The following is a 56,681-nucleotide window of genomic DNA, read 5'->3' as shown; positions in this document are numbered from 1 at the left end:
TAACGCGTTCCAACGTTCGGCGCCCCTCTCTCCTCGTCTGGGCGCTGAACGCGGGCCGGGATCCCCTCCCCCTCCCGGCCCACCCTGGCGGCCCCGCTGTGCGGGGCCGTTTTCTTTTGCGGCGCGCTAGGCTGGGGGCATGAACTACATCGTGACGGCTGCGCACCGCAGCGAATTTCCGCACCCGATCATCCTGCGCCGCGGCCAGGCGCTGGTGGTGGGCGAACGTTATGAAGGCCCGGAGGGCTGGGACGACTGGTTCCTCTGCGAGGCCGAGGGGCAGCAGCCCGGATTCGTGCCGGCGCCGGTGATCGGCCGCGATGCGCAGGGTGGCGCGTTTGCCACGCAGGATTACTGCGCGCGCGAACTGGATGTGGACCCCGGGCAGACGCTGCGCGGGATGCGCACGCTCAATGGCTGGGCATGGTGCGTGCCGGAGAACGGCGAACCGGGATGGGTGCCGCTGGAGAAGCTGCGGGCCATAAAGGAGAGCCGAGCATAGGCTCGGCTCTACACAGATCTGTAGCGCCCGAGCCCATGCTCGGGCGGCGGCGCATTGCGCCGGCTATCAGCCAATGGTTTCCAGGCCACCCATGTACGGGCGCAGGGCCTCCGGCACGGTGATGCTGCCGTCGGCGTTCTGGTAGTTCTCCATCACCGCGATCATCGCGCGGCCAACGGCCACACCCGAGCCGTTCAGCGTGTGCGCCAGCTCCGGCTTGCCGGTGGCCGGGTTGCGCCAGCGCGCCTGCATGCGGCGGGCCTGGAAGTCACCACAGTTCGAGCACGAGGAGATCTCACGGTAGGTCTCCTGCGACGGCAGCCAGACTTCCAGGTCATAGGTCTTCACCGCCGAGAAGCCCATGTCGCCGGTGCACAGCAGCACCTTGCGGTAGGGCAGGCCCAGCTTTTCCAGCACCACTTCGGCGCAGCGGGTCATGCGCTGGTGTTCGGCGTCGCTGTCTTCCGGGCGGCTGATCGAGACCAGCTCGACCTTCTCGAACTGATGCTGACGGATCATGCCGCGCACGTCGCGGCCACCACTGCCGGCCTCGGCACGGAAGCACATCGAGTGGGCGGTCATGCGCAGCGGCAGGCGCTCGGCGTCGACGATCTCATCGCGCACGATGTTGGTCAGCGGCACTTCCGAGGTCGGGATCAGGTAACGCGTGGAGTCGCCCACGGCGGTCTTGAACAGGTCGTCTTCGAACTTCGGCAGCTGGCTGGTGCCGCGCAGCGAGTCGGCGTTGACCAGCAGCGGCACGTTGGTCTCCTCGTAGCCGTGCTCGCCGGTGTGCAGGTCGACCATGAACTGGGCCAGGGCGCGGTGCAGGCGCGCGATCGGGCCACGCAGCACGGTGAAGCGCGAACCGGACAGCTTGGCCGCGGTCTCGCCGTCCAGCCAGCCGTTGCGGGCGCCCAGTTCGACGTGGTCGAGCACCTTGAAATCGAACTGGCGCGGGGTACCCCAGCGCGCCTGCTCGACGTTGTCGTTCTCGTCGGCACCGGCCGGCACGTCGTCGGCCGGCAGGTTCGGAATGCCCATCGAGATCGCTTCGATCTTCTCGCGCAGCTCGTCCAGCGCCACTTCCGAAGCCTTCAGCTCGTCGGCGAAGGCAGCGACCTCGGCCATGATGGCCGAGACGTCCTCGCCCTTGGCCTTGGCCTGGCCGATGGCCTTGGAACGGCTGTTGCGCAGGCTCTGCAGCTCCTGGGTCCGCACCTGGATGCGCTTGCGATCCGCCTCCAGGGACTCCAGGGCAGACACGTCGAGCTCGAAGCCGCGGCTGGTGCGCAGGCGTTCGGCGAGGTCGGCGGGCTGGTGGCGGAGCAGGGCTGGATCAAGCATGGCAGGTGTCGTGGTGGGTATCAGGGATGGGATTATCGCTTGTTATACGGTTTTCTGCCGCCCGGTTCATTCCTGGCGTGGCAGAATCGGGCTATTCCGTACTGGTCCGGTCCATGTCTGCACCCCGCTCGTCGTCCGCCAAGTCGTTCACTGTGCATATCCCGCGCAACGCCCTGAAGATCGCCGGCATCGCCTTCGGCGTGGGCGTGCTGTTGTTCGTGCTGGTCTGGTTGACCGGCCGCGACAAGGAATTCTTCCGTGCCGATCCGGCCGCGCAGACACCGCAGGAGACCGCGCAGGTGGAACCGCTGCCGGAACCGCTGGCCGCCGCCGCAGGCTCCAGTGACATGCCCGATGCCAAGCCGGCCCCGGTAGAGGACGCCCCGAAGCTGGTCGAAACCGCACCGCCGCCGCCGGCGCCCATCGCTGAACCGGCCCCGGCCACGCCGACCCCTGCGCCAGCCGCCACCGGCAACAGCCAGCCGATGCCGATTGCCGGCCAGTCGCCGCCGCCGGCCTACCCGGCCGCGGCCCTGCGCGCGGGCGAGACCGGCAGCGTGGTGGTGCGCGTGGACGTGGATGCCACCGGCTACCCGAACAATGCCACGGTCATCCAGCGCAGCGGCTCACGCGAGCTCGACCGTGCCGCCACCGACGCCGTGCGCCGCTGGCGCTTCACCCCGGCGCAGAGCAACGGCCAGGCCGTACCGGGCAGCATTGAAGTGCCGTTCGACTTCAAGACCCAGTAACTGAACGATTCCCGGCAGGCAACCTGAACCCTGCCGGTGGCGTTGACGCAACGCTGACACTTCCCGCCACTGGCCCGCGCAACACTCTCCCCGTCGTCCATTGACGGAAGGAGTTTGCGATGACCGCCACCACCCACGAAGACCTTCATTCGCCGCAGCTGCAGCAGGACGCCAGCGAACAGCACAAGCCCACGTCGCCCTGGATGTGGATCGCGCTGATCGTGGCGATGTTTGCCGCCGCGCTGCTCTGGCTGCGTCACTCGAATCAGGAAGACGTGGCGCCGGCACCGGTCGGCGAGCGCATGCTGCCCGCCCCCGAGCAGGCGCCGGTGGCCGACGCGCAGGAGCCGGCGGCCCGCCAGGCCGCACCGGTCGGCAACCAGCGCAAAGCCGCCCCTGCGGTACGCAATCGCGAGGCGCGCCCGCTGGCAGGCAACATCAAGCCGACCTACCCCGCCGCCGCGCTGCGTAATGGCGTACAGGGCAGCGTGATCGCCAGCCTGAATGTCGATAGCCGCGGCCAGGTGACCAATGCCGCGATTGTTTCGCGCAGCGGCGAACGCAGCCGTGACCTGGATCGCGCGGTGCTGAGCGCCGTGCAGAACTGGAAGTTCCAGCCGGCGATGCATGAAGGTCGTGCAGTGGCCAGTGTGGTGCGGGTCCCGGTGGATTTCCGTACCGAACAGCGTTGATCGCGGACGAGGGGTTCGTGATGTTTAGACGGAGGCTTCGGCCTCCGTCCTTTTATCTGGAGAGGCGTGCCAACCAGGGTTGGCACCTACCGGGTGATGTGAGCGTGCCAACCAGGGTTGGCACCTACCGGGTGATGTGAGCGTGCCAACCAGGGTTGGCACCTACCGGGCGATGTGAGCGTGCCAACCAAGGTTGGCACCTACCCGGTGATGTGAGCGTGCCAACCAGGGTTGGCACCTACCGGAAAACGCGATCCGCCGATCAGGCCAGGTTGAAGCCGGCGCTGCGCGCCAGGCCATCGAAGTCCGGGAAGGACGTGGCGACGTTGGCGATGTCGTTGATGCGCACTTCGCCGTCGCTGATCTGGCCGGCAATGGCGAATGCCATGGCGATGCGATGGTCGCCGTGGCTTTCGATGGTGCCACTCCCCAGCCGAGCCCCGCCATGCAGGGTGGCGCCATCCTCGGTCTCGTTCACCTGCATGCCCAGCGCGCGCAGGCCAGTGGCCATCGCCGCAAGACGATCGGATTCCTTCACCCGCAGTTCGGCAGCACCGCTCACCACGGTCTGGCCTTCGGCGGCGGCGGCGGCCACGAACAGCGCCGGGAACTCGTCGATCATGTCCGGCACCAGTGCTTCGGGAATACGCGCGCCCTTCAGCGGAGCGTAGCGCACCACCAGATCGGCCACCGGCTCACCGCCCTGCTCGGCCGGATTCTCTTCGGTGATATCCGCCCCCATCAGGCGCAGCGCGTGCAGCAGGCCGGTGCGACGCGGGTTCAGGCCGACCTGCTTCAGGCGCAGCTCGGAGCCGGGAATGATGCTGGCGGCGACCAGGTAGAACGCCGCCGAGGAAAAATCGGCCGGCACTACGATGTCCGTGGCGCGCAGGCGCTGGCCGCCCCGCAGGCGCGCCTTGCCCGGCGAGAATTCGATGTCCACGCCGAACGCGGACAGCATGCGTTCGGTGTAGTCGCGGGTCGGGTGGGGTTCCACCACGCGGGTTTCGCCCTGCGCGTACAGGCCGGCCAGCAGCACGGCCGACTTGATCTGTGCGCTGGCCACCGGCGAGGCGAAGTCGATGCCATGCAGCGTCTGGCCGCCATGCACGTGCAGCGGCGGCGTGCCGTCGTCCTGGGTATCGATCCTTGCGCCCATCTGCGACAGCGGGCCGGTGACACGGCGCATCGGGCGGCCGGACAGCGACTCATCGCCGATCAGCGTGCAGTCGAACGCCTGGCCCGCCAGCAGGCCGGCCAGCAGGCGCATGCCGGTGCCGGCATTGCCGCAGTCCAGCGGTGCCTCCGGTGCTTTCAGGCCGTCGATACCGACGCCATGCACGATGCGCTGCGACGGGCTGGGGGTTTCGATGCGCACACCCAGCTGGCTGAAGATGCGCGCGGTGGCGCGGGTGTCCTCGCCTTCCAGGAAGCCTTCGATATGCGAAGTGCCATCGGCCAGCGCGGCGAACATCACCGAGCGGTGCGAGACCGACTTGTCGCCGGGAATGGTCAGGCTGCCCTGCAGCGGCTGGCCCTTGCGGGCGATCCAGTGTTGCGCGTTGCTCATCGTTCGATCGTTCCGTAAACGCCGGCAGCGCCGGCGATGCATCAGGGAGCGGCGGCCAGGGCCGCCACAGCAGCACTCAGGGCACGGCCACCGGGTAGGAGCCCAGCACCTTGATCTGCGCCGAGTGCGCTTCCAGTTCGGCCAGCGCCGCCTGCATCGGCGCGTCGTCGATGTGGCCGGCCAGGTCGATGAAGAAGCCGTATTCCCACTTGCCGTGGTGCGACGGCCGCGACTCGATGCGGTTCATGCTGATGCCGTGGCGGGCGAACGGGCTGAGCACATCGAACAGCGCACCGGGCTTGTCATGGATGAACACCAGCACCGAGGTGCGGTCGTGACCGGAGGTCGGGAAGATGTTGCGGCCCACCACCAGGAAGCGGGTGGTGTTGTCGGCATCATTCTGGATCGGCTTGGTGACCACCTTCTTCAGCCCGTACACGTGGCCGGCACTCTCGCCGCCGATGGCCGCTGCGTCGTCGGCGTTGCGCGCGCGACGCGCACCCTCGGCATTGCTCGACACCGGAATCTTCTCGGCCTTCGGCAGGTTGGCGCGCAGCCACGCCGAGGTCTGCATGAACGACTGCGGATGCGCGTAGATGCGCTCGATGTCCTCGATGCGGCCGCTGCGCGACATCAGGAACTGCTGCACGCGCAGTTCCACTTCGCCACAGATCTTCAGGTTGGAGGTCAGGAACATGTCCAGGGTGATCTGGATGGTGCCCTGTCCCGAATTCTCCACCGGCACCACGCCGAAATCGGCGTTGCCCGCTTCCACTTCCTGGAACACTTCCTCGATGCTGGCCATCGGCAGGCCCAGCGCGGAGCGGCCGAAGTGCTTGAGCACGGCCTGCTGGCTGAAGGTGCCTTCCGGGCCGAGGTAGCCGATCTTCAGCGGCTCCTGCTGGGCCAGGCAGGCCGACATGATCTCGCGATAGACATGCACCAGCAGCTCGTCGCTGAGCGGGCCTTCATTGCGGTCCACCACCATGCGCAGCACCTGCGCTTCGCGCTCGGGGCGGTAGTAGTCGACAGCGGCGGCCAGCTTGCCCTTGGCCTTGCCGACCTGGTGGGCGAAGCGCGCGCGCTCGGCGATCAGGCTCTGGATGTCACGGTCGATCTGGTCGATCTTCGAGCGCACATCGGCCAGCGCCAGCGGTGCCAGGGTGGGTGCCGGGTTCGAGGCGGCCTTGGCCTTGCCCTTCGCCTTGCTGGGCGCGCTGTCCTTGGCCGGTTCGGCCTTCTTCGGCGCCTTCTTGCTGGATTTGCTGCTTGCCATCGGAATTCCTTGTTGCGGGACCCGCACCCGACGGTGCGCGCCGTTCATTGCTCAGCCGTGACGCTGCTGGAAATCGGCCATGAAGGCGACCAGCGCCTCGGCCCCGGCCAGCGGCATGGCGTTGTACAGCGAGGCACGGATGCCCCCGACCACCTTGTGTCCCTTCAGCGCCAGCAGGCCGGCAGCCTTCGCTTCGGCGACGAAGCGGGCATCAAGCCCGGCATCGGGCAGGAAGAACGGGATGTTCATCCGCGAGCGTGCCGCATGCGCGACCTCGTTGCGGTAGAAGCCGCCGGAGCCATCGATGGCGCCGTACACCAGTGCCGCCTTGGCGGCATTGCGCCTGGCGAATTCGGCCACGCCGCCTTCGGCCAGCATCCACTTGAACACCAGGCCGGCCAGGTACCAGTTCCAGGTCGGCGGGGTGTTGAGCATCGAATCGCGGGCGACATGCGAGCGGTAATCGAAGATGTCCGCGCGCGGCTGGCCAGTGCGCTCGAGCAGATCGCGGCGGACGATCATCACTGCGATGCCGACCGGGCCCAGGTTCTTCTGCGCGCCGGCATAGATCACACCGTAGCGGCGTACATCCAGCGGCTCGCTGGCGATGGACGAGCTGAAGTCCGCCACCAGCGGCACATCGCCGGTATCCGGCACATCACGGAACTCGACGCCGTGGATGGTCTCGTTGGCGGTGATGTGCACATAGGCGGCGTCGGGCGAGAGCTGCCAGTCGGCGCGGGGCGGCAGCGTGCGGTAGCCGTCGGGCTCGCTGCTGGCGGCAATGTTGACGTCGACGTAGACGCCGGCCTGCTTGACCGCAGTCTTTCCCCAATGGCCACTGACCACGTAGTCGGCGCGCTGGCCGGGGCTGGCGAAGTTGAGCGGGATGAGCGCCTGCTGGGTGGTGGCACCACCGGACAGGAACAGCACCGCGTAGTCGTCGGGGATATCGAGCAGGCGGCGCAGGTCGGCCTCGGCCTCGGCGGCCACGGACATGAATTCCGCGCCGCGATGGCTCATTTCCACGATCGAGGCACCACTACCGTGCCAGTCCAGCATTTCCGCCTGCGCCTGGCGCAGGACCGATTCCGGCAAGGTCGCAGGGCCGGCACTGAAGTTGAACGCGCGCGTCATGTCACACCTGTGGGGCAAGACCCCTAGTATGCCGCAGTGCACCAGCCTTGCGGCCTAGTGCGGCAAGGGAAATTTGGTTTCATTGGAATCCATTCGCCGCCGGCGTGGCGCCGGTAGTCGCCGACCTCGGTCGGCGTACGCCGTCAGGCGTCATGCCCGCCGAAAAAGCGTGCCGACCAAGGTCGGCACCTACCAAAGCCATGCGCCGTCAGGCGTCAAGCCCGCATACGGAGCGTGCCGATCTAAGGTCGGCACCCACCAGCGCGCGGACCCAGCGGATTCAGATCAGCAGCAAAGCCCCCGGTAGTCGCCGACCTTGGTCGGCGTACGCCGTCAGGCGTCATGCCCGCCGACGAAGCGTGCCGACCAAGGTCGGCACCTACCAAAGCCGTGTGCTGCCAGGCGTCAAGCCCGCCGACGGAGCGTGCCGACCAAGGTCGGCACCTACCAAAGCCGTGTGCTGCCAGGCGTCAAGCCCGCCGACGGAGCGTGCCGATCAAGGTCGGCACCCACCAGGGCGCGGACCCAGCGGATTCAGATCAGCGCGCGCCGAACCAGAGCAGCAGGCTGAGCAGTGCGGCCAGCAGCAGCGCACTCACCAGCAGCCACGGCCAGCGCCGGACCCTGCGCGGCGCGGCCGGCAGCACCGGCGCCTGCTCGGCCTCGTGGCTGGCGTCGTCCTCGGCGGGCAGCGGCCGCCGGCGCGGATCGTGCGGCACTTCCAGCACGAACCGGTGCTGGCCATCGAACACGACCTGGTCGCCGGCCTGCAGCCAGCAGTGGCGCACGGCCACGCCGTTGACCCGGGTACCGTCGGCGCTGCCGAGGTCGCGCAGCAGCACGCGCTCGCCGTGCACTTCCACGCGGGCATGCTGTTCGGCGAAGGCCGGGTCATCAATGGCGATGTCGGCCTCGTTGCCGCGGCCGATCAGGCGGGCCCGCGACAGGGTGAAACTGCGGCCATGGTGCAGGCCACCGACACCGCGCAGCAGTCGTTGCTGCTCGTCGCTGCCATCCTCGTTCTTCGGCGCAGGCGCCTGCAGCAGGCTCTCGACTTCGCCCTGCAGCACCATCTCCACGCCATCCACGTATACCGCATCGCCCGCGCGCAGCAGGGCCATCCGGCGCACCGGTCGACCATTGACGTGGATGCCGCGGATGCCATTGCCGACCTGCAGCCAGAGGCCGCGATCGTCCATGCAGAACTGGGCCAGCAGCAGGGCGCCGTGGCCGGCATCACCGAGCCGCACGCTGCCGTTGGCCTGGCGCACGATGCGCTGCACCCCGGGCCGCAGGGGCTGGTCGGGCTGTTGTTGCTGACTGAAGTGAACTAGCAGGTTCTGCACGCGGCGCAGCCTAGCAGGTTGGTCGCCAACGAAGAAGAACCCACGATGAGTGCTTGGCGCGGCGGCCCTTGATGCGCACAATGCTCGCCCTCTTTGATCATCCCCGCCCTGCGCCAGGAGCCTGCATGTCCACCATCGATGTCCGCCACGCCCACGCCCTGCCCGACGCACAGGCGCGCGCCGCGATCGAACAGGTCGCTGCCAAGCTGTCCGAGCGCTTCGGCCTGAAGTCGTCCTGGACCGCCGACGTCCTGAACTTCTCCGGCAGCGGTGTGGACGGTGCGATCGAACTGCAGCCGGGCGCCGTGCGCGTGACCGCCAAGCTCGGTTTCCTGCTGTCGGCGATGAAGGGCATGGTCGAAGGCGAGATCCAGCGCGTGCTGAAGGAAAAGCTGGGCTGAATCCTGGCGGCGGCCATCACGGCCGTGCAACGCCACCGCGCGCTACTCTCGGGGCAGGCCCAACTCCCACGGGAAGTGCGATGAACCACTACGAGAACGACGACCGCCGCAACGACGACGCCTCTTTCGGTGACCAGGCCGAGCGCTTCTCGCGCAAGCTCAGCGATTCGGCGCAACAGGTCTGGCTGGCCGGGCTGGGTGCGCTGGGGCGCGCGCAGGCCGAGGGCAGCCGCTTCTTCGACGGCCTGGTGAAGGAAGGCGAAGCCTGGGAAGCCCGCCGCCGTGAACGCAGCGGCGAACAGGGCCCGGGCTGGCGTGACAACGTCGAAACCTCACTGGACGAGGCCCGCGAGAAGGCCTCCGGCACCTGGAACAAAGTCGAGAAGGCCTTTGATGACCAGGTACAGGGCGTGCTCAAGCGCCTGCATGTACCCACTGCCGACGAGGTGACCGCGCTGGAAGCCCGCATCGATGCCCTGCACGCGCGCCTGGCCAGGCTGGAAAACCGGGCAGCTTCGGGTGCAGATGCCCCCGCCCCGGGCAGCCATCAATCGCCGGACAGCATTCCCTGAGCGCAATTGTTGCAATGCAATAAATTTTGATTGACAATCGCGAGCAACCCGCCAATCGCTTCGGCTGCCGTTTGTTCCCTCCCCTCACGGCTTCAGGATTGGCGGGTTTTTCGTGTCCGCCGTATACCGATCTGCGCGCTCCATCACGCTTCCTGTCAGGAACATCCTGACCCAGCCGGGCACCGCGACCTTTACACTGTCGCTCTCCGCTTTCGCCCCTTCCGCCCTACTCCTGCATGCTCCCCTGGATCCTGGCCCTGCTGTCGGCCCTGCTTACCTGTTCCCTGGCCGTTGTCTATCTGTGGTGGATCAAGCGGCGGCAGAAGGAGATGCAACTCGGCCTGCAGGCCCTGGCAGGCATGCACTGGCGCGAATTTTCGGTACTCGTCAAGCGCATGCTGCGCGAGCAGCGTGGCCTGCGCGAGCTGGTCGATCCGGCCGAAGATGCCCGCGAGCCGAGCAGCGACTTCCTGCTCAGCGATGGCCCCAATCAATGGCTGGTGTCGTGCAAGCACGGCCTGGCCTACCGCATCGGCACCGCCGCAGTGAACGAACTGGGTGCGGCCGCGCGCCTGGCCGGCGCCAAGGGGGGCGTACTGCTGACCGAAGGCCGTATCGAACGCGACGGCCGTGGCGCCGCCGAGAAGCAGGCGGTTGAAGTGCTGGACGGGCCGCGCCTGTGGCCGTTGCTGCAGCCCTACCTGCCCGGCGACATCGAAGCGCGCGTGCGCGCCAGCGCCCGGCACGAAGCGCTGCGCCGCATTGCCATTGCCGCACTGGGTTCGGCCACGCTGGGGCTGCTTGTCGGCCTGGGTCTGCAGGGCCTGCATGTGGAAGAGGCCCCTCCGGTCGCTGCGGCGCCGGTGGTGGCAACGCCTTCGGCCGCGCCTTCGGCCGCACCTTCAGCCGCACCCGCCCCGATCGAAGCAGTCCCTGCGGCCGCCCCCGCTCCCACGCCTGCCGTCGCCCCCGCGACCGACGCGCGCAGCAATCCCGACCCCGATGCCGCCACGCTGGAGCGCTTCCAGGCCGATCTGGCCCGCGCCCTGGCCGGCAAGCCCGGCATCGCCAGCGGTGTCTGGCTGACCCGGCAGACACTGGCGATCAACCGCACCGGCGAACTGGACGCGGTGTGGCCGCTGGTCTGCGAGGAAGTGCTGCACTACCCCGCGCTGCGCAACGTGCGCATCCAGCTCAATGCCCGCCCCGGCGTGGATGAGCCGGTGCGCTGGCGGCAGTGCGCTACGTATTGATGGCGCAGCATCCGCGCATGGCGTGGATCTACTGAATCCCGATGCGCGACCCCTTGATAGATCCACGCCACGCGTGGATGCCTTTGCAGAGTTGAGCCACGCGCGAACAGCAGCCGAGCATGGGCTCGGCTCCACATGGCGCCTGCTCAGCCCAATGCCGCGAGATGGGCGATGTAACTGGAGCGCGATTCACCCGCCGCTCTGGCCTGCGCATCCAGCCTCGCCAGGATCCGGCGTGGCAGGCTGATATTGACCCGCTCGATGGTGTCGTCCAGCAGAGCCGGATCAATGCAGATGTACGCAAGAATCCAACAGATGTCCTTGGATGCCTCCGCGGCGATCTTCTGCGGCGCGGAAGGTGTCGGAATTGAGCGCCCCTCATCCAGGGCCACATCAATCCAGGCGAGCGCCGCCTCTTCCGCCGCACTGAGCGCATCATCAAGCGTGTCGGCCGCTGAGAAGCACCCCGGCAGATCTGGAACGACCACACCCCACGCGGTGCGCTCATCGCCCGCCTCGATCAAGACTGGATATCGCATGGGCCCTCCTACGTCAGTCCTGCGAGCTTCCGCAACGCCTGCACCAGCCCTTTCCCCAGATCCTTCCTTGGGTGAGGAACGGTGATGATGTGAGGGTGCTGCGAGTGCACGAATACATGATGGGATCCGCGGATCCGACGACAGATCCAACCTGCCGCTTCCAGTTCCCGGATGAGGTCCCTGCCCTTCATGCAGGGACGATACACATCGTACACACGCCCCGACAGAGTTCAAGGCGACAGTCGTTTCGGCAGAGTAGATCCACGCCATGCGTGGATGGAATCCCTATCGCGCGCCCGGCGCGAAGCGCGCCACCAAGTCCCAGGCATCCCCCAGGAACACCTGGCGCACGCGGGTGATCGGCTGTTCGCCACGCCAGGTCAGGCGTTCGATCACCAGGCAGGCGGTACCGGGCTTCACATCCAGCAGCCTGGCGGTGGCAGTATCCGCGCCCCAGGCACTGATGCGATGCTGGGCGCGGGTCCAGGACACGTTCTGCAGCAGCCAGCTGCCCGGGGCGGTGGTGCTGAAGTCGACCTCCAACACCTCGGGCACGCCCACCGGGCTGATCAGGCGGTGCTCCAGTGCCAGCGGGCGGCCATCGGCCAGGTGCAGGCAGCGCATCGCCAGCAGCATTTCGCTGCCGGCCAGCTCGACTTCGCCGGCATTGCCGGCATCGGCCAGGCGCAGATCGCGCTGCAGCAGTCGATAGGCGTACTGATGGCCGCGCGAGCCGACTTCCATCGCGATGTCGGGAATCTCCAGCGCCACCTGCTCCAGGTGCGGCGGCTGCCGCGCCACGAAGGAACCGGCACGACGGCGGCGCTCGATCATGCCGCTCTCGGCCAGTGCGGTCAGCACCTTGTTCACTGTCATCCGCGAGCATCCGTACTGCTCCATCAACTCGTGCTCGTACGGAATCCGGAAGCCCGGCGCCCACTCTCCACTGAGGATGCGGCTTTCCAGATCGCTGCGGATACGCTGGTTGAGCGTGGCGGACTTGCTGGCCTTCACGTAATGGGGTCTCGGTGGCGGGAGGCGATCAGCCCAGCACGCCGCGCAGGGCGGCAGCGAAGGCGCTGGTGATCGCCTCGCGCTGCAGGTGGCGGCCCTCGGCCACGCACTGGCGGCCATGGCGCCAGACCGATCGCAGCGCGCCATTACGTGCGGCGAACACCCAGCTGTCAAGCCATGCGTCATCCTGTCGCGCCTGCAGCGCCGGGTGTGCGGCGTCCAGTTCAACCAGGTCGGCACTGGCGCCGACCTGCAGGCCGGCGGCCACGCCCAGCGCCTGTGCGCCACCGTGCAGTGCACCTTCAAACAGGAAACGACCGCTGCTGCGGGTGGCATCCGGCGCCAGCACGTTGCGCCCGCGCAGGGTAAGCCGCTGGCCGTACTCGAGCAGGCGCAGTTCTTCGGCCGCGTCGATCAGCACATTGGAATCGGAGCCGACGCCGAAGCGTCCGCCCTCGCGCGCGAACGCCTGCATCGGGAACAGGCCGTCGCCCAGGTTGGCCTCGGTGATCGGGCACAGGCCGGCCACGGCCTGGCTGGCGACGATGGCCGCGCGCTCGTCATCGGTGATGTGGGTGGCATGCACCAGGCACCAGCGCGCATCCACCGGCGCATGGTTGTACAGCCACTGCACCGGGCGCTGGCCGCTCCAGGCCAGGCAGGCCTCCACTTCGCGCACCTGCTCGGCGATATGGATGTGCACCGGGCCGTCGGTCAGCGGCAGCAACGCACTCAGTTCCTCGCCGGTGACCGCACGCAGGCTGTGCGGTGCGATGCCGAGCACCGCGTCGGGCAGCGCGGCCAAGGCCGGCTTTGCGGCCTCCAGCAGCTGCGAGAAGGCGTCCACGTCGTGGATCAGGCGCCGCTGCGCTGGATTCGGCGCCGCCCCGCCGAAATCGGCATGCGCATAGAACACCGGCAGCAGGGTCAGGCCGATGCCGGTCTGGTCGGCGGCGGCGGCAATCCGCGCACTCATCTCGGCGCGGTTGGCATAGGCGTGGCCCTCGGCGTCGTGGTGCAGGTAATGGAATTCACCGACGCGGGTGAAGCCACTTTCCAGCATTTCCATATAGGCCTGGGCGGCAATGGCCTGCACCGCGTCTGGGCGCAGGTGGGCCAGGAAACGGTACATCAGCTCGCGCCAGCTCCAGAAGCTGTCACCGTCGCCGCCGCCGATCTCGGTCAGCCCGGCCATGCCGCGCTGGAAAGCATGGCTGTGCAGGTTGGGCAGGCCCGGCACCAGGATGCCGACGCGGGTGTCGCCCGACTGCGCGCCCTGCCCCGTGCTGATGGCCGCGATGCGACCGTCCTGCACCTGCAGGCGGACATCGCGGACCCAACCCTCGGCCAGCAGGGCGTGGGCGGCATGGAAACTGTGCGGGGAACGCGAATCGGACATGGCTGGACAACCCGAAATGGACGCCTATATTGTATAGACATATAAGCACAGCCGCGTTGTGGATGCCATGCACGTCGATACCCTCTGGTCCAACGTCCACCTGATCACCCTTGATGGCGAAGGGCTGGGTGTCATCCGCGATGGCGTCCTGGCCTGCGCCGACGGCCGCATCGTCCACGTCGGCGCGGCCGGCAGCGACGCCCACCTGCAGCCGACCACCCGCATCGATGGCGAAGGCCGCTGGATCTCGCCCGGCCTGATCGACTGCCACACCCACCTGGTCTACGCCGGCAACCGCGCCAATGAATTCGAGCAGCGCCTGCAGGGCGTCAGTTATGCCGAGATCGCCCGTGCCGGCGGCGGCATCGTCTCCACCGTGCGCGCCACCCGTGCTGCCACCCCGGAACAGCTGGCCAGCGAAAGCCGGCCGCGCCTGCTGGCGATGCGTGCCGAAGGCGTGACCACGATCGAGATCAAGTCCGGCTACGGCCTGACCCTGCCCGACGAACGCAAGCAGCTGCAGGTCGCACGCGCGCTGGGCGAGGAATGCCGGGTCAACGTGGTGACCACCTTCCTCGGCGCACACGCGGTTCCGCCAGGCCGCGAAGCACAGGAATACACCGACGAGGTGTGCAACGTGATGATTCCGGCCATCGCCGCCGAAGGCCTGGCCGAAGCGGTGGATGTGTTCTGCGAGAACATCGCCTTCTCGCCGGCGCAGGCGCGCCAGGTCTTTGAAGCGGCGCGCGCCAACGGGCTGTCGGTGAAGATCCACGCCGAGCAGCTGAGCAACCAGCATGGCGCCGAACTGGCGGCCCGCTTCGGGGCACTGTCGGCCGACCATATCGAACATCTGGACGATGCCGGCATCGCCGCGATGGCCGCTGCCGGTACCGTCGCCGTGCTGCTGCCCGGTGCCTTCTATTTCACCCGCGATACCACCCTGCCGCCGATCGCCGCGCTGCGTGCGGCCGGCGTACCGCTGGCGCTGGCCACCGACAGCAACCCGGGCACTTCGCCGCTGACCAGCCCACTGCTGGCGATGAACATGGGCGCCACCCTGTTCCGCCTGACCGTGGACGAGTGCATCGCCGGCTTCACCCGTGAAGCGGCGCGCGCACTGGGCCATGGCGAGCGCATCGGCCGCCTGGCGGTGGGCATGGACTGCGACCTGGCGATCTGGGACATCGATGCCCCCGCCGACCTGGTCTATCGCATTGGATTCAACCCGCTGCACGCGCGCGTGGTGCGCGGACAGCCCGACCTGCCTGCCTCCTGGAGCAACACATGAGCAACACCCTGGTTCTTCGCCCCGGCCATGTCACTCTCGCCCAGTGGCGGCAGGTCTATCGCGGTGCGCCGCTCGCACTGGACCCGGCCGCGCTGCCGGTGGTGCGCGCCAGTGCGGCGGCGGTGGCCGCCATCGTCGCCAAGGGCGCGCCGGTGTATGGCATCAATACCGGCTTCGGCAAGCTGGCCAGCGTGCGCATCGAGCGCGAAGACCTGGCCACCCTGCAGCGGAACATCGTGCTCTCGCATGCCGCCGGCGTGGGCGAGCCGATGCCGGCCAGCGTGGTGCGCCTGATGATGGCGCTGAAGCTGGTCAGCCTGGCGCAGGGTGCGTCAGGCATTCGCGAGGAGACCCTGCTGCTGCTGGAAGCGATGCTGGTCAAGGGCGTGCTGCCGGTCGTGCCCGCACAGGGCTCGGTGGGTGCCTCGGGTGACCTGGCGCCGCTCTCGCACCTGGCCAGCGTGATGCTGGGCGTAGGCGAAGCCTTCATCGGTGACGAGCGCCTACCGGCAGCCGACGCACTGGCACGTGCCGGCCTGCAGCCGATCGAACTGGGCGCGAAGGAAGGCCTGGCGCTGCTCAACGGCACCCAGTTCTCCACCGCCTATGCGTTGGCCGGCCTGTTCGAGATCGAAACCGTGTTCCAGGCCGCACTGGTGACCGGCGCGCTGTCGGTGGAAGCTGCCAAGGGTTCCGACACGCCCTTCGACCCGCGCATCCACGCGATCCGCGGCCAGCGCGGGCAGATCGCCACCGCCGCCACTCTGCGCGCGCTGATGCAGGGCTCGGACATCCGCGAATCACACCGTGACAACGACGTGCGCGTGCAGGATCCCTACTGCCTGCGCTGCCAGCCGCAGGTGATGGGCGCGGCGCTGGACATCCTGCGCCAGGCCGCTACCACGCTGGAAATCGAAGCCAACGGCGTGTCCGACAATCCGCTGGTGTTCACCGACACCGGCGAAGCGCTGTCCGGTGGCAACTTCCACGCCGAGCCGGTGGCCTTCGCTGCCGACATGCTGGCCATGGCCGTGTGCGAGATCGGTTCGATCAGCGAGCGCCGCCTGGCGATGCTGGTGGACCCGGCACTGTCTGGCCTGCCGGCGTTCCTGACCCCGCGTCCCGGTTTGAATTCCGGTTTCATGATTCCGCAGGTGACCGCCGCCGCGCTGGTCTCGGAAAACAAGCAGCGCGCCTACCCGGCCAGTGTTGATTCGATCCCGACCTCGGCCAACCAGGAAGACCATGTGTCGATGGCCGCCCATGGCGCGCGCCGGCTGATGCAGATGGCCGAGAACGCGGCCAACGTGATCGGCATCGAGCTGCTGGCCGCTGCGCAGGGCTGTGACTTCCACGCCCCGCTGCGCTCCAGCGCCGCACTGGAAACCGTGCGCGCCACCCTGCGTGCGCAGGTGCCGACGCTGGAAGAAGACCGCTACTTCCATCCGGACATGGTGACCGCCACGAATCTGGTGCGCAGTGGCGCGCTGGCGCAGGACCTGACCGACCTGCTGCCAACCGTGGAACCGCAGGCATGAATACCCATCCCGAATGGCTGACGGTGCACGAAGGCGACGCCCCCCTCATCGTCAGCTTTCCGCATACGGGCAGCGAGCTGCCGCACGACCTGATCGGCGACTACCACTCACCGTGGCTGGCCCGCCGCGACGCAGACTGGTGGGTACACGAACTGTACGACTTCGTGCGTGGCATGGGCGCGACCACGGTGCGCTCGGCGATCTCGCGTTCGGTAATCGACCTCAACCGCGATCCCAGCGGCGTCTCCCTGTACCCGGGCCAGAACACCACCGGCCTGTGCCCGCTGACCACCTTCGACAACCAGCCGCTGTACCTCGCCGGGCGCGAACCAGACGAAGCGGAAATCGCCCGTCGCCGCGACACGTATTTCCTGCCTTACCACGATGCGCTGGCGGCGCAGATCACGCGCCTGCGCGCACACCACGGTACCGTGGTGGTGTACGACGCGCACTCGATCCGCTCACACATCCCGCACCTGTTCGAAGGCGAGCTGCCGCAGTTCAACCTGGGTACCGCCGGCCCGTCCGGTGCACCGGACACCTCCTGCGACAACGCCTTGAGCGATGTGGTGGAGAACCTGCTGGCGCTCAGTGGCATGAGCCAGGTGCGCAACGGCCGCTTCAAGGGCGGCTGGATCACCCGCCACTACAGCAACATCCCGGGCGGCGTGCACAGCCTGCAGATGGAACTTGCCTGCCGCGGCTACATGCACGAGCCGCTGCCCGACCAGGTGGACGAACACAGCTGGCCCACCCCGCTCGACCCCGCCCACGCCGCACCGCTGCGCCACACCCTGGCGCAGGTGCTCAACGCCTGCCTTGAATTCGCTACGAACCGGAGCGCCGCATGACCCGCAACGACCCGTCCCGCACCATTGCCGCGCCGACCGGCACCACGCTCAACGCCAAAAGCTGGCTGACCGAAGCGCCGCTGCGCATGCTGATGAACAACCTGCACCCGGACGTGGCCGAGCGCCCGCAGGAACTGGTGGTGTACGGCGGCATCGGCCGCGCCGCGCGCGACTGGGAAAGCTTCGATGCCATCGTCGAGACGCTCAAGCGCCTGGACGACGACCAGACCCTGCTGGTGCAGTCGGGCAAGCCGGTAGGCGTGTTCCGCACCCACGCCGACGCGCCGCGCGTGCTGATCGCCAATTCCAACCTGGTGCCGCGCTGGGCCAACTGGGACCACTTCAACGAGCTGGATAAGAAGGGCCTGGCCATGTACGGCCAGATGACCGCCGGCAGCTGGATCTACATCGGCGCGCAGGGCATCGTGCAGGGCACCTACGAGACTTTCGTGGAAATGGGGCGCCAGCATTTCGGCGGCGACCTGACCGGCAAGTGGCTGTTCACCGGTGGCCTCGGCGGCATGGGTGGTGCACAGCCGCTGGCTGCCGTGATGGCCGGCGCCTCCTGCCTGGCCGTCGAGTGCCGCAAGAGCAGCATCGACATGCGCCTGCGCACCGGCTACCTCGACACTTGGACCGATAATCTGGACGAAGCGCTGCGCCTGATCGACGAGTCGTGCAAGGCCGGCACGCCGAAGTCGGTGGGCCTGCTCGGCAATGTGGCTGACGTGCTGGCCGAACTGCTCAAGCGTGGCGTGAAGCCGGACCTGCTGACCGACCAGACCTCCGCGCACGACCCGGTGAACGGCTACCTGCCGCAGGGCTGGACGGTCGAACAGTGGGATGAGAAGCGCGCTTCCGCCCCCAAGGAAGTGGAGAAGGCCGCGCGTGCATCGATGGCCAACCACATCCGCGCCATGCTCGGCTTCCATGCGCTGGGCGTGCCCACCGTGGATTACGGCAACAACCTGCGGCAGATGGCGCTGGAAGAAGGTGTGTCCAATGCCTTCGATTTCCCGGGTTTCGTGCCGGCCTATATCCGTCCACTGTTCTGCCGCGGCATCGGCCCGTTCCGCTGGGCGGCACTGAGCGGTGATCCGGAAGACATCGCCAAGACCGATGCAAAGGTGAAGGAACTGATTCCGGACAACCCGCACCTGCACCGCTGGCTGGACATGGCCGCCGAGAAGATCAAGTTCCAGGGCCTGCCGGCACGCATCTGCTGGGTCGGCCTGGGTGATCGTGATCGACTCGGCCTGGCCTTCAATGAAATGGTGGCCAACGGCGAACTGAAGGCACCGGTGGTGATCGGTCGCGACCATCTGGACAGTGGCAGCGTCGCCTCGCCGAACCGCGAAACCGAAGCGATGGCCGACGGCTCCGATGCGGTGTCCGACTGGCCGCTGCTGAACGCCCTGCTCAACACCGCCAGCGGCGCGACGTGGGTGTCGCTGCACCACGGTGGCGGCGTGGGCATGGGCTTCTCGCAGCACGCCGGTATGGTGATTGTGTGTGATGGCACCGAAGCGGCGGCGAAGCGGATTGGCCGCGTGCTGTGGAACGACCCGGCCACTGGCGTGATGCGCCATGCCGATGCGGGGTATGAAGTAGCGATCGACTGCGCGAAGGAAAAGGGACTGGATCTGCCGGGGATCCTCGGCTGATCACGGAGGTGCCGGCCAGCGGCCGGCACTACCGAAACGTGTGGTAGTGCCGGCCGCTGGCCGGCTCTCCCCGATGCGGGAATCGGCGGCCTTGACCCGCTCGTCGGTCGTGACCAACATGCGCCATCACCGCTGATGGATCACCGCGATGTACCGCACGCTCGCTGCCGCATTGCTCTGCACGCTGTTTGCGATCCCGCCCGCTTCGGCGCGTGACGTCCCCACCACTCTCTCCACTCAGCTAGACGCCCAACTGCAGAGCAACCGCGAGCGCTACGGCATTGCCGGCCAGGCGGTACTGGTCGCACACAACGGCCAGGTGCTCTACCAGGGCGCCAGCGGTGAACGTGATCCCGCTGCCCATGCCCCTGCCACCGTCGAGACCATCTTCGCCGCGCAGTCGATGGCCAAGCTGCTGACCAGCACGCTGGTGATGCAACTGGTCGATCAGGGCAAGGTGGATCTGGATGCGCCGGCCAGTCGCTATGTTCCGGACCTGCCGACCACATGGCAGGCGATCCGCCTGCGTGATTTCCTCAACCACAGCTCCGGCATCGGCGAGTACTACGACCGGGTGGATAACCGCTGGGTCAGCAAGGGCTACCCCGGTGTAGCGCCTGACCTTGGCGCGGCACTGAAGGTGGCCGGTGCGGCACCGATGCAGTTCGCCACCGGCAGTCGCGTGCAGTACACCCAGGCCAACTACCTGGTGCTGACCGCCTTGCTGGAAGCGCATTACCGCACGCCCTACCCGGCCATCGCGCGCGAACGCATCCTGCAGCCATTGAAGATGGCGAGCACCTCATGGGGCGTCACCAGCGTGCCAGCCACGCGCGCGGCCGTGCCTTACATCGGTAAGGATGGTCAACTACAGCCGGCCGATGAAGACCCTTGGCCGGACTACGGCTGGGGCCATGCTGATCTGCAGACCACCATAGGCGACATGAACCGTTTCCTGCAGGCGCTGGCGACCGGCAAGCTGGTGCGCACGGCGACCCTGGAAAAACTCTGGCAGCCGCGGAAGCTGAGCGGTGGCGGCAGCAATTTCTTCTCCACCGGTTGGGATACCACCCGCAGCGATGGCTACACCCAGGTCGGTCATGATGGCGGCACCCGCGTTCGTGCGCGGTTGGCCTACAAGGGCACGCTGGCCAACGGTTACTGGGTGTTCGTGTACCTGACCAATGGCAGCGCCCGCAATGTCTGGTCCAGCACGCTGGTGGAGAGCACGATGGCGGAGGTTGCGCCCGGGGAGTTTCCGCATGCGGTGTTGTCCGAGCGGCTGATCGGCTATGCGCTGGATGACAGCACCGATGCGAAACCGCAGATGCGTAGCTGGCTGCGCGACAGCAATGGCGTTCCCACCGGCGAACTGGAACGTGCGATCAACAGTGATGGCTATGCCATCCGCGAAAGCCTCGGTGCACGCAAGGCGCTGAAGGTGTTCGCGCTGAACACCGAGCTGTATCCGCAGTCCGCCAACACGTGGGACAGCCTGGCCGAGTGCCACGCTGCATTGGGGGAGAGGGAAGCGGCTGATCGGCTGTACGCGAAGGCCAAGAAGCTGGCGAAGCCCTCGCCATAAACCCTGCTGTAGAGCCGAGCCCGTGCTCGGCTGATCTTCGCCGCGATGGCAGACAACCCGCGCTGCGCGCGATTAGCCGAGCGTGGGCTCGGCTCTACAGGAACACGGCGGGCGGCCATACGCCGCCGGCGGGTGACGCGGCGCTGCCGACCTGTTAACTTGCGCGCCACTTTTGTGGTTTACAGCATTCCCGCATGTCGCTTCCGTCGTACCGCCCTCACCCGTCGCTGCTGTTCCTGGCTGTTTCCCTCGCCCTGGCTTCCACCGCCGCCGCCGCCCCACAGGCCACCACGCTGGACGCCGTACAGGTCACCGCCGCCGGTGCCAACGCGCAGGCGCGCGAAGCGCTGAAGCGCGTGCCGGGCGCCAGTAACGTCATCGACGTGGCCAAGGCCGACAGCCGCCTATCCACCAGTGCGGATGTGCTGGCCTATCAGCCGGGTATCAGCGCGCAGTCGCCGGGCAACGAAGGCACCAGGATCTCGATCCGTGGCTCGGGCATCAATCGTGGCCCGGGCGCGCACGCCTCGGGCATTGCGGTGTCGATCGACGGCCTGCCACTGACCGGCCCGGGCGGCACGCCCTACGAGCTGCTGGAACCACTGTGGCTGTCGCGCGTGGAAGTGCTGCGCGGCGCCAACGGCTTCGAGCGCGGTGCGTTGGCGCTGGGTGGTGCCATCGACTACGTCAGCCGCAGCGGTCGTGATTCGGCGGGCGTGCAGCTGCACTACGAAGCCGGCAGCCGTGGCTACCAGAAGCGCGGCATCAGCTGGGGCGGCGTCAGTGGTGATGTCGACTACTTCCTGGCCTACACCGATACCGAATTCGACGGTTACCAGCGTCATGCGCGCGGCGACGGCAAGGGCGCGATGGCCAACATCGGCTGGCAGATCACGCCCGACCTGCAGACGCGTTTCTTCGTGCGCTACCGCGAAACCAATCATGAAACGCCCGGTCGCCTGACCCGCGATCAGATCCGTAACGATCCGCGTGCCGCGAATGCGGCCAACCTGGCCATCGATGCGCGTCGCCCGCAGCCGGGCAGCACCTGGGTGGGCAACGTCACCACGCTGCAGATCGATGAAGATTCCTCGTTGCAGGCCGGGCTGGTCTATCACACGTACCCGATGGACTTGAACGAGAGCCTGTACCGGCAGCAGCTGGACTACGCCAACCTCAACGCCACGCTGGACTACCGCCGCCGCCACCGGCTGTTCGGCCTGGACAGCGAAACCACGGTCGGCCTGCGCATCACCCACGATCTGGACGCCGATGTGCGCGAGTCGCTGCGCTTTGCCAGCAACGGCTATGCCGCCGGCACGCGCACGCGTGATTTCCGGCACCACGGCACCGACAGCACGCTGCACGTCGGCAATACCCTCACCTTCAATGACCGCCTGCGGATGCAGACCGGGCTGGCACTGATCAACACCCGTCGCGATGTGCAGGTGACCTGGCCGAGCAGCGGCGGCCGCCTGCGCGACCACGACTGGGACCATGCGCCGCGACTGGGCTTCACCTGGCAGCACAGCGCCCAGACCCAGTGGTTCGGCAACCTCAGCCGCTCGGTGGAGGCGCCGCACCCGTGGTCGATGATCTGGGGCTCGAACCAGTACTTCGGGCCAGGCAATGGCCCGTCTACCGGCCGCCAGCGCGCGCCGGTGCCGATGCAGAACCAGACCGCCACCACGCTGGAACTGGGCGCGCGCGGTGACGCGGCGCTGGGCCGCTGGGAACTGACCGGCTACTACGCGCACGTGAACCACGAACTGCTGAGCGTTGAACTGCAACCGGTGCCGAACCTGTTCATCGCCGAGAACAACGCCAGCCCCACCGTTCACCGCGGCATCGAGGCCGGATTGGACAGCACGCTGTGGCAGGCTGCACCGGGCCGGCTGTCGCTTCGCCAGGCCTATACCTTCAGCGATTTCCGCTACCGCCACGACGCGCGTTTCGGCAGCAACCGCCTGCCCGGCCTGCCGCGCCACGCCTACCAGGCCGAGCTGCGCTTCGATCATGCATCCGGCCTGTACGCTGCGCTCAATACCGAATACGCCTCGCGCATCGCCGTCGACTACGCCAACAGCTACTGGGCCGACAGCCATGTGATCTTCGGCAGCCGCATCGGCTACGACGCACCCGGTGGCCGCTGGCAGGCCTGGGTGGAGATGCGCAACATCGGCAACCGCCACTACGCCGCTACGGTCACGCCGGGTTACGACGACGCCGGCAAGGATGTCGCGCGCTCGACCCCGGGCGAAGGTCGTGGCGTCTATGCGGGCATGCGCTGGCGCTTTGACTGATTGCCGCAGGCGGCGCCGGGTGTGATCCGGCGCCGCCGTTCCAGTGTCAGCCGATACGCCAGGCCGGCAGGCGCTCGCTGCGCTTCCAGATGGAAGGCGCCAAGCCGATCAGCACCAGTGCCGCCAACCACTTCGGCGAGGTACTGAGCAGTGTCGAGGTGAGCGAGCCATCGGCGGGGGCGGCCATTTCCTGCCACGGGTTGTAGCCCAGGTAGACGACGCTGCCAGCCCACCACAGCAACGCCACACCGACACCCACCAGCAGCAGGGCCAGCGTGCGGCAGGTCCAGCGCTGCGAGGTAGTGCCCCATTCCCGCGACGCCGCGGTCAGCAGGCCCACCACCAGCAGCGACACCAGTGCCACCAGGCCGATATCGACCTTGGTTCCAATGCGCTCATAGGTACAGGCGCGGCACTGCGCCTCTTCCGCGGCGGTGGCGGCTTCGGCACCATCGGCCTGCCCGGCTGCGGGCTGCGCCAGTGCTGCAAACGGCAACAACGCCGCCAGCAGCGTCACCATGATCCAACGAAACAACGTCCTGTTCCTGCGTGCAGCGACATCCATGCGCTCTTCCTCGTCAGTGGTTGTGTGTCCCAGTGGGCGTTCGGCCATCCAGCGCCCCTGTTTCAGATGCAGTACGACAAGCTCCCGATAGGTGACACCGCCGGGACACGAATCCCGGCCGACCGCGATCATAGCCCACTGTTCAGTGCAGCTGAAAACGGGGCGGGTCCAGGCGATATGAAGGAGCCAACCGCACTCCCCCCCTGGATGACCTGCAGCAGATGGCTCGCACCCGGCACGCATTCCTGCGCGAGCCAGCCCAGTACGGCGAAAAACAGCAGCAGGCCGAGCAGCGGCCAGATCGTATGCGACACGCATACCCGCCACCATCCCTGTTCCTGCATGCCCTGCATGCGAGGCGATGGGCTGCCACCGCCCACATCCTGCGACAGTCCCTCCAGTACGTTGCCCAGCGCCAGCGGATCCAGATCCACACCAGCAGCAGGAACACGCCATAGGCCAGCACTACAGCCATCGGGCAGCGAAGCAGCATCGCGTCGATGCCGGCCAGGCGCAACAGGTTCGAGGCAAGGAAACCGGCCGCACCGGTCAGGACGACGATCAGCGCCATCTGCAGGCGTGGCCAACCCCGCTGCTGCAGGTACCGGCGCGCACGCACGACTTCGCTGCCGTGATTCATCGGCAATGTTGGGCTGCGTGAAAAATGGCGCGATCGCTTCATGCCGCCGCGAGGGGGCGGGAGGCAGCGCGGCAAGGGACCTCGGGAACCTGATGCTGCATGCGGACATCCTCGCCGGGCACGCGTAGGCGGTGGTGGACGGATTCCAGCGCGATGGGGCCGTGGGTCCATCACCCACAGGCCGCACTGGCGCCGGCCTTGTACCCGCGCGCCGGCGGCTGGATCATGACTTTCCGCCACGAAAAAGCATGCTCTACGGCATGCACGTCTCCCAGCTCACCCGCTCCACCGCCCTCGTGATGTTCGTTCCAATGATTGGCCTCGCCGGTTGGGGTTCGTGGTTTGGTAGCCGCTGCATCAGCGATGGCTGCCTCGGCGTCCTGGTGGCATGGCTTGCCGCCGTGGCCACCTTTGCGGTGCAGGCGTTGCTGGTGCTCCCGACGCATGCCTGGGCCCTCAAGCGGCAGGGATCCCCCGCCTCCCGCAGCTACCTGCGTTGGTTGGGCGCGTCGGCCATCGCTGCCTTCCTGCCCATCGTGCTCGGCTGGGGCTATCTGATGATCTTCCGATGACCTGCTGCGCGTCTTCCGCACGCGGATAGCCGGATCAAGGACGCGCGGCCGCCTTCAGCAACTGCGCGGTCACCTGGTCGAACGGGGCGATGTCCTGCAGTGCGCGGCACATCGCCACTGCGCCTTCCACGCTGGCAATCACCAGGCTGGCCAGCCCGTTCGCAGCCGACTGTTCGTGGCCGTCGGCAATGAAGGCTGCGGCGAGATGCCCCTGCCAGCGCGCGAACACTTCGGCAGCGGCAACGCGTGCCTGGCTGGGCACGGCCTCCACCGGCTCTTCCACTGCCGCGGCCAGCACCGGACAGCCCGCGCGGAACCCGGAACGCAGCAAGCGCTCACGCCACATCGCCAGGAACTGCTGCAGGCCCTGCACCGCCCCACCCTTCAGCAGCTCCACCAGCAGCGTTTCTACCTTGTCGCCAGCCATGTGGGTGGCGCGCGCCAGCAACTCTTGCTTGCCGCCGGGAAAGTGGTGATAGGTGGAGCCCAGCGGTGCCTCGGCCAGCTTGGTCACCTCACGGATGCTGGTGGCATTGAGACCCACGCGCGCCAGCATCTGTGCCGCAGCATCAATCACGCGTTGTGGCGCATCAGAGGGACGCGGGCTCACGGTGGGCTCCTTGCTAAGACAGTCGTCATAGATTAGCGTACCGGCGATTCTATAACAGTCGTCATAGCCATGAATCTCTGGTTCCGCCTGCTCCACCTGCTGCTGTGCAGCCTGTTCCGGCCGAAGCTGGAGGCCCCGTTCGGGGTCTCGCGCCTGCAGTTCCGGGTGCTGCCCAACGATCTGGACAGCAACCTGCACATGACCAACGGTCGCTACTGGAACATCTTCGACCTGGGCCGGCTGGACCTGATCCTGCGCATGGGCCTGGGCCGGGTGGCGCTGCGCGAGAAGTGGGCGCCCATCGTAGGCGCCGGCACCATCCAGTTCCGTCGCGAGCTGAAGCCGTTCCAGCGCTTCACCCTGGAAACGCGCCTGGTGGGCTGGGTCGGCTCGCGCGGCATCATGGAGCAGCGCGTGCTGATCGGGCCCGAGCAGAAGATCGCCACGCGCGCGCTGCTGGTCACCGGCATCTACGACCGGCGTGCGCGGCAGTTCCTGGGCATGCCGAAGATGATGGAAGCGATCGGCGTGGTCGCCCCGCCGTCGCCGCCGCTCAGTGCGGCCGCCGAAGCGTTGCTGGCCGCCGATGCGGCGTTGAAGCAGGACGACGCCTGAGCTTCAGGGGGCCGCCACCGGCACCGCGTGCGGTTCGCGCGACACGACCTGGGTGCGCCCTCCCACGTGCAGCACGTACTCGAAGGACTGCCGCATGCGGCTGTATGCGCCGCCATCCGGCACGCCGTAGTTGGCACCCACGCTGAGGGTATGCCGGCCCGGCGGCAACGGCTTGAGCATTACCCAGTAGCCGTCGGCGGCGGCCAGCCGAGAGTGTTCGTCGTCGGCATCCATGCGGAAGCAGCCTTCGCTGCGGACCCGATGCCTGCGCATGTCGCCCAGTGGCTGGCCGTCCAGCAGCACCACCGCGCTGATCAGGTAATCGTTGTTGACCGCCGCCCCCGCCTGCAGCTCCTTGCAGGACACAGCCTCATCCACCTGGTAGTGCGCCATGTTGATGATCGGCAGCAACAGGTACTTGCCAGCCGGCACCACGCATTCGCGATGTGGCCGGAAACGGCCATTGGTGCCGGCCAGGTTCCAGACCGGGCCTTCCTGGCCCAGATCACACACACGGCCATCCGGGTCGAGATAGGGCGCCCCGCCCTGGGCGTCGGCCCAGCGCCACCAGCGGGCGGTCCATTCGGCCAACGAAACGCCGCCCACCGGTTCACGCGTCAGCGGCGAAGGCACCGCCGTGTCTGCACTGAACGCCGGCACGGCGGCCAGCAGCAAGGCCATCGTTGCGCCACTGCGGCAAAGCCATCCCTGGATTCCCTTCCGCATCACCCACCCCATCGTCCCTGGCGGCCACGCGGCGTGGCCAGCTTCGGCGCCACTGTACCTTGGCGGGCTGGATCCTGTGCAGTGCGGGTACTGTGCCTACTCCAGCGCCATTGCGCGCTTGACCGCCGCCTCGGCCAACGGCGCCATCACCGCATAGCCCTTCGCCGTGGGATGCACGCCGTCGTCGGCCAGCTGCGGATCCAGCCCTCCGGCGGCATTGGCCATCGGCGTGTAGTAGTCCAGATAGACCAGCTGCTTCGCATCGGCATAGCGCTTCAATGCCGCGTTCAATGCGCGCACCTTGGGCGCAGGTGCCGTGCCCGGCAACCACGGGTAATCGCTGACCGGCAGCACCGATGCCAGCACCACGGCAATGCCATGTGCACGAGCCAGGTCCACCATCGCGTGCAGGTTGTCTTCGATCATCGCCTGCGTGGACGGGCCGGTGTTGCCGGCGATGTCGTTGGTGCCAGCCAGGATCACCACCACCTGCGGCTTGAGTGCCAGCACGTCCTGCGGGAAACGCACCAGCATCTGCGCCGTGGTCTGGCCGCTGATCCCGCGATTGAACCAACCCTTGCCGGGAAAGAACGTCGCGCTGCCCTCCCCGCCCCAGCCTTCGGTGATCGAGTCACCGAAGAGCACCACGCGTGGTTGCCCCGGTACGGCGGCAGGCAGTCGCGCGTTGGCATCGCGGTAACGCTGCAGTTCCGGCCAATCGGCCAGGCGCTGCTGCATGAAGCGCACCTCGTCCGGGCGCAGTCGCTCGACAGGTTCCACCAACAACGGGTTGACGGCGGGCACGTCGGCCGCCATCCCATGGACGCTCATCGCGCTACCGAGGGCAACCGCGGCCAGGCCAGCGGACAAGGAACGCATGGGGTCTCTCCGTTGAATGTCTGCGCCAGTCTAGCGCGCGGCCCCGCGCTCAGCGTGCCGCCGACCGCGCCGCCACGCCGGTCACCTTGGCCGGCATCCACATGCCTGGCGTCCAGCCACTGGCGGCCAGGATCGCCTTCGGGTTGTCCTGCTGGATCAGCGCACGCACCGCGTCACGCTTGTCCTTGGCCTGCAGGTAATAGGCCTTGGCGATGCGATAGCCCACCCAGTAGCCCAGATCATAGGGTTCCTGCGAACCGGGCTTGTAGTTGTACAGCCACGGCGACAGATCGGTGCTGTCCACATCCAGTGCGAAGGCGCTTTCGATATGCACTTCCCGGCCACGGGTCCAGGCCGCGTGGCGACCGTTGCCGACATTGCCGGAAATCAGCTCGCCGATGAACTCGGCGATGCCTTCGCCCAGTGAAACACGCAGCACCGTCGCATGCGGGTCGCCCGGCTCGACGTCGGTCAGGCCGGTCTGCTGGATGTGCACGTACTCGTGCGCGATCACGTGCACGAAGCGGTCCTGCACATTGGGATTCATGAAATCGGCTGCGCACAGCGCTTCCAGGCCGATGATCACCCCGCTCTTGGAGGTCAACCCGACCGGTCGGCCGCGGCCGACCGCGATGGTCACCGGCGGAAACGCGGCCTGCGGATAGATCGCCTGCAGGTTGCCGAACACCTGCACCAGGCGCTGCTTCACCGCCGGCAGCTCTGCAAGGCAACCGCGTCCCTGCGCATACACCCCGGGCTGGCTGGCAATGGCCTCGGCCATACGCTCGGGCGTGACCCGGCGCGCCTTCGCCAGTTCACCCAGGCCCGGACTGCCTTCGGCCAGGTAACCGGCCAGCTGGGCGATGCTGGGCTTGCCGCCGGTGCTGTCGTAGAGCGCGTAGAAGCGGCTGGCATCGGTGGTGAGGATCTGCGGCCCCGGCGGGGTTCCCGCCGACGCCACGCCGACCGCCCCGGCACAGGCCAGGGCAAGCAGGCAACGCAGGAAACTGGACATCGCTCCGTCCTTGGTGGAGTGCATGCGAAGCGCGCAATCTACCACTCCGCCCCGGCCACCGCAGCGGGCACATGCAGGCCCTTCGGGGCTGTGCCAGACTCACTCAGGCACCTGCCATGGATGATGGAGCACCGCACGATGATGATCGTTCCCGCGTACTGGGCCGAAGCCCGCCTGCAGGCCCGTTTCCGTGGCCGGCCGATGGTCGTGCGCCGCTTCGGCTGGTCCGACGAGGGGCCTGCCCAAGCCCAGGCCCACGCCGACGCACGTGCCCATGAAGCCCTCAACGCCATCATCGCCGGGCAGGTGCTGCCGCGTCGTGAAGTGCGCAGCAACTACGGTGTGGAGGGCGTGCCGATCCGCGAGCAGATCGTGCAGCGCGATGGCGATGTCATCATCACCCGCAACAGCTATGGCGCGCTGTGCCTCAACAGCCCCGACGTGCTGTTCGCCGACATCGACCATGCGCAGCCACCGGCTGGATGCGTGATACCGGCCATCGTCGCGGCGCTCGTGCTGCTTGCCGGCGCCGTCATCGGCACCGTGCTCTGGCATTGGCTGGTGGGCCTGGTACTGGGCGTGGCGGCAGTGCTGCTGGTCAACGCGGCACTGCTGATGCGGCGGAAGCAGCGCCTGGCCGCTGCCGGCGGTGCTGAAGGGCTTGCGCTGAAGCGCGTGGACGCCTTCAGCGAACAGCATCCCGATTGGCATCTGCGCGTCTACCGCACCCCGGCGGGGCTGCGCGTGCTGGCGATGCATGCCACGTTCTCACCCGAGGACGAGCAGCTCCAGTCATTCTTCAAGGCACTGGGCACCGACACCCTGTACGCGCGCATGTGCCGGCTGCAGCATTGCTTCCGTGCGCGACTGACACCGAAGCCGTGGCGCGTCGGCCTGCGTTATCGCATCAGGCCGCCGGTGGCCGCGTGGTCAGCCGAACAGGCCAACAACCCGGACCGGTTGGCCTGGATTGCCGACTATGAAAAGAAGAGTGCCGGATTCGCCGCCTGCGCCTACCTGCGCAGCTTCGGTGATACCACCCGGGTGCATGCCAAGGCCGAGCATGTGCGTGACCTGCATGACCGGCTGTCACGCGCGCAGGATCGCCTACCGCTGGCGTGAGAGTGGCAGACGCTCAATCAGCGCCCTGCACGAACGGCTGCCCTGCCAAGGTAGTGCCCAGCTGCACCGCGATCTGCTGCCCGCCCTTCTCGAAGGTTGTCGCGCACTGCTTTCCGCCCTTCTGGCATCCGACTTCCGGAAAGCCCTCAAGTGACTCGGGGGCGCCCTGTGCCGGACTCGCCCGCCAACCTGCCGCATCCAGCAGGCGCTTGGCCTTGGCATAGGGCATGCCGGCGACGATGCCCAATTGCGTCAGCTCAGCAGGAAACGACTGGGCATGGGCCGTTGAAACCAGGGCCAACGACAACGTTGCAGCAAGAAGAATGGCTTTCATCGCAGTGACCTGAAACGAGCTATCAGGTTCAGCCTAGATCATTTGCGTGGCGTGCGAATGTGCCGGTAACACGTCGTTACCGAGTCTCCACAGTTGATTGCAGGGCATGTGCGATTGATCACATGGCGGAATCCCTGCCCCTGGCGCCACAGTCCAGCGACTCCATCGCGAGATCCCTGCGCAGCCGGTCATGCAACCAGCGAGTCTGGAAACGCCTGCGTGAGTCTTCCCCTTCCGGCAGCAGGGCAATCACCGCTTCGCTCAGTTCCGGGTGCCACTGCTCCTGCGCGTTGTCCAGGTCCTGCTGCTCGAAGACCACCGAGGGCAGGCGTTTCCAGGGCAGCATCATTACCTTCTGTGAGGTCGACACCAGCACCACATCCGGACGCCCCGGCCGGCTCACGACAACCGTCATCATCGGCACATCATCGGTCCAGAGCCCGGAGAAATGCCGGTCGACACGCGACTGCAGGCTCCGTCCGGACAGCGCCTTGCGCGCCCACGCGCGCTGCTGTGCGAACGAACAGGCATCCGTGTCCAAGCTGTGCAGCCCCGGGTCCAGGGACAGTATTTCGGCGCGATCCAGCCGCGAAGCGATCCGCTGCACCGCGGCCGCCCTGGTCAGCGGGGCGGTCTGCAGCGCGGTGTCGAGCGCCGCCATGGCGCCAAACGGCAGCAGCTCCGGCAATCGCGCCTTGCCGTCGGGCGTCTCCACCACCTGCACGCGGGTGGTCAGGCCATAGGCATCGCGCCGGATCACCCAGTGCTCTGATACCGAGCCCCAGCCGTACCAGTCGTATCTCACATCGACGCTCATCTGTGGCTGTGCCGCCATCGCCGCAGACGATGCGCACACCGCTGTCAGTCCCAACAACCAAATCTTCATGGAGCTGCCTTGCCTCTGGGGTTCCGACGAACGGCAGCCGAGCATGGGCTCGGCTCTACAGAATGCAGGAAGGCCGCTCTGAGGCGGCCTTCCTGTTCCTTCACTTGGCGTTCTTCACGTAGGTATCGAACCAGTTCAGCATTTCCGCCACCAACTGTTCGTTCGATTCCAGCGCGGTGTACCAGTGCGGCTCGTTCGGCAGCATCACCAGCCGGGTGATGCCGCCGTTGCCGCGGATCGCCTGGTACAGCTTGCGCGACTGGAACGGCTCGGTGCCCGGGTTGGCGTCGTCCTCGCCGTGGACCAGCAGCAGCGGCAGCTTGATCTTGTCGGCATAGAAGAACGGCGAGGCCTTCAGGTACACGTCCTGCGCCTGCCACACCGAGCGACGCTCGTTCTGGAAGCCGAACGGGGTAAAGGTCTTGTTGTACGAACCGCTGGTCGCCACACCGGCCTTGAACAGCTTGGTGTGCGCGATCAGGTTGGCGGTCATCAGGCCACCGTGGCTGTGGCCGGTCACGCCGATGCGGTTGCGGTCAACCACGCCCATGTCCACGGCCTTGTCCACCGCCGCCTTGGCGTCGGCTTCCAGCTGCTCCAGGTAGGTGTCGTAGGCGTTCTTCGGATCGCCCACGATCGGGAACGAGGCGTTGTCGATGATCGCGTAGCCGGCCAGCAGCATCAGGCGGTACGGCTGCAGGCGGGTGAAGGTCTGCTGCGAACCGGACACCTGCCCCGCCTGCGCGGCGTTGGCGAAGTCGGCCGGATAGGCGTACAGGATCGCCGGCACGCGCTGGCCTTCCTTGTAGCCCGGCGGCGTGTACAGGGTGAACGACAGGTCCACGCCGTCGGCGCGCTTGTAGGTCACCAGCTGCTTCTTGATCTGGCGCACTTCCGGTGTCGGGTCGACCAGCTTGGTCAGTGCGGTCGCGGTGGACGCGAACTGCGCCTCGCCGGCCTTCGCATCAGCCACCGCCTCACCCTGCTGGCGGACGAAGGCATTCGGCGGATCGATCACCGACTGATGCCATGTCAGGTAGCGGCCCGGCGTGTTGCTGAAACCGAGGAACTGTTCGTAGGCGTCTGCACTGCTGCGGAACAGGCGCTCGCTCTTCAACGTGGCCAGGTCGAGGCGGTCGAGGAACGGACGGTCGCCCTGCGGCGAGGCACCGCGGCCGCTGAGGAACACATGGTTGCCCTCACGGCGCACCACCTGCGCGCCATTCGGCAGGCGGGTGAAGACCAGATTGCCAGGGTTGCCGTACAGCTCATCGCTGGACATGTCCCACAGCAGGCGGCCTTCCTTCTTCGGCTGGTCCACATCGACGATGCGGGTCTGCATCCAGTGACGATTCTCGTCGTTCTCGTACTGGAAGGCCACGGCCGGATCGGCGGTCCACGCGAAGCCTTCGAAGCGCTGCGCGGTGCGGGTGATTTCGGTCGGCTTGCCGTTGAACGGCGCCTTCAGCATCAGCACGCGATCGCGATGCGGCACGTTGACCTTCCAGTCGCCCTTGTCCAGCGCTTCGGCGTAGACCAGGGTAGCCGGATCGGTGGCGCGCCAGTCGAAACCGCGCGGGCCTTCCGGCACGCCGTGCACCGGCACGCGGTCGGCCAGCGGCAGGCTGGCGATCGGCGTGCTGCGGCCACTGCTGATATCCAGCACGGCCACGTCGTTGGCGAAACGCTGGTAGGTCACCGCGTGCGAATACGGTGCCTTGATCGATTCAGTCAGCACGTGCACGCCATCGGGCGCGGCGCTGACTTCGTTGAACAGTGCCGGCTGCCCGACCGGGCGCACGCTGCCTGCGGCGGTATCTACCACGGCCAACTGCGAGGCACCGTAGTAAGCGAACAGCTTTTCGTCGTGCACGCTGGTCAGCGTGTCGCGGGCCTCATAGGTGCTGCTCTCGCCACTGCTGCCCAGCGACTCCTGCGCATCCGGGCCGGTCGGCACGCCACCGTTGGACGGCGCCGGGCCCTGGTTGGCCGGGACCAGCTTCACCAGCAGGTTCTGGCTGCCGCCCAGCCACTGCACGGTGTTGCCGAAGATGGGGTTCAACTGCACGTTCGGCACCTGCTTCACCTGGCCGGTGGACGCATCGCCCACCCACAGCTGCACGCTGGTATCGACCGCATTCTGGAAGGCGAAGTGGCTGCCATCGGCCGACCACAGCGCGCCGGTGGCGCAGCCCTGCGGCAGGTTGACCTTGGTCTCCTTGCCACTGCCGATGTCGACCAGGGTGAAGTCGGCCACGCAGGCCGGAATGCCGTAGCCACCCGGCGTGTCATGGCGGCTGCGGTTCTTCGGCTCCAGCCGCACGCCGGCCAGCTTCAGGTAGGGCTGGGCCACGCGGCTGATCGAGGGGTAGGTCTGCGCGGTGGTCAGCAGCAGGCGCTGGCCGCCCGGGGCCACGTTCGGCGCCGGCGGTGGCGGTGCCTTCAGCACCTTGAGCAGGTGTTCCGGCGGCTTGGCGTAGTCGGCCAAGGCCGGGCCAGCGGCCAACAGGCCGACGGTGGCAACGGCAACAGCCGCCGCCAGAGAGGTTCGACGGATCAGCATCCTTATCCCCTGGGTGTGAATGGGTACCCGGAATCGGGCATGGACCCGAATCTAGCACCGCAGGGGATGGGGTGAATGGGCCGGAAGGGCTAGAGGCCGGATGGGGCAAAGTGGGACACGCCCGGAGAGGCCGGCGATGGACCGGCATCTGCCAGGCGTGGTCTGTCGTCACTGCTGGGCGTGCAGGTCCCAGGCGGTCAGGTAATCGGGGTCGACCACGATCATGCCACTGTTCCGCATGCGGTATTCGCCTGGCTCGGCCCGCTGGTACTGGTCGAGCATGGGCGGCAGGTAGCGCTCATGACCATCGTCTTCGTCGGCCAGCACCACGCCTTCGTCGGCGCTGATGCGCAGCACGGTGCCCGCGTACTGCTCCAGACCCTGCACTTGGCCGTCGCCACCATAGCGGGTGACACCCACCAGCACGACCTTGCCGATCATTTCCTCGGCCTTGGCATCGTCCAGTGGGGGCAGCATGGCATTGAATTCGTCGTTCATCGGTGCACCTCCAAAGCCTGTGGGGATAGCGTGGGTTCGGCGGTCCCACGCTGCCAGCGTCGACGGCAACGCAGGAATCTCTCTCGGGGCGCAAGTAGCTGGATCGCAGGCCCGACCGGGCAACGCGGGGGTGCGATGGGTGAAAGGTGTCTGGAACTTGGCTGGAACTGCGGCGGATGGCCATCTGCGCCGATGGCGTGACCGTGTCAGGTCAAGATCAACACCACGCGTTGCGTTGCATACACGGTGAAGCGTGACAGCTGCACTGTAGTGGCATGAGCGCCTCCTGTTGAAGGTCACACGCGGGTGCGTTGCTCCGTTGGAACGAATGCTGCCACTCCACGCGGAAGGAACAAGTGAAGATTGCAGGCGACCTGCAACAAGCGGTTCGCGCGGTACCCGTTCATTAAGCTGGCGCCCCGCTCTGCTGCGGCACGCCTGCCCTGGCAGGACGCTAGAATGCGTCCATGCGCACCGTACATGCCCTCCGCTACATCACCCCGTTACGGGAAGGCGGCTCCCTGCCCGCCGTGGTCGAGACCGACGACGACGGCATGGCCGTGCTGAAATTCCGTGGAGCCGGCCAAGGCCCGAAGGCGTTGATCGCCGAGCTGATCGCCGGCGAGATGGCACGCACGCTGGGCCTGCCGATTCCGGAAATCCTGTTCGTCGAACTGGACCGCGAGTTCGCCCGCACCGAGCCCGACCCGGAAATCCAGGAGCTGATCCGCGCCAGCGAGGGCCTGAACCTGGGCCTGGACTATCTGCCCGGTGCAATCAATTACGACCCGGCCGCGATGCCGGTGGATGCCGAGCTGGCCTCGCGCATCGTCTGGTTCGATGCATTCACCAGCAACGTCGATCGCACCACCCGCAACCCCAACCTGATGGTATGGCATCGCAAGCTGTACCTGATCGACCACGGTGCGGCCATGTACTTCCACCACGACTGGGCCAGCGCCGGCGATGCCTGCGAGAAGCCGTTCGTGCTGATCCGCGACCACGTGCTGCTGTCGTTCGCCAGCCGCATTGCCGAGGTGGACGCAGAACTGGCTGCGTGCCTGACCGATGCCGAAATCGAGCGCATCGTTGGCCTGGTGCCGGACAGCTGGCTGGTGGACGAACCGGCGTTCGACAGCCCACAGGCCTATCGCCAGGGCTATATCGACTATCTCAAGCACCGCCTGAAAGTGCGTGCAGTGTTCGTGCAGGAGGCCATCCGTGCCCACGCTGCACACGTATGACTATGCGGTCATCCGCGTCGTGCCGCGGGTGGAACGCGAGGAATTCATCAACGTCGGGGTGATCGTCTCCTGCCCGGGCGCGCGCCATCTGGAGGCGGCCATCGAAATCGATCCTGAGCGCCTGCGTGCCTTCGCGCCGGCGCTGGACCAGGACGCGCTGCAGCCATGGCTGGATGCAATCGTGGCCATCTGCCGTGGCGACGCCAGCGCCGGACCCATCGCAAAGCTGCCCGCGCGCGCCCGCTTTCATTTCCTCACCGCCAAGCGCAGCTCGGTTGTGCAGATGTCGAGCACGCATGTCGGCCGCACTGCGGACCCGGCGGGTGTGGTGGAACACTTGATGACGAAGATGGTGCGGGTACCGGAATGAACGGCACCTGCCGCGTTCACAGTGGCAACCTTCGCGCGATGTAGTTGACCACATTACCGATCGCATCCGGATCGACATTGGCCAGGCCAACGATCACGTAGCCCTGCGCCGGCAGCACCACGATGGCACTGTTCGATCCGGGCGCACCGCCTTCGTGGCCGTACTGATGCTCCCTGCCCTCGCCCTGAACCACGAAACCAAAGCCATACCAGCCCTTGTGGTTCTGCGCCGTGGTGGCCTGCTGCAGCAATGCAGGTGAAACCAGCTTCCCGCCTTGCAGTGCCTCGGCGAATTTCACCATATCGGCCACTGTGCTGTAGCCACCACCGGCCGACATGCCGCGCCAGGGCAGCGACTTCGTTTCACGGACCCATTGCCCATCGTGCTTCGTGTAAGCGACGGCACGCTTTGGAACGCTCGCTGTTTCCGGCTCGAAGCCGGTGCCGGTCATGCCCACCGGGTGCAGGATGTGCTCCTCCACATATGCGTAGTACGACTGCCCCGATACCGCCTCGATGATGCGTCCCAATACGATGAAGCCATAGTTGGAGTAGCTGTCCTGGCTGCCGGGCGTGAACTGCGGCGCATCCCTGGCGAACCGCTGCACGTAGTCATCCAGCGTCTTCAGGGACGCGGAATACTGTTCGAAACCATCGCCAAAGAAGTCCCCCAGGCCACTGGTGTGTGACAGCAACTCGCGCACGGTCACGCTGCTGGCGACAGCCTTGTTCGGATAGTCCGGCAAGTGCTTGCCGATCGTGTCATCGAGACTGAGCCTGCCATCCTGCACCAGCTGCAGGATGGCCACGGCGGTGAACATCTTGTTGGAGGACGCAAGGCGGAACTGCGTCTCCACGCCCACTGCAATTCCAGTGCTGCGATCGGCATCACCACCGCGCCAGTCCAGCAGCACCTTCCCATTCTGTGCCACCTGCAACGCGCCCGACAGCGCGTCCTGTGCCCGCAGCGCCTCCAGCTTTGCTGTGACGTCGGCCATCAGGGCAGGCAATGCAACCCGTGCCGGCTTGTGCTTGTCCGGCGTTTCAGTGCCCTCGATCTGGAACTGCATCAGGTGCGACGGATTGGCCGGGTCCATGACGGCGGTCACCCACATCGCGCGTTCGTTCATCTGGCCCATCACCAGCAGCTTCGCTTGGCCGGGCGCACTCTCGGTTGATTCGAGTACGCGCAAGGGGCCTGTGCTTTCGCGGAATTCGAGATAGTCCTTGGGACCACTGCCTTGCTTCTTCGCGTATCTATCGGCGAATGCCTGCAACCCCTCGAGGCTGCCCGCATTGAAGGCCGCAAGCCAGTCACCGATGGCGTCCTGCGCACGCGGATGTGCACGCACGCTGGAGGGGGCGCCCACTGCCGGAACAGCCCAAGGCGTCATCAGCACCGAACAGGCCAGTACTTTGCAGAGCAGCAGGCGGCCAACAGCCTTCATGGCAGTTCCTTTGCGGGTATCCCTGGGCGCATCCTAGATCATGGAACCGCCCGCTGCATCCATGCCAGGGACCCTGCCGCAGCACCTCAACCGTGACGATGAACGCCTCGATGCGATGCCAATCGCCCCGCTCATGCGGCAGCGATTCCACGCCCATGCCGATCTGGTACCTCACCGCATCCGGGCCGTCGCGCCAGTAGTACGGCGCGCCATTGCTCCAGCCGCAACAGGCGTAGCGCAATGCAGGCATGCCAAAGGTATCGCGCAGATAGGCTTCCACCTTCACTGCCTGGGTACCTGGAACGCGGTAGTGGGCCTGCATGGGTTTGATGCAGGACGCGTCGTCCTGGCTGCAGCCGCTGTATTCCGGTCCCGCAGGCTTCCGGCCCATCGCCTGCAGGAAATCCTGGCATTCGATATCCGGTCGCGCCAGGCCATCCGCACGCCCCTGCGCTTCCCACGCGGCCAGCGCCTGCGCAGTCGTCTGCTGCGCAATCACGTTGGCGGCGAACAGCAATGCCGCCAGCCCCAGCAGCAAGCGCGCGCTACGCAGCGGCAACCGGCCAATCGTCTCAGGGCGATCCTTCGCAGGCAGTCACAGGAATGCCAACCGATGCCGTGCTATCGCCGTGCCATCGTCTGCTCGCTGAAGCGTGCCACGCAGAAGTCCAGGAAACTGCGCAGCTTGGGCGTCAGCTGGCGGTCGCGCGGGTACACCAGGTTGATCCACGTCGACACCGGCACGTAGTCCGGCAGCACTTCCACCAGTTCACCACGCGCCAGCGCGGCGGCAAGCATTTCATGGGGCTGCAGGATCAACCCCAGCCCACCGACTGCCGCGGTCAACAACGGCTCGGCCTGGTTGACCATGAAGCGGCTGGACACCGGCACGCTCAGCACGCTGCCGTCAGCATCGCGGAAACTCCAGCGCGTGCGGATGATCGAATGGGCGAAGCCCAGGCACTCGTGCCGACTCAGATCGGCCGGATGGACAATGGCCGGGCGCGATGCGAGGTACGCCGGCGATGCACACAGCACCAGCGGATACGGCCCCAGCCGTCGCGCCACCAGCCCACTGTCGGCCAGATCACCGGTGCGGAACACAAGATCAAAGCCGTCCTCGACGATGTCCACCAGGCTGTTGGACAGGTTCAGATCAACCTGCACGTCCGGGTACTGCTGCAGGTAGGCCACCACCGCCGGTCCCAGTGCATGCACGCCGAAGGTGACCGGTGCGCTGACGCGCAGGCGCCCCATCGGCCGCCCGCGCGCCACTTCGGCCAGCTGCTCGGCGCCTTCCACCTCCTCCAGGATCACCCGCGCACGGGCCAGATAGGCCTGGCCGAAGTCGGTCAGGCTCTGCTTGCGCGTGGTGCGGTTGAGCAGGCGCACGCCCAGGTGTTGTTCCAGCGACTGCACGTGTTTGCCGACCAGCTGCGGCGACAGGTCCAGCGCGTCGGCGGCAGCGGCGAAGGAGCCGACCTCGGCCACTTTGACGAAGGTCCGCAGGGGAGCGATCAGGTCCATTGCAAACAATTGGTTTTCAATGAAACGCCAGATTACCCCTTATTCTGGAGGCAGGCCACGCGCACAGTAGCCTCCACCTTTCCGCCGGCCCTGCGCCGGCCTTGCCCAGGAGTCCCCCATGAGCCAGGTTGTCCGCATCCACGAATATGGCAGCGCCGATGTGCTGCGCATCGACGACATCGATGTTCCCGCCCCCGCCGCCGACGAGGTCCAGATCCGGGTCAAGGCCATCGGCCTGAACCGTGCCGAGGTGATGTTCCGCAACGGCGCCTATCTGCAGGAGGCGCAGTTCCCCAGCCGGCTGGGCTATGAAGCGGCCGGCATGGTCGAGGCGGTCGGCAGTGCGGTGAGCGGATTCGCTGCTGGCGATGCGGTGAGCGTGGTGCCGCCGCTGGACATCGCCCGCTGGGGCACCTACGGCGAGCTGGCCAACGTGCCGGCGCGACTGCTGGTCAAGCACCCGCAGGCGCTGGGCTTCGAAACGGCGGCTGCGGTGTGGATGCAGTACGTCACCGCCTGGGGCGCACTGTTGGAGCAGGCGCAGCTGGCCGCCGGGGATTCCGTCATCATCACCGCTGCCAGCAGCAGCGTCGGCCTGGCCGCGATCCAGATCGCCAATGCAGTGGGTGCCACGCCGATTGCGGTCACCCGTGGCCCGGGCAAGCGCCAGGCCTTGCTCGATGCCGGTGCCGCCCATGTCATCGCCACCCAGGAACAGGACCTGGCAGCCGAAGTGGCGCGCATCACCGGCGGTGCCGGCGCCCGCGTGGTGTTCGACCCGATCGGTGGCCCGCAGTTCGTGCCGCTGACCGAGGCAATGGCCCGTGGCGGCATCCTGCTGGAATACGGCGCGCTGAGCAGCGAACCCACTCCGTTCCCGTTGTTCAACGTGCTGGGCAAGTCGCTGACGCTGAAGGGCTACCTGTACTCGGAAATCGTCTCCGACGATGCCGCGCTGGCACGTGCCAAGGCGTTCATCGTCGACGGCCTGGACAAGGGCACGCTGGCGCCGAAGATCGCGAAGGTGTTCCCCTTCGCGCAGATCCAGGACGCCCACCGCTACCTGGAATCGAACGAACAGATCGGCAAAGTGGTGGTGACGCTGTAAACACCCTGCCGGCAGCGACGGACCCACTGCGGGCACGTCGCTGCCGCAGGCTCAGGCCATTGAAGGCCCGCGGTTCTCATGCTGGCGGCTTTCGAGGGTGAGCTGGTGCTCGCGCTGCCGGTCGTCACCGGCCAGATCATTCACCGTTTCCTCCATCGAGCGCGCGGGCTGTGCCGTATCCACACTGGCGCGCTCACCGGGAATCAACCCGGCAACCCACAGGCGATCTCCGGCCATCATCACCCGGTCGACGCGCGCGGCATCATCGATGCCGTTGCGCTTGGACTCCAGCACTGCCTGCATGACGTGCTCGTCGCCGATGGTGCCAGGTACCCCCTGGCGGATGCGCTCGAACAGCGCGGCGTCCCTGGGCGACAGCGATTCCATGCCATTGGGCTGCGGTGCGGGCTCCGGCGCGGCCGGACCAGCGACCGGTGCATTCGCCGCTGCCTGCTGCCGCGCCTGCACCTGCTCCGGCTGGAACTCCGCCCGCGTATAGGGCGGACGCTGCGGCGGCCAGTTCTCCGCGCGGTCGAACTCGGTGGTCGGCGCATGCTCGCGAGCGACGGCGGCATCGTTCAACTGCCGGCGCGCATCCGCGTCGATGACGCCGCCGGGGCGCAGCGGCAGGCCATAGTCCTGCTGGAAGTTGCGCATGGCCGCCTGCATGCCGGCATCAAACGTGCGCGCATCGCGCTCGGCACGTGGGTTCGGTTCGGTCAGGTACCCCAACGCCTCCAGCTGCCGGCGCATTTCGAACACCGGCTCGCCCTTCTCACCGGGGCCCAGGTTGCCGTCGGCCAGCGGGCCGGTCAGGTCAGTCACCGTCCGGCGCCTGAAGTCCGGATCGACCGCCAGCGTGTCGCTGCGCATGCGTTCCAGCAGCGCATCGTCGATGCGGCCATTGGCCGGGCTGATACCCCGCTCGGTCTGGAAGCGGCGCACGGCCTGCTCGGTGGAGGCGCCGAAATCACCGTCGGGCTTGATCGCGGCATTGGCGTTGTTGCGGATGTCCAAGCGCTGCAGGTACTGCTGCGCTTCCAGCACGTGCTGGTTGGCGTCACCCCGGTGCAGGTCCATCGCCCCGGCGGGCGCCTGGGGGGTCGGCATCGGCATCTGGAAGCCTGGTTGCTGCACACGCTGGACCAGGCCGGCAACCTGGGATTCCCATTCAGTGGCCCGTGTGGCGATGGCGTCTGGATAGGGACTGCCGTTGTTCAGCTCACCGCCATTGACCGAGGCCCGCGCCTGCCGGTAGTCGGCATGGCTGGCGTTGACGTTGTCGGACAGCCGCGCACCGAACAGGCCGTCGCGCATCCCCACCACCAGCACCTTGGTGGCGATGTCTGCCCGGGCAGCCCGTTCCGGATGCTCGACCAGCTCGCGGCCCATCCCCAGCGCCTCGCCCAGCCGCTCGTAGTTGTTGACGTGGGTGAGGTGGGCAAAGCCCCGGCCGAAATACTCCTCGCCGCCGAAGTAGCGCAGGTCCACCGCCTGCTTCCTGCCCCAGTCTTCCTCGGGCGCGGCGAAATCACGCGATTCGTGCTGCGCCGTGGCCAGCACATAGGCAATCTGCCGATGGTCGGTAACGCCGTTGTCGATGCAGGTACGCACGATCATCTCGACCGACTGGTCCCGGGTCAGGCCGAAGCCCGACCCACCTTTTCCATAGCCTTCGCTCATCCTTCAGCTCTCCAGTTCCGGAACGCATCCATTCGTCGGGGGAAGACCTACTTCAGCAGGTCCGATTCGGTAGGGGCCTCGCCCCTGCAGGTGTCATAGCGGCGCTGCAGCAGCGTGCGCGTGCCGGTTCCGCGCAGCTGGATGACCTTGTCCTCGCGCTCGCACGGGCTGACCTTCGCGCGAAGCACGAACCGCCCATTGTCGATATGGTCGATGTCGCGCCCACCGATGGCCGCTTCCAACGCCTTGGCACGCACATAGCGGTTGCGCTTGGCATCGAACAGGTAGAACGCATGCACCGGAACGTTGTAGACACCGCTGTTGTCCTGCCACACCTGCAGGTCCGGCACGCCATCACCATTGAAATCCGAAACGGTCAGCAGCACGGCGGTCGCACCCTGGGCACCGGTGCCGGCGCGGGTCAGGCGCGGCTGCACGTCCGTGACCACCACGTTGCGCCCACCACGGGTCACGCCCATGCTTCGCACCTGGCAGGTCGTCACGCTGTCGGTGCCGCTGCAATCGGTCACCTGGAAGACCACCTGCAGTGCCGGTGTGAGCCTGCCCTCGCCGGGCCGCAGGACGATCCTGCCCTGCTTGTCGGGCGCGGCATCGGCGGCATGCACAGCGGCCTGCGCCGGCGCCGGGGCCGCCTTGGCTTCCGCCACCAGCGCCGCCGCACCGCCGCCCTGCAACTGGCGGGCACGCAGCAGGGTCATGTGCGTGCGGCACTGCTGTGAATCCAGCTGGGCAACGGCCGTGCTGCCTTCCGGGCACCGGTTGTCGCGCTGGCGCAGCCATTGCCGCTGCAGATCGCGCAGCACCTGCTGATCACGGGCGGTCAGTGTGGAGCGCGCCGCGCTGTAGGCGGCATTGAGTGCATCGTCGTGCACCTTGAGTTCAGCGTCGGCACAACGGCGACGGGCGTCCAGCGCGGTGCCTGCGGCCGCCATGCAAGGCGCATGGGCGGGGCTCAGAGAGCGCGCATCGCCTGCGATCAGTTCGGCACCGCTGGGCACCTTGCGTGCGGCGGGCTGGGGCGACGCCTGCGCGCTTGCCCACAGGCAAGGGCCAAGCAGAAGCAGTCCTGCCAGCAGCCGGGTGGCACGCCCCGGCAGGCGTTCGGAGTTCAGCATGCGTTTCCTTCCCTGCGGGCGTTGGCCGGCCCCGTCCTGTTCCGATGATGGATGCTGCCCGGTCGCCAGCGCAACTTCAGCGACAGCGGTCACAGCCCGCAGGTCGCATTCAGGCCGGCAGCGCTATTTCGGCAGCGCGTAGGCCATCACGTAATCGCCGTTCGGGGTTTCCATGAAATGGTGGCCGCCAGCCATGATCACCACGTACTGGCGCCCGCCCTGCGCGTACACCATCGGATTGGCCTGGCCACCCGCGGGCAGCTTGGCATGCCACAGCTCCTTGCCGGTCTTCAGGTCGATGGCGCGCAGCAGGTCATCAGTGGCGGCGGCGATGAAGATCAGGCCGCTGGCGGTGACTACCGAACCGCCATTGTTCGGCGTGCCGATCTCGATGGGCAGGCCCGAACGGATGCCGAATGGTCCGTTGCCGCGCGCACTGCCGAACGGACGGTCCCACAGCAGCTTGCCGGTGCGCAGGTCGATGGCCCGGATGCCGCCATAGGGTGGCTGCTTGCACAGCAGACCAGTGAACGGCAGGCGCCAACCGGCGTTTACCTGGATGGCGTAGGGCGTGCCCACCTGTGGGTCGCCCGCGCCTTCGGCGCCGCCCTTGTCGAACCGGACCTTCTCGCGTGGCAGCCAGCCCAGCCTGTCGGCCTCGGCGCGTGGCACCAGCCGGTTGTAGTTGGGCATGTCGTTGTAGTTGGCCACGATCACGCCGCGGCGCGTATCGATGGACACACTTCCCCAATCCGAACCGCCGTTGTAGCCGGGATATTCGATGGAATGGCGATCACTGCTCGGCGGGGTGTAGAAGCCTTCGTAGTACGCCTTGCGGAACTGGATGCGGCAGATCAGCTGGTCGACCGGGGTGATGCCCCACATGTCGCGCTCGGTCAGGTCATGCTGCCGGCGCAGCGTGTGATACAGCGAGAACAGCTGCGTGGGTGAGCGTTGTTCCGGTTCGACACCGCCGACCGGCACCCTGCGCTCTTCGGCGGCGGTCAGCAGCTGGCCGTTGCGGCGGTCAAGGATGTAGAGATCACCCTGCTTGGTCGGCAGCAGGAGCGCCGGCACCTTGCCAGCCGCCGTCGGGTAATCGATCAGGCTGGCCTGCGAACCCAGGTCGTAGTCCCACACATCCTTGCGCACCGCCTGGAAATGCCAGGCCGGCTTGCCGGTGGCCACATCGATCGCCACCAGCGACGTCGCATAGCGGTTCTGGTTTTCCGTGCGTGAGCCACTCCAGTAATCGCCAGCGGAATTGCCCAGCGGCAGATAGACCAGCCCCAGCGCCTCATCACCGGTCGCGGTGGTCCACATGTTCGGCGTGCCGCGCGTGTAGGTCTGCTCATGCGGCGGCAGGCCGCTGCGTTCGGGCTGGTCCATGTCCCACGCCCAGCGCAGCTTGCCGGTGATCGCATCGTAGGCCTGGATCACCCCCGATGGCGCGTCGCGGCGCTGACCATCCAGCACCTGGTGGCCGGTGACGATCACCCCGCGCACGATGGCCGGTGGCGAGGTGATCGACACATAGCCCGGTGGCACCTCGCCCATGCCCAGGGTGATGTCGACCTGGCCGTTGTTGCCGAAATTCGCGCAGGGGCGGCCACTGTCGGCATCCACCGCGATGATGCGCCCGTCCAGCGTGCCCTCGATGATGCGCGCCCAGCATGCCGGACGACTGCCCGGTGCAGCGCTGCGGTTGGCAGTGGGCGGCGGTTCCGGCAACGCCAGATCAGCAGCGGCATCGGCCAATGCGGCATCGGCGAGGATCGGCGTGGCCGGCTGCTCGTAATAACTCACGCCTCGGCAGGCGGCGGTGTATGGAATCGAAGCGTCCTTTACCTTCGGATCGAACCGCCACACTTCCTTGCCGCTGGCCGCATCCAGTGCGATCAGGCGGTTGCGGGCGGTGCACAGGTACAGACGGTCGCCGATCTTCAGTGGCGTGGTTTCCGCACCCCAGCGCTTGTTCGGCATATCGCCGGTGCGGAACTGCCAGGCCAGCTGCAGCGTGGCCACGTTGGCCGGGGTGATCTGCTGCAGCGGCGAATAGCGGGTGGCGGCATTGCTGCGCCCCCACGCCGGCCAGTCCCCTTCGGCAGGCTGGTCGGCCGGCTGCAGGCCGGTGGTGTCGCGGGTCGGTTCCAGCCCGACGCTGGCCGCGCCTTCCGGGAACGGCTGGTGCCCGTCCACTTCGCCGTGCGGCGCGAACGCCAATCCGAAGGCAGCGACGAACACCAGCATCAGCACGCCGGCCACGCTGCGCGACAGGCGCCTGGAAACCGGTTGGTGGAGGGTGGGCGCCAGCAGCGCCAGCACGATGCCAAGCGCGGTCACCAGGCCGAGCCGCGGTACCCAGCGCCAGTAGTCGCTGCCCGACTCCCACCAGGTCCACAACAGCGTACCGGCGAACACCAGCGCATACAGCAGCGCGCCGCTGCGGCGATTGCCGAACAACAGGAGGCCACTGGCCAGCAGGCCGGCCCCGGCGATGGCGTAGTACGCCGAGCCGCCCAGGCTGAGCAGCCATGCGCCGAGCCCGCCGATGACCAGGCCGAGCAGGACCAGCAGCAGCGACAGCACGGTAACGAGAGGATGCCGGGAGGCGCGGACGGGAGCAGGAGCGGACGGCGGCGTGGCGGACATCGTCGATCTCCGGGGGCAGCATGCGCCGTTATCCCACCGCCGACGTGAAGCGCGCGCGTATGTGCGGCATCCGGATACGACGACGCCGGCACAGGGCCGGCGTCGTCGCGTAACTCAACCTTGCGGCAGGATCACTCCTGTGCGGCGTCCTCGCTGCTGGAAGCCGCCGGGGCGCCATCGGTCGTGGTCGCGGCCGGGGCAGAGGCAGGCACTGCCACCTCATCCTCGTCCTCGTCGATCGAGGCATCCATGCGCTCCACCGCCTGCAGCTTCTCGTCCTTGGACAGGCGGATCAGGGTCACGCCCTGGGTGTTGCGGCCGACGCGGCTGATTTCCGAGCCACGCGTACGCACCAGGGTGCCACCATCGGAGATCAGCAGGACTTCGTCGCTGGAGCCCATCAGCACTGCGGCGACCAGCTTGCCGTTGCGCTCGGTGGTCTGGATGCCGATCACGCCCTGCGTACCACGGCCCTTGCGCGGGTAGTCCGGCAGCGGGGTGCGCTTGCCGTAGCCGTTCTCGGTGGCGGTAAGGATGTACTGAACGCTGGCGTCATCGGCGCCGTCGATCACCGCATCGCCCGTGGCGACGGCTTCCTCGGCACCGTTGTCGTCCTCGTTCTCGTCCTCAATGCCACCGGCACTCTCGGCCACGATCAGGCTGACCACTTCCTCGCCCGGCGGCATCTTGATGCCGCGCACGCCGGTGGCGGTACGGCCCATCGAGCGGACCTTGTCCTCACCGAAGCGCACGGTCTTGCCGTTGGAGGCGAACAGCAGGATGTCACGCTCGCCATCGGTCAGGCCGACACCGACCAGCGCATCGCCCTCGTCCAGGTTGATCGCGATCTTGCCGCGGGCGAGGCGGAAGGCGAACTCGCTCAGCGGGGTCTTCTTGACCGTACCGTTCTTGGTGGCGAAGAACACGAACTGGCCATCGGCGTACTCGCGCACCGGCAGCACGGCCTGCACGCGTTCGCCCGGCTCCAGCGGGATCCAGTTGATGATCGGACGGCCGCGGGCGTTGGAACCGGCTTCGGGCAGCTGGTAGACCGGCAGCCAGAACACCTTGCCCGAACTGGTGAAGGTCAGCAGCGTGTCGTGCGTGTTGACCAGCCACAGCTGTTCGATGAAATCCTCTTCCTTGGTCGCCGCCGCGCTGCGGCCACGGCCACCACGGCGCTGTGCGCGGTACACGCTCACCGGCTGCCGCTTCACGTAACCGGCATGCGACACGGTAACCACCACGTCTTCCGGCGCGATCAGGTCGAGGATGTCCAGGTCCTCTTCGCTGTGGCGGATTTCGGTACGACGTTCGTCGCCGAATTCGGCCTTGACGTTGACCAGCTCCTCGCGGATCACCTGCAGCAGGCGGTCGGGATCTTCCAGGATGTGGATCAGCCCGGCGATCACTTCCAGCAGCTGCTTGTACTCGTCGGTCAGGCGGTCCTGCTCCAGCCCGGTCAGGCGGTGCAGCCGCATCTCCAGGATCTGCGTGGCCTGGATCTCGGTCAGCTGGTAGCCGCCCTCGATCAGGCCCACGCCCTTGGGCAGGTCTTCCGGACGGGAGGCCTCGGCACCGGCCGCACCCAGCATCGCACCGACCAGGCCCGGCTCCCACACGCGGGCCAGCATGCGCTCGCGGGCTTCGTTCGGGTTCGGCGAGGTCTTGATCAGTTCGATCATCTCGTCGATGTTGGCCAACGCAACGGTCAGGCCTTCCAGCACGTGGGCACGGGCGCGCGCCTTGCGCAGCTCGAACACGGTGCGGCGGGTGACCACTTCGCGACGGTGGCGGACGAACGCCTCCAGCATCTGCTTGAGGTTCATCAACTGCGGGCGGCCATCGACCAGCGCCACCATGTTGATGCCGAACACCGATTCCATCTGCGTCTGCTGGTACAGGTTGTTCAGCACAACCTCGGCAGATTCACCGCGCTTGATCTCGATGTAGATGCGCATGCCGTCCTTGTCGGACTCATCGCGCAGCTCGCTGATGCCTTCGATCTTCTTTTCCTTGACCAGCTCGGCGATCTTCTCGATCAGACGCGCCTTGTTCACCTGGTAAGGAATTTCAGTGACGATGATCGATTCGCGGCCGTTGTCGGCCACTTCGATATCGGCCTTGGCACGGATGCGCACGCGGCCACGGCCGGTGCGGTAGCCGGCGACGATGCCGGCAGTGCCGTTGATGATGCCGGCAGTCGGGAAATCCGGGCCCGGGATGTATTCCATCAGGCCGTCGACATCGATGTCCGGGTTGTCGATCAGCGCGATGCAGGCGTTGATCGATTCGCTCAGGTTGTGCGGCGGAATATTGGTCGCCATGCCCACCGCGATGCCAGCCGAACCATTGACCAGCAGGTTCGGGAACCGGGTCGGCATGACCGTCGGCTCCAGTTCCTTCTCATCGTAGTTGGGCTGGAAATCGACGGTTTCCTTGTCGATGTCCGCCATCAGCTCATGCGCCAGGCGCGACATGCGCGCCTCGGTGTATCGCATTGCTGCAGCGGAGTCGCCGTCGATCGAACCGAAGTTACCCTGGCCGTCGACCAGCATGTAGCGCAGCGAGAACGGCTGTGCCAAGCGCACCAGCGTGTCGTACACCGACTGATCGCCATGCGGGTGGTACTTACCGATGACGTCACCGACGATACGCGCCGACTTGAAGTAGGGCTTGTTGCTGTGCGCGTTGAGTTCGTTCATCGCGTACAGCACGCGGCGATGCACCGGCTTGAGGCCGTCGCGCGCATCCGGCAGCGCGCGGCCCACGATCACGCTCATGGCGTAATCGAGGTAGCTCTTGCGCATCTCGTCTTCCAGGTTGACCTGGATGATTTCCTTGGCGGTTTCTGCCATTCGGGTTCCGTTGTCTGGTAGCGGTCCAGTCCGGCGCAGCCCTCTGCGGGAGGGGGTCGCGCCGGAACCTCGATTCAACCTGTGGATACTACCACAACAGGCCGTTTTCCGCCTCCCTTTACGGGGATTTTACCGGCACAAATCAGGAACTTAGGGGTTGCCGGCCAGCGGCCGGCACTACCGGGGCGGAGGTCACGCGGCCCCTCCCCCGCGCCTCAGCCGCCGAAGGCGGTGCGCATGTTCCCGGCGGTCGGGTTCAGGATGACCCCGCGCTCGGTCACGATGGCGTCGATCAGCTCGCCCGGGGTGACGTCGAACACCGGGTTCCAGGCAGCAATGCCCTCGGCGACGGTACGGGTACCCCCCACGCCGTACAGCTCACCCGGGTCGCGCTGCTCGATCTCGATCTGGCTGCCGTCCACGGTCTCCATGTCCACGGTCGAGGACGGAGCGACCACCATGAACTTGACCCCGTGGTGGCGGGCGGCGATGGCCAGCTGGTAGGTGCCGATCTTGTTGGCGGTATCGCCATTGGCGCAGATGCGGTCCGCGCCCACGATCACCCATTGCACGGCGCCGGTCTTCATCAGGTGCGAGGCAGCCGAATCGGCGATCAGGGTGGCATCGATGCCGTCCTGCTGCAGTTCCCACACGGTCAGGCGTGCCCCCTGCAGCCACGGCCGGGTCTCGCCGGCGAACACGCGGGCGATGCGGTGCTGGGCCATGCCGGCGCGGATCACGCCCAGTGCGGTACCGAACCCCGCAGTGGCCAGCGAGCCGGTATTGCAGTGGGTCAGCACGCCGCTGCCAGCCTCGATCAGGCCCGCGCCCAGTGCACCCATGTGGCGGTTGGCGGCCAGGTCTTCCTCGGCGATGGCCTGCGCTTCCGATTCCAGCAACGCCTTCCAGTCGGCGCCGGCGGCGTTCAGGCAACGGCGCATGCGCGCCAGCGCCCAGGCCAGGTTGACCGCAGTCGGGCGCGATGCATTGAGGCGCTGCAGGGCCGGTTCCAGCTGCTGCAGGGCGTGCGCACCATCGGCGGCCTGCACCTCGCGTGCAGCCAGCACGACACCCCAGGCAGCGGCAATGCCGATCGCCGGCGCGCCACGCACGGTCAATGCGTGGATCGCGCTGGCAACCTCGTCGCTGTCATGGCAGACCACGTGCTCGACCACGAACGGCAGCTTGCGCTGGTCCAGCAGTTGCAGGGCATCGCCGGTCCACAGGATCGGGCGGATGTGGTCGTAACGGGCGTAGTCGATGTCAGAGGCAGTGTTCATGGGCCCATTGTAGGGCCACGCCCCGCAGGGTTGGAGCCTGCCCGGGCTCAATTCACCGAGAATTCGGCGCGGCAGCCGCCGTCCACCCAGATCCCGTTGCGGCTCCAGCCCCAGGTACTGCCTTCCTCGCAGGGCGTGCTGGACAGCTGCTCGGAGACCACGGCGCCAACCGAGATGCTGGCACCGCAGAAGCGCCGCTTCTTCGACTTCGATTCGCAGGTCAGGCGGCGCGGCATGTCGACGAAGCGGCCATCGTCATCGGCCACCTCGAAGTCACCCTGGCAGCCACGGCTGGTCCAGACTTCATTGCGCTTGTAGCCCCAGCCCTGCCCTTCGCGGCACGGCAACACCGACAACTGGCGCAGCAGGCGCACCGGCGCGCCATCGAGTCGTACCGGGCAACTCTGCGGACGGCCATTGGACTCGCAGCGCACCACACGGCGCACCAGGCGCTTGCCCGAGCTGTCAGCCGGCGGCGCCGCGCCCGCTGCGCGCCTGGCGCGGAACTCGGCACGGCAGCCCAGGGTGACCCACACACCACTGCGGTCAGTACCCCACTCGCTGCCGCGGATGCAGCTGTTGCTGGACAGCTGGCGCACCAGGTCGACGCCGTTGGCAACCTCGATATCGCAGTGCACCCAACCCATGTCGCGTGATTCGCAGGTCACCACTTCATCGTCGTAGCCCACCTGCTGGGCCGACGCCGGCGACGGCAGCCAGGCACCCCAGAGCGCAATGGAGTACACCGGTGCAGCGACAACCGCGAACCACTTGACCAAAGCCTTCCCCAGCAGGAATGGATGAACTGGATGCCAGTGTCCGGCATTGGCCGTGATAAGAGCATCATCGTGCTTACCGACGCAAGCGCACCGAACCCGCGTTTCGTTCAGCCTGCGATGTTCAGCAACACGCGGGGATCACGCGTGGGCGAAGTCGTAGGCCAGCACATCGGCGATGCGTGGCGTGCGGTTCATCGCCATCAACAGGCGATCGACACCCACCGCCACGCCGGCACAGGCAGGCATCGACGGCAACGCCGACAACAGTGCCTCGTCCACGGCCGGCTGCACCTGTCCACGTTCGTGGCGGCGCTGCTGGTCCCGCTGGAACCGGGCGCGCTGCTCGTGGGCGTCGTTCAGTTCGTGATAGCCGTTGGCCAGCTCCACTGCACCCAGGTACAGCTCGAAACGCTCGGCCAGCGGCGGCGTGCCCGGACGGATGCGGGCCAGCGCGGCCTGGCTGGCCGGCCAGTCATGCACCACGGTCATCACCGCGTCATCGAACTGCGGCTGGATGTGGTGGGTCATCAACAGGTCCAGCCAGTCATCACGGGTCAACCCGACCGGGTCGATGTGCACGTCGCCAAGCGCAACACGCAGCGCGGCTTCATCGGCCTCGAACGGATCCAGGCCCACGTGCTGCTGGAACAGCTCGCGGTAACTCAACACACGCAGCGTTGCACGGCGTCCGACCAGGGCCAGCGCCTGGCCGACCAACTCGGCGGTTTCCTCCATCAACCGGTGGTGGTCCCAGCCGACCCGATACCACTCCAGCATGGTGAATTCCGGGTTGTGGCGGCCGCCGGCCTCGCCGTTGCGGAACACCCGGCCCAGTTCGTAGCAGTCGCCCACACCGGCCGCCAGCAGGCGCTTGAGCGGATATTCCGGCGAAGTGCGCAGCCAGCGACGACGGCCACCGGCATCGACATGGCCGGTGAAATCGGTATGGAAGCTGTCGATGTTCGGCTCGGTGTTGCCTGCCACCGACAGGATCGGCGTTTCCACCTCCAGCACATCGCGCTCGGCGAAGAAGCGGCGCACCAGCGCGTTGAGCGTGGCGCGCTGCTGCAGCGCGCGCAGCAGGGCCTCGCTCACAGGATACCCTCCGGGCGCGGATGGTCGAGCGGCAGGGTCAGCAGATCGCGGGTGTCGTCGATGTAGCCGCTGGCCAGGTACAGGCGGCGGGCCAGTTCGTTGTGGTGGTTCACCTCCAGGCGCAGGCGGCTGACACCACGCCCGCGAGCGCGCTGTTCACAGATGGCCAGCGCCTGCTTGCCGCGACCACGACCGCGCGCGCGATGACTCAGGTACAGCTCGTCCAGCAGCATGAAGTGGCCGCCCTGCTCCAGGCTGAAGCCCATCGCGATCACCGCGTAGCCGACCACCTCGCCCGCCTCGTCCAGCCACAGCAGCACTTCGCCATTGCGCGGATCGGCCAGCAGCGCGTCCACGCCGCGACGCACGCGCGCGTCATCGAAGTCGATCCTGTCTTCGGCGTAGAACTCGCGCATCAACGCGATCAACAGTTCTTCGTCGGCACGGGTGGCCAGGCGGAAATCCAGCGGGGCGGTCTGCATCGGTGTTCCTTTGTCTTTCATGCCGGGCGCCAGGCACCCGGCGGGTCATCATTCGTGTTCGGCGAGGTAGGCCAGCAGGCGGTCTTCGTCCCACACCGGCACGCCCAGCGATTGCGCCTTGTCCAGCTTGGAGCCGGCCTCGGTGCCGGCGACCACGAAGCTGGTCTTCTTCGACACGCTGCCGGAAACCTTGGCACCCAGCGCTTCCAGGCGTTCCTTGGCGGCATCGCGGGTGAGCTGGGCCAGGGTGCCGGTCAGCACCACGGTCTGCCCATCCAGCGGGCCGGCAACGATCTCGGCCAGCGCCGGCGCCTTGGCCAGGATCTGCTGCATCGCCTTCTCGGCTGCCAGCAGCATCGCGCCATGGCCATCGGCATCGAGCCAGTCGGCCAGACCGCGCGCAGTGTCGTCCGGCAGGCCGGCGTTGACGAACTGGCCATGCTCGGCATCCAGCACCGCCTGGGCACCCGGCAAGGCAGCCACCAGCTTCTCCGCACGCAGGCGGGTGATGCCGGGGATTTCCGATTCGACCAGCAGTTGCGCCAGATCCAGGCCTTCGCGCAGCTTGGCACTGGGCGCGTGCACATCACTGATGCGCACCTGCCCGACCTGCAGCAGGTCGTCGATGGCCTGCTGGTTGCCCTGCTGCTCGAAGAAATGGCCGAGAGAACGCGCCACTTCGCCACCGATGTCCGGCACGCGCTTGAACAACGGCCATGGCAGGTGGCGGATCAGTTCCAGGTCACCGAACCACTGCGCCAGCGCCTTGGCCGTGCTCTCGCCGACGTGCTCGATGCCAAGCGCGAACAGCAGGCGCTCCAGCGTGGCTGCGCGACTGGCGTCGATTGCCGCGATCAGGTTGTCGGCCCATTTGGTGGCGATCTTCTTCGTGTTCCATTCGAAGCTGGCCGGCTGTGCCAGCGCCTGCGCGCGCCACGCCGGATCGTTGCCATCCAGCTTGAGCACCGCATTGAGCACCGCGCCGCTGCCTTCTGCCGGCAGGTGCAGCTTCAGCGCGGCGGCCAGTGCGGAAGGGTCCTCGGCATCCAGCACCAGCTTCAGATGCAACAGCTGGTCGCGGTTGAGCCGGTACAGATCGGCCACGCTCCTGACGATGCCGGCGTCGACCAGGGTTTCGATGTACTTGTCGCCGAGGCCGTCGATATCCATCGCACGACGCGAAGCGAAATGGGCAATGGCCTCCTTGCGCTGCGCAGGGCAGGACAGTTCGCCCGAACAGCGCCACGCGGCTGCACCTTCCTCGCGCACGATTTCCGAGCCGCACACCGGGCAGCGCGTCGGCATCTGCCAGGGCGAGGTGCCCTGTGGACGGCGGTCGAGGATGACGCTGACCACTTCCGGAATCACGTCGCCAGCACGTCGCACGATCACGCTGTCACCGACACGCACATCGAGACGCGCGATCTGATCGGCATTGTGCAACGTGGCATTGGACACGATCACGCCGGCCACAGCCACCGGTGCCAGCCGCGCGACCGGCGTGGCGGCACCGGTGCGGCCGATCTGGATCTCGATCGCCTCCACCGTGGTGCTCTGTTCCTGCGCCGGGAACTTGTGCGCGATGGCCCAGCGCGGTGCACGCGAGACAAAACCCATGGCCTGCTGGCCGGCGCGGTCATCCAGCTTGTAGACCACACCATCGATGTCGAACGGCAGGCCATCGCGACGCTCGCCGATGTCACGGTAGTAGCCGAGCAGGCCGTCGGCGCCTTGCACCACCTTGCACAACCCGCTGACCGGGAAGCCCCAGGCGCCGAGCTGGGCCAGCGTGCCCGAATGGGTGTCCGGCAGCTCGCCGCCCTGCACTTCACCGGTGCCGTAGGCGAAGAAACTCAGCCGGCGCTGCGCACTGATCTTCGGATCGAGCTGGCGCAGTGAACCCGCTGCCGCGTTGCGCGGGTTGGCCAGCACCTTGCCGCCCTGCTGGCGCGCACGTTCGTTGTAGGCCTCGAAATCGGCGCGGGCCATGTACACCTCGCCACGCACCTCCAGCACATCCGGCCAGTCCTTGCCGTGCAGGCGCTTGGGAACATCGCCGATTTCACGCAGGTTGGCGGTCACGTCCTCGCCGGTACTGCCATCACCGCGGGTTGCGCCGAGTACGAAATGACCGTCCTCGTAGCGCAGGCTGATCGCCAGGCCATCCATCTTCGGTTCGGCCGAGAACTGCAGGCTGCGGCGGCCCAGGCGCTCATCGATGCGGCGCACGAAGTCGGCCACTTCCTCATCGCTGAAGGCATTGGACAGCGACAGCATCGGCACCGCATGGCGCACTTCGGGGAAGCGGCCGGACGGGCGTGCACCAACCTGTTGGGTCGGGCTGTCGGCACGGGCCAGTTCCGGGTGCTCGCGCTCCAACGCTTCCAGCTCGCGCACCATCCGGTCGTAGTCGACGTCGGGGATCTCCGGCGCGTCCAGCTCGTGGTAGGCGCGGTTGGCCTGGGCGATCTGCCGGCGGAGATCTTCGGCGCGTTCGGCGGGGCTGGGGCTCATCGGGATCTGGTGGTTCTGGGATGGCCGGGGATTCTACCGCGCCCGGCCGTCAAGCCCTGTAACGCCCCGCCCTTGCAGCGTCGAGCGTGCTCGACGGGCGCTCCCCGCTCCGGTGCCAACCTTCTCTCTCATTCCGGTAGGTGCCAACCTTGGTTGGCACATCTGCATGGCTCGACACCACAAAAAGCACCTTGCCGCCCGCTCACGCCGGCGCTAGCGTGCGACGGCCCCATCGGAATCCTGCCCATGACCCTGCCTGACTCCCGTAGACGCTTCCTGCAGCTGGCCGGTGCCAGCCTTGCCGTCGCCGGCAGCGGCCTGCCGCTGCGTGGCCAGGCCCAATCCGCGGCCACCGTCGGTGCGGCCCCTGCCGAAGGCGCGGTACTACTGAACTTCAACGAATGCCCCTACGGCCCCTCCCCCGCTGCCCAGCAGGCGGCGCGCGACAGCATCGCCAGCTGCGGCCGCTACCGCTTCGCCCTGGCGGCACAGGTGCGCGATGCCTTCATCGAGCAGGCCCGTATCCCGGCCGACCATGTGCGCCTCTATCCGGGCTCGAGCGAACCGTTGAACCGCGCCGCCACGTTGTGGACCGGCCCGCAGGCGGGACTGGTGGTGGCCGACCCCACCTTCGAGACCCTGGGCGAGGTCGCTGCCGCACATGGTGCACACGTGCAGAAGGTGCCGCTGCGCAATGACGGCGCACACGACCTGCGTGCGATGGTCGCAGCCGCGCATGCGCGCCCGACCGGGCTGCTGTACGTGTGCAATCCGAACAACCCGACCGGTTCGATCAGCCCACCGGATGAGCTCGCCTGGCTGCTGGCCCACAAGCCTGCTTCCACCCGCGTGCTGGTCGACGAGGCCTACCTGCAATACAGCGAGCAGCCCAGCCTGATCGCGCAGGTGGCACAGCGCGACGATCTGATCGTGCTGCGTACATTCTCCAAGCTGTACGGCATGGCCGGCCTGCGCCTGGGCCTGGCGGCCGCACATCCCGAGCGTCTGCGCGAGCTGGCCAGCCCCGGCGACAACCCGCTACCGGTGCCCGCGCTGGCGGCGGCGCTGGCCAGCCTGCAGGATCCGCAGCTGATTCCGCAGCGTCGCCTGCAGAACGCCAAGGTGCGCCAGGCCACCATCGCATGGCTGGGCAAGCGTGGTTTCAGCTGCCTGCCGTCGGAAGCGAACTGCTTCGTGGTCGACGTGCAACGCGACGGCAGCACGTTCGCCAAGGCGATGGCCGACAACGGTGTGGTGATCGGGCGCAGCTGGCCGATCTGGCCGCAGCACGTGCGCGTGACCGTCGGCAGCGAGGACGAGATGGCCGCGTTCCGCCGCGCGTTTGCCAAGGTGGCCGGCGTACCGGCGTAGACCCCATCCACGCAGGGCGTGGATCTACTGTTGTGGGTGCCGACCGTTGGTCAGGGTGGGTGCCGACCGTTGGTCGGCACGCCATGGCGCTCACCAGCGCGGGGTCTTGGTCAGCGGCGGCGCCTGGTGCTGGCGGTCGTAGGCGCGCAGTTCGTCACGGATGTGCGCGATGCGCTGGCGACCCAGGGCGTTGCGGCTGTCATCCAGCACCACGCCATCCAGCAGTTCGGCCATGCGCTGCACCGTCGGCAGCATCTTCTCCCAGGCATCCAGCGCGGTCAGCGGCGCCGGCAGGGTCAGGAAGAAGGCGATGGCCGGGGTTTCCATGGCACGGATGTTGGCCATGTCGAAGCTGCCTGGCTTCATGATGCTGGCCATCGAGAAGATCGGCCCGCGCTCGGGATGGCCTTCCACCAGACGGTGGAACACGTTCATGTGGCCGAACACCAGGCCGGTCTTCTCCGCCGCTACCACGATGTCTTCGCCGCGCAGCTGCTCACCGGCACGGGCGGCCACGAACAGCGAAACGATCTTGTCGAAATCCTGGGTGGCGCGCTTGCCGAGATCGCTGGCGCCCGGGTCGGTATCGCCCAGGCCGAGTTCGGCCTGTTCGCCTTCCGTGCCCATGCCCGGTTCGACGCGGCCATCGGCTACGACAACGCCGTCCTCGCCCAATACCGGTTCGCGGCGCTCGCCGCTGGCCGGTTCCGCGCTTTCCACGCGCCGTCCCTGGGGCTTCTTCTTCGGACGGCCAAACAGGAAGATCGCGGCGATCAACAGCAGGCCGGCGGCCAGGATGCCGATGCGCAACAGTGCCGTGTCGGACATTCGATAGGTTCTCCGGCTAGTTCATTCAGGTAACTAGGATGGCACGTCAGGCCGCGCCCGCCAATCGCGCGGCTTCTTCCAGGTCCACGCTGACCAGGCGGCTGACGCCCGGTTCACGCATGGTCACGCCCGAGAGCTGGTGCGCGGCCTCCATCGTCGCCTTGTTGTGGCTGACGAACAGGAACTGCACCTTCTCGCTCATTTCCTTGACCATGTTGGCCAGCCGGCCGACGTTGGCTTCGTCCAGCGGCGC

At 67.2% G+C, this 56,681-nt stretch carries 53 protein-coding genes (2 of these 53 only partly in view); 20 read left to right on the top strand and 33 right to left on the bottom strand.

Annotation, left to right across the window (positions count from 1 at the left end; translation table 11 throughout):
• Both VG556_RS09470 and VG556_RS09465 read left to right on the top strand, forming a co-directional pair.
• Positions 1-3, top strand: partial view of an FMN-dependent NADH-azoreductase gene (locus VG556_RS09470; RefSeq protein ID WP_032957392.1) — the final stretch only. The gene continues 585 nt to the left of window position 1, outside the view; the window shows 3 of its 588 coding nt (coding positions 586-588); its start codon lies off the left edge, out of view; it ends in the stop codon at positions 1-3.
• A 136-nt stretch (positions 4-139) separates the two neighbouring features.
• Positions 140-502, top strand: a complete 363-nt coding sequence (locus VG556_RS09465) for a ligand-binding protein SH3 (protein ID WP_053495993.1) — start codon at positions 140-142, stop codon at positions 500-502.
• Positions 503-568: 66 nt separating this feature from the next.
• On the opposite strand, the gene serS is transcribed toward VG556_RS09465, so the two are convergent.
• Positions 569-1,849: a serine--tRNA ligase gene (gene serS / locus VG556_RS09460; protein WP_014647612.1), complete on the bottom strand. Its 1,281-nt coding sequence runs from the start codon at positions 1,847-1,849 to the stop codon at positions 569-571.
• A 113-nt stretch (positions 1,850-1,962) separates the two neighbouring features.
• On the opposite strand from serS, the gene VG556_RS09455 reads away from it, so the two are divergent.
• Positions 1,963-2,598, top strand: coding sequence for an energy transducer TonB (locus tag VG556_RS09455; RefSeq protein WP_100450292.1), 636 nt, complete (start codon positions 1,963-1,965; stop codon positions 2,596-2,598).
• A gap of 119 nt (positions 2,599-2,717) precedes the next feature.
• Positions 2,718-3,290 carry an energy transducer TonB gene (locus VG556_RS09450; RefSeq protein ID WP_046431429.1) on the top strand — a complete coding sequence of 191 codons (573 nt, stop codon included), beginning with the start codon at positions 2,718-2,720 and terminating at the stop codon, positions 3,288-3,290.
• A 262-nt stretch (positions 3,291-3,552) separates the two neighbouring features.
• Here the strand turns inward: VG556_RS09450 and aroA are convergent, their stop codons facing one another.
• From aroA to VG556_RS09430, 4 genes are all read right to left on the bottom strand, one after another.
• Positions 3,553-4,860, bottom strand: a complete 1,308-nt coding sequence (gene aroA, locus VG556_RS09445; RefSeq protein WP_100450293.1) for a 3-phosphoshikimate 1-carboxyvinyltransferase — start codon at positions 4,858-4,860, stop codon at positions 3,553-3,555.
• A 76-nt stretch (positions 4,861-4,936) separates the two neighbouring features.
• Positions 4,937-6,136, bottom strand: a complete 1,200-nt coding sequence (gene pheA / locus VG556_RS09440; protein ID WP_014647616.1) for a prephenate dehydratase — start codon at positions 6,134-6,136, stop codon at positions 4,937-4,939.
• A 51-nt stretch (positions 6,137-6,187) separates the two neighbouring features.
• Positions 6,188-7,273, bottom strand: coding sequence for a 3-phosphoserine/phosphohydroxythreonine transaminase (serC, locus tag VG556_RS09435; RefSeq protein ID WP_014647617.1), 1,086 nt, complete (start codon positions 7,271-7,273; stop codon positions 6,188-6,190).
• 539 nt (positions 7,274-7,812) lie between these two features.
• Complete coding sequence (locus VG556_RS09430) at positions 7,813-8,619, bottom strand: FHA domain-containing protein (protein ID WP_049407843.1); 807 nt, start codon at positions 8,617-8,619, stop codon at positions 7,813-7,815.
• Between the two features lie 125 nt (positions 8,620-8,744).
• Here VG556_RS09430 and VG556_RS09425 point away from each other — a divergent pair, with 125 nt between their 5' ends.
• The 3 genes from VG556_RS09425 to VG556_RS09415 all read left to right on the top strand — a co-directional run bounded on the left by VG556_RS09425 (position 8,745) and on the right by VG556_RS09415 (position 10,845).
• Positions 8,745-9,020 carry a polyhydroxyalkanoic acid system family protein gene (locus VG556_RS09425; protein WP_005417302.1) on the top strand — a complete coding sequence of 92 codons (276 nt, stop codon included), beginning with the start codon at positions 8,745-8,747 and terminating at the stop codon, positions 9,018-9,020.
• 80 nt (positions 9,021-9,100) lie between these two features.
• Positions 9,101-9,592, top strand: a complete 492-nt coding sequence (locus VG556_RS09420) for a phasin family protein (RefSeq protein ID WP_032961659.1) — start codon at positions 9,101-9,103, stop codon at positions 9,590-9,592.
• Positions 9,593-9,828: 236 nt separating this feature from the next.
• Complete coding sequence (locus VG556_RS09415) at positions 9,829-10,845, top strand: restriction endonuclease (protein ID WP_100450294.1); 1,017 nt, start codon at positions 9,829-9,831, stop codon at positions 10,843-10,845.
• 146 nt (positions 10,846-10,991) lie between these two features.
• Here VG556_RS09415 and VG556_RS09410 read toward each other — a convergent pair whose 3' ends face one another.
• From VG556_RS09410 to VG556_RS09395, 4 genes are all read right to left on the bottom strand, one after another.
• Positions 10,992-11,384, bottom strand: coding sequence for a type II toxin-antitoxin system HicB family antitoxin (locus VG556_RS09410; RefSeq protein ID WP_100450295.1), 393 nt, complete (start codon positions 11,382-11,384; stop codon positions 10,992-10,994).
• Between the two features lie 8 nt (positions 11,385-11,392).
• Positions 11,393-11,575, bottom strand: coding sequence for a type II toxin-antitoxin system HicA family toxin (locus VG556_RS09405; protein ID WP_100450520.1), 183 nt, complete (start codon positions 11,573-11,575; stop codon positions 11,393-11,395).
• A 94-nt stretch (positions 11,576-11,669) separates the two neighbouring features.
• The gene (gene hutC, locus VG556_RS09400) at positions 11,670-12,398 is read right to left on the bottom strand and encodes a histidine utilization repressor (protein ID WP_032957259.1); all 729 of its coding nucleotides are present in this window, start codon (positions 12,396-12,398) and stop codon (positions 11,670-11,672) included.
• 28 nt (positions 12,399-12,426) lie between these two features.
• The gene (locus VG556_RS09395; protein ID WP_100450296.1) at positions 12,427-13,797 is read right to left on the bottom strand and encodes a formimidoylglutamate deiminase; all 1,371 of its coding nucleotides are present in this window, start codon (positions 13,795-13,797) and stop codon (positions 12,427-12,429) included.
• A 67-nt stretch (positions 13,798-13,864) separates the two neighbouring features.
• Between VG556_RS09395 and hutI the strand changes: the two genes are divergently transcribed.
• The 6 genes from hutI to VG556_RS09365 all read left to right on the top strand — a co-directional run bounded on the left by hutI (position 13,865) and on the right by VG556_RS09365 (position 23,029).
• Complete coding sequence (gene hutI, locus VG556_RS09390) at positions 13,865-15,088, top strand: imidazolonepropionase (RefSeq protein WP_049407859.1); 1,224 nt, start codon at positions 13,865-13,867, stop codon at positions 15,086-15,088.
• On the top strand, positions 15,085-16,626 hold the full coding sequence (gene hutH / locus VG556_RS09385; RefSeq protein ID WP_100450297.1) for a histidine ammonia-lyase: 1,542 nt from the start codon (positions 15,085-15,087) through the stop codon (positions 16,624-16,626). Before hutI ends, hutH begins: the two co-directional genes overlap by 4 nt.
• Positions 16,623-17,477: an N-formylglutamate deformylase gene (hutG, locus tag VG556_RS09380; protein WP_100450298.1), complete on the top strand. Its 855-nt coding sequence runs from the start codon at positions 16,623-16,625 to the stop codon at positions 17,475-17,477. The genes hutH and hutG overlap by 4 nt, the downstream gene beginning before the upstream one ends.
• On the top strand, positions 17,474-19,141 hold the full coding sequence (gene hutU, locus VG556_RS09375) for a urocanate hydratase (protein ID WP_100450299.1): 1,668 nt from the start codon (positions 17,474-17,476) through the stop codon (positions 19,139-19,141). Before hutG ends, hutU begins: the two co-directional genes overlap by 4 nt.
• Positions 19,142-19,289: 148 nt before the next feature.
• Complete coding sequence (locus VG556_RS09370; RefSeq protein WP_100450300.1) at positions 19,290-20,726, top strand: serine hydrolase domain-containing protein; 1,437 nt, start codon at positions 19,290-19,292, stop codon at positions 20,724-20,726.
• Between the two features lie 194 nt (positions 20,727-20,920).
• Entirely contained in the window at positions 20,921-23,029 is a 2,109-nt protein-coding gene (locus VG556_RS09365; RefSeq protein ID WP_100450301.1) for a TonB-dependent receptor family protein, read from the top strand.
• 46 nt (positions 23,030-23,075) lie between these two features.
• Here VG556_RS09365 and VG556_RS09360 read toward each other — a convergent pair whose 3' ends face one another.
• On the bottom strand, positions 23,076-23,594 hold the full coding sequence (locus VG556_RS09360; protein WP_032961999.1) for a hypothetical protein: 519 nt from the start codon (positions 23,592-23,594) through the stop codon (positions 23,076-23,078).
• A 128-nt stretch (positions 23,595-23,722) separates the two neighbouring features.
• Positions 23,723-24,028, bottom strand: a complete 306-nt coding sequence (locus VG556_RS09355) for a hypothetical protein (protein WP_069118318.1) — start codon at positions 24,026-24,028, stop codon at positions 23,723-23,725.
• A gap of 454 nt (positions 24,029-24,482) precedes the next feature.
• Here VG556_RS09355 and VG556_RS09350 point away from each other — a divergent pair, with 454 nt between their 5' ends.
• Positions 24,483-24,806, top strand: a complete 324-nt coding sequence (locus VG556_RS09350) for a hypothetical protein (protein ID WP_075076612.1) — start codon at positions 24,483-24,485, stop codon at positions 24,804-24,806.
• A gap of 34 nt (positions 24,807-24,840) precedes the next feature.
• Here VG556_RS09350 and VG556_RS09345 read toward each other — a convergent pair whose 3' ends face one another.
• Positions 24,841-25,416 (bottom strand): TetR/AcrR family transcriptional regulator, encoded by a 576-nt coding sequence (locus tag VG556_RS09345; protein WP_049408615.1) that lies wholly within the window; start codon positions 25,414-25,416, stop codon positions 24,841-24,843.
• 69 nt (positions 25,417-25,485) lie between these two features.
• Between VG556_RS09345 and VG556_RS09340 the strand changes: the two genes are divergently transcribed.
• Entirely contained in the window at positions 25,486-26,031 is a 546-nt protein-coding gene (locus VG556_RS09340) for a thioesterase family protein (RefSeq protein ID WP_049397600.1), read from the top strand.
• Between the two features lie 3 nt (positions 26,032-26,034).
• Here the strand turns inward: VG556_RS09340 and VG556_RS09335 are convergent, their stop codons facing one another.
• The 3 genes from VG556_RS09335 to VG556_RS09325 all read right to left on the bottom strand — a co-directional run bounded on the left by VG556_RS09335 (position 26,035) and on the right by VG556_RS09325 (position 28,651).
• Positions 26,035-26,712, bottom strand: a complete 678-nt coding sequence (locus VG556_RS09335) for a hypothetical protein (protein ID WP_049408613.1) — start codon at positions 26,710-26,712, stop codon at positions 26,035-26,037.
• Between the two features lie 141 nt (positions 26,713-26,853).
• A complete protein-coding gene (locus VG556_RS09330) occupies positions 26,854-27,636 on the bottom strand; it encodes an SGNH/GDSL hydrolase family protein (RefSeq protein ID WP_100450302.1) in 783 nt (260 codons plus the stop codon).
• A 49-nt stretch (positions 27,637-27,685) separates the two neighbouring features.
• Positions 27,686-28,651: a DUF2268 domain-containing putative Zn-dependent protease gene (locus tag VG556_RS09325; RefSeq protein ID WP_100450303.1), complete on the bottom strand. Its 966-nt coding sequence runs from the start codon at positions 28,649-28,651 to the stop codon at positions 27,686-27,688.
• A 138-nt stretch (positions 28,652-28,789) separates the two neighbouring features.
• Between VG556_RS09325 and VG556_RS09320 the strand changes: the two genes are divergently transcribed.
• Positions 28,790-29,773 carry a membrane protein gene (locus VG556_RS09320; protein WP_032962095.1) on the top strand — a complete coding sequence of 328 codons (984 nt, stop codon included), beginning with the start codon at positions 28,790-28,792 and terminating at the stop codon, positions 29,771-29,773.
• Positions 29,774-29,786: 13 nt separating this feature from the next.
• On the opposite strand, the gene VG556_RS09315 is transcribed toward VG556_RS09320, so the two are convergent.
• The 4 genes from VG556_RS09315 to VG556_RS09300 form a co-directional block, all read right to left on the bottom strand.
• Positions 29,787-30,107, bottom strand: a complete 321-nt coding sequence (locus tag VG556_RS09315) for a hypothetical protein (protein WP_100450304.1) — start codon at positions 30,105-30,107, stop codon at positions 29,787-29,789.
• A gap of 118 nt (positions 30,108-30,225) precedes the next feature.
• Positions 30,226-31,038 carry a hypothetical protein gene (locus VG556_RS09310; RefSeq protein WP_238381469.1) on the bottom strand — a complete coding sequence of 271 codons (813 nt, stop codon included), beginning with the start codon at positions 31,036-31,038 and terminating at the stop codon, positions 30,226-30,228.
• A 55-nt stretch (positions 31,039-31,093) separates the two neighbouring features.
• Positions 31,094-33,556, bottom strand: a complete 2,463-nt coding sequence (locus VG556_RS09305) for a S9 family peptidase (protein ID WP_100450305.1) — start codon at positions 33,554-33,556, stop codon at positions 31,094-31,096.
• 168 nt (positions 33,557-33,724) lie between these two features.
• A complete protein-coding gene (locus tag VG556_RS09300; protein WP_014647641.1) occupies positions 33,725-34,054 on the bottom strand; it encodes a hypothetical protein in 330 nt (109 codons plus the stop codon).
• A 467-nt stretch (positions 34,055-34,521) separates the two neighbouring features.
• Between VG556_RS09300 and VG556_RS09295 the strand changes: the two genes are divergently transcribed.
• Both VG556_RS09295 and VG556_RS09290 read left to right on the top strand, forming a co-directional pair.
• The gene (locus tag VG556_RS09295) at positions 34,522-35,298 is read left to right on the top strand and encodes a HipA family kinase (RefSeq protein ID WP_046431494.1); all 777 of its coding nucleotides are present in this window, start codon (positions 34,522-34,524) and stop codon (positions 35,296-35,298) included.
• Entirely contained in the window at positions 35,276-35,668 is a 393-nt protein-coding gene (locus tag VG556_RS09290) for a DUF3037 domain-containing protein (RefSeq protein WP_014647643.1), read from the top strand. Before VG556_RS09295 ends, VG556_RS09290 begins: the two co-directional genes overlap by 23 nt.
• Positions 35,669-35,684: 16 nt before the next feature.
• On the opposite strand, the gene VG556_RS09285 is transcribed toward VG556_RS09290, so the two are convergent.
• The 3 genes from VG556_RS09285 to VG556_RS09275 form a co-directional block, all read right to left on the bottom strand.
• Positions 35,685-37,061 (bottom strand): serine hydrolase domain-containing protein, encoded by a 1,377-nt coding sequence (locus VG556_RS09285; RefSeq protein ID WP_238381482.1) that lies wholly within the window; start codon positions 37,059-37,061, stop codon positions 35,685-35,687.
• Positions 36,982-37,653, bottom strand: coding sequence for a DUF4952 domain-containing protein (locus tag VG556_RS09280; protein WP_238381470.1), 672 nt, complete (start codon positions 37,651-37,653; stop codon positions 36,982-36,984). Before VG556_RS09280 ends, VG556_RS09285 begins: the two co-directional genes overlap by 80 nt.
• 83 nt (positions 37,654-37,736) lie before the next feature.
• Positions 37,737-38,642: a LysR family transcriptional regulator gene (locus VG556_RS09275; RefSeq protein WP_049408602.1), complete on the bottom strand. Its 906-nt coding sequence runs from the start codon at positions 38,640-38,642 to the stop codon at positions 37,737-37,739.
• A gap of 118 nt (positions 38,643-38,760) precedes the next feature.
• Between VG556_RS09275 and VG556_RS09270 the strand changes: the two genes are divergently transcribed.
• A complete protein-coding gene (locus tag VG556_RS09270; RefSeq protein ID WP_049408600.1) occupies positions 38,761-39,750 on the top strand; it encodes a zinc-dependent alcohol dehydrogenase family protein in 990 nt (329 codons plus the stop codon).
• A 51-nt stretch (positions 39,751-39,801) separates the two neighbouring features.
• On the opposite strand, the gene VG556_RS09265 is transcribed toward VG556_RS09270, so the two are convergent.
• The 9 genes from VG556_RS09265 to ligA form a co-directional block, all read right to left on the bottom strand.
• On the bottom strand, positions 39,802-41,433 hold the full coding sequence (locus VG556_RS09265) for a peptidoglycan-binding protein (protein WP_100450307.1): 1,632 nt from the start codon (positions 41,431-41,433) through the stop codon (positions 39,802-39,804).
• Between the two features lie 47 nt (positions 41,434-41,480).
• Positions 41,481-42,569: a lysozyme inhibitor LprI family protein gene (locus VG556_RS09260; protein WP_100450308.1), complete on the bottom strand. Its 1,089-nt coding sequence runs from the start codon at positions 42,567-42,569 to the stop codon at positions 41,481-41,483.
• Between the two features lie 123 nt (positions 42,570-42,692).
• Positions 42,693-45,221 carry a membrane-bound PQQ-dependent dehydrogenase, glucose/quinate/shikimate family gene (locus VG556_RS09255; RefSeq protein ID WP_100450309.1) on the bottom strand — a complete coding sequence of 843 codons (2,529 nt, stop codon included), beginning with the start codon at positions 45,219-45,221 and terminating at the stop codon, positions 42,693-42,695.
• 131 nt (positions 45,222-45,352) lie between these two features.
• Positions 45,353-48,079, bottom strand: a complete 2,727-nt coding sequence (gene gyrA / locus VG556_RS09250) for a DNA gyrase subunit A (RefSeq protein WP_100450310.1) — start codon at positions 48,077-48,079, stop codon at positions 45,353-45,355.
• Positions 48,080-48,294: 215 nt separating this feature from the next.
• Positions 48,295-49,359 (bottom strand): S-methyl-5-thioribose-1-phosphate isomerase, encoded by a 1,065-nt coding sequence (mtnA, locus tag VG556_RS09245; RefSeq protein ID WP_014647652.1) that lies wholly within the window; start codon positions 49,357-49,359, stop codon positions 48,295-48,297.
• Positions 49,360-49,406: 47 nt separating this feature from the next.
• Positions 49,407-50,138, bottom strand: coding sequence for a DUF3011 domain-containing protein (locus VG556_RS09240; RefSeq protein WP_014647653.1), 732 nt, complete (start codon positions 50,136-50,138; stop codon positions 49,407-49,409).
• 138 nt (positions 50,139-50,276) lie between these two features.
• A complete protein-coding gene (epmA, locus tag VG556_RS09235; protein WP_014647654.1) occupies positions 50,277-51,233 on the bottom strand; it encodes an EF-P lysine aminoacylase EpmA in 957 nt (318 codons plus the stop codon).
• The gene (locus VG556_RS09230; RefSeq protein WP_010480482.1) at positions 51,230-51,715 is read right to left on the bottom strand and encodes a GNAT family N-acetyltransferase; all 486 of its coding nucleotides are present in this window, start codon (positions 51,713-51,715) and stop codon (positions 51,230-51,232) included. Before VG556_RS09230 ends, epmA begins: the two co-directional genes overlap by 4 nt.
• A 48-nt stretch (positions 51,716-51,763) precedes the next feature.
• Complete coding sequence (ligA, locus tag VG556_RS09225) at positions 51,764-54,235, bottom strand: NAD-dependent DNA ligase LigA (RefSeq protein ID WP_172412079.1); 2,472 nt, start codon at positions 54,233-54,235, stop codon at positions 51,764-51,766.
• A 240-nt stretch (positions 54,236-54,475) separates the two neighbouring features.
• Here ligA and VG556_RS09220 point away from each other — a divergent pair, with 240 nt between their 5' ends.
• On the top strand, positions 54,476-55,600 hold the full coding sequence (locus VG556_RS09220; RefSeq protein WP_049420860.1) for a pyridoxal phosphate-dependent aminotransferase: 1,125 nt from the start codon (positions 54,476-54,478) through the stop codon (positions 55,598-55,600).
• 90 nt (positions 55,601-55,690) lie between these two features.
• Here the strand turns inward: VG556_RS09220 and zipA are convergent, their stop codons facing one another.
• The gene (zipA, locus tag VG556_RS09215; RefSeq protein WP_014647658.1) at positions 55,691-56,428 is read right to left on the bottom strand and encodes a cell division protein ZipA; all 738 of its coding nucleotides are present in this window, start codon (positions 56,426-56,428) and stop codon (positions 55,691-55,693) included.
• A gap of 46 nt (positions 56,429-56,474) precedes the next feature.
• Positions 56,475-56,681: the final stretch of a chromosome segregation protein SMC gene (gene smc / locus VG556_RS09210; RefSeq protein ID WP_423179985.1), read on the bottom strand. 3,297 nt of this gene lie beyond the right edge of the window; the window shows 207 of its 3,504 coding nt (coding positions 3,298-3,504); its start codon lies beyond the right edge, outside the window — the gene reads right to left on this strand; its stop codon occupies positions 56,475-56,477.

Origin of the sequence: Stenotrophomonas sp. CASM106 (assembly GCF_049384825.1) — a bacterium.
Taxonomy (GTDB): domain Bacteria; phylum Pseudomonadota; class Gammaproteobacteria; order Xanthomonadales; family Xanthomonadaceae; genus Stenotrophomonas; species Stenotrophomonas muris.
Note: the sequence above shows the minus strand (reverse complement) of the source record. Positions and strands in the feature narration are given on the sequence as shown.

What these genes read in the sequence shown, in the direction of transcription:
- VG556_RS09465 (WP_053495993.1), top strand. Translation starts at nt 140, where the DNA reads ATGAACTACATCGTGACGGCTGCGCACCGCAGCGAATTTCCGCACCCG.
- serS (WP_014647612.1), bottom strand. Translation starts at nt 1,849, where the DNA reads ATGCTTGATCCAGCCCTGCTCCGCCACCAGCCCGCCGACCTCGCCGAA.
- VG556_RS09455 (WP_100450292.1), top strand. Translation starts at nt 1,963, where the DNA reads ATGTCTGCACCCCGCTCGTCGTCCGCCAAGTCGTTCACTGTGCATATC.
- VG556_RS09450 (WP_046431429.1), top strand. Translation starts at nt 2,718, where the DNA reads ATGACCGCCACCACCCACGAAGACCTTCATTCGCCGCAGCTGCAGCAG.
- aroA (WP_100450293.1), bottom strand. Translation starts at nt 4,860, where the DNA reads ATGAGCAACGCGCAACACTGGATCGCCCGCAAGGGCCAGCCGCTGCAG.
- pheA (WP_014647616.1), bottom strand. Translation starts at nt 6,136, where the DNA reads ATGGCAAGCAGCAAATCCAGCAAGAAGGCGCCGAAGAAGGCCGAACCG.
- serC (WP_014647617.1), bottom strand. Translation starts at nt 7,273, where the DNA reads ATGACGCGCGCGTTCAACTTCAGTGCCGGCCCTGCGACCTTGCCGGAA.
- VG556_RS09425 (WP_005417302.1), top strand. Translation starts at nt 8,745, where the DNA reads ATGTCCACCATCGATGTCCGCCACGCCCACGCCCTGCCCGACGCACAG.
- VG556_RS09420 (WP_032961659.1), top strand. Translation starts at nt 9,101, where the DNA reads ATGAACCACTACGAGAACGACGACCGCCGCAACGACGACGCCTCTTTC.
- VG556_RS09415 (WP_100450294.1), top strand. Translation starts at nt 9,829, where the DNA reads ATGCTCCCCTGGATCCTGGCCCTGCTGTCGGCCCTGCTTACCTGTTCC.
- VG556_RS09410 (WP_100450295.1), bottom strand. Translation starts at nt 11,384, where the DNA reads ATGCGATATCCAGTCTTGATCGAGGCGGGCGATGAGCGCACCGCGTGG.
- VG556_RS09405 (WP_100450520.1), bottom strand. Translation starts at nt 11,575, where the DNA reads ATGAAGGGCAGGGACCTCATCCGGGAACTGGAAGCGGCAGGTTGGATC.
- VG556_RS09395 (WP_100450296.1), bottom strand. Translation starts at nt 13,797, where the DNA reads ATGTCCGATTCGCGTTCCCCGCACAGTTTCCATGCCGCCCACGCCCTG.
- hutI (WP_049407859.1), top strand. Translation starts at nt 13,865, where the DNA reads ATGCACGTCGATACCCTCTGGTCCAACGTCCACCTGATCACCCTTGAT.
- hutH (WP_100450297.1), top strand. Translation starts at nt 15,085, where the DNA reads ATGAGCAACACCCTGGTTCTTCGCCCCGGCCATGTCACTCTCGCCCAG.
- hutG (WP_100450298.1), top strand. Translation starts at nt 16,623, where the DNA reads ATGAATACCCATCCCGAATGGCTGACGGTGCACGAAGGCGACGCCCCC.
- hutU (WP_100450299.1), top strand. Translation starts at nt 17,474, where the DNA reads ATGACCCGCAACGACCCGTCCCGCACCATTGCCGCGCCGACCGGCACC.
- VG556_RS09370 (WP_100450300.1), top strand. Translation starts at nt 19,290, where the DNA reads ATGTACCGCACGCTCGCTGCCGCATTGCTCTGCACGCTGTTTGCGATC.
- VG556_RS09365 (WP_100450301.1), top strand. Translation starts at nt 20,921, where the DNA reads ATGTCGCTTCCGTCGTACCGCCCTCACCCGTCGCTGCTGTTCCTGGCT.
- VG556_RS09360 (WP_032961999.1), bottom strand. Translation starts at nt 23,594, where the DNA reads ATGGATGTCGCTGCACGCAGGAACAGGACGTTGTTTCGTTGGATCATG.
- VG556_RS09350 (WP_075076612.1), top strand. Translation starts at nt 24,483, where the DNA reads ATGCTCTACGGCATGCACGTCTCCCAGCTCACCCGCTCCACCGCCCTC.
- VG556_RS09340 (WP_049397600.1), top strand. Translation starts at nt 25,486, where the DNA reads ATGAATCTCTGGTTCCGCCTGCTCCACCTGCTGCTGTGCAGCCTGTTC.
- VG556_RS09335 (WP_049408613.1), bottom strand. Translation starts at nt 26,712, where the DNA reads ATGGCCTTGCTGCTGGCCGCCGTGCCGGCGTTCAGTGCAGACACGGCG.
- VG556_RS09330 (WP_100450302.1), bottom strand. Translation starts at nt 27,636, where the DNA reads ATGCGTTCCTTGTCCGCTGGCCTGGCCGCGGTTGCCCTCGGTAGCGCG.
- VG556_RS09325 (WP_100450303.1), bottom strand. Translation starts at nt 28,651, where the DNA reads ATGTCCAGTTTCCTGCGTTGCCTGCTTGCCCTGGCCTGTGCCGGGGCG.
- VG556_RS09320 (WP_032962095.1), top strand. Translation starts at nt 28,790, where the DNA reads ATGATGATCGTTCCCGCGTACTGGGCCGAAGCCCGCCTGCAGGCCCGT.
- VG556_RS09315 (WP_100450304.1), bottom strand. Translation starts at nt 30,107, where the DNA reads ATGAAAGCCATTCTTCTTGCTGCAACGTTGTCGTTGGCCCTGGTTTCA.
- VG556_RS09310 (WP_238381469.1), bottom strand. Translation starts at nt 31,038, where the DNA reads ATGCTCGGCTGCCGTTCGTCGGAACCCCAGAGGCAAGGCAGCTCCATG.
- VG556_RS09305 (WP_100450305.1), bottom strand. Translation starts at nt 33,556, where the DNA reads ATGCTGATCCGTCGAACCTCTCTGGCGGCGGCTGTTGCCGTTGCCACC.
- VG556_RS09300 (WP_014647641.1), bottom strand. Translation starts at nt 34,054, where the DNA reads ATGAACGACGAATTCAATGCCATGCTGCCCCCACTGGACGATGCCAAG.
- VG556_RS09295 (WP_046431494.1), top strand. Translation starts at nt 34,522, where the DNA reads ATGCGCACCGTACATGCCCTCCGCTACATCACCCCGTTACGGGAAGGC.
- VG556_RS09285 (WP_238381482.1), bottom strand. Translation starts at nt 37,061, where the DNA reads ATGACGCCTTGGGCTGTTCCGGCAGTGGGCGCCCCCTCCAGCGTGCGT.
- VG556_RS09275 (WP_049408602.1), bottom strand. Translation starts at nt 38,642, where the DNA reads ATGGACCTGATCGCTCCCCTGCGGACCTTCGTCAAAGTGGCCGAGGTC.
- VG556_RS09270 (WP_049408600.1), top strand. Translation starts at nt 38,761, where the DNA reads ATGAGCCAGGTTGTCCGCATCCACGAATATGGCAGCGCCGATGTGCTG.
- VG556_RS09265 (WP_100450307.1), bottom strand. Translation starts at nt 41,433, where the DNA reads ATGAGCGAAGGCTATGGAAAAGGTGGGTCGGGCTTCGGCCTGACCCGG.
- VG556_RS09260 (WP_100450308.1), bottom strand. Translation starts at nt 42,569, where the DNA reads ATGCTGAACTCCGAACGCCTGCCGGGGCGTGCCACCCGGCTGCTGGCA.
- VG556_RS09255 (WP_100450309.1), bottom strand. Translation starts at nt 45,221, where the DNA reads ATGTCCGCCACGCCGCCGTCCGCTCCTGCTCCCGTCCGCGCCTCCCGG.
- gyrA (WP_100450310.1), bottom strand. Translation starts at nt 48,079, where the DNA reads ATGGCAGAAACCGCCAAGGAAATCATCCAGGTCAACCTGGAAGACGAG.
- mtnA (WP_014647652.1), bottom strand. Translation starts at nt 49,359, where the DNA reads ATGAACACTGCCTCTGACATCGACTACGCCCGTTACGACCACATCCGC.
- VG556_RS09230 (WP_010480482.1), bottom strand. Translation starts at nt 51,715, where the DNA reads ATGCAGACCGCCCCGCTGGATTTCCGCCTGGCCACCCGTGCCGACGAA.
- VG556_RS09220 (WP_049420860.1), top strand. Translation starts at nt 54,476, where the DNA reads ATGACCCTGCCTGACTCCCGTAGACGCTTCCTGCAGCTGGCCGGTGCC.
- zipA (WP_014647658.1), bottom strand. Translation starts at nt 56,428, where the DNA reads ATGTCCGACACGGCACTGTTGCGCATCGGCATCCTGGCCGCCGGCCTG.